This window comes from Nostoc sp., from assembly GCF_036919555.1.
Classification (GTDB): Bacteria; Cyanobacteriota; Cyanobacteriia; order Cyanobacteriales; family Nostocaceae; genus Nostoc.
In genome coordinates this window covers 1-44,651 of record NZ_JBALCS010000103.1, presented here as the reverse complement: position 1 = coordinate 44,651, position 44,651 = coordinate 1, and the positions used below count along the sequence as shown (strand labels likewise).

Sequence of the window (44,651 nt, the reverse complement as noted above, 5' to 3'; positions counted from 1 at the left end):
AATCCGCAAAAAACTAGCGCAGTTTGATTGTTTACGAGATGCCATTGAGCACGTCTTACATTTTACGTCCTAAGTACCTTGGCGGTTGCTATATCTAAAAATTCGGGAATCTTAGCCTTTCGGCGTAAATGCAGCACCCATTCCAAATAAATGAAACGCTTACGCTATATTCATTTTGAATTTTGAATTTTGAATTTTGAATTCCGCCTTGCGGTACTAGGCTTCTGTATCCATCTCAGCATCGTCATCGTCATGATCATAAGGGATATCGTCAAGGTCGATCATTTCTGAAATTTCTTCTACTTCATTTAGATACTCAGATTCTTGATGTTCACGCTCGATTAGACGACCAGTTGACTTTAGCCATTCTAAGAGAATAAACTCATTACTTGTACGAATTACAGGCGCTCGCTGGTTACGAGGTTCTTCACGCAAGGGACTTATAGGCATAAAAAAAACTCACTTTTAATTACAGGTTAGCGTACAAAAACATCAAAATTGTACATTAAGGTTAAAAGCCTTGTCTAACAAGCCTTTTCTCAACAGATGAAATATGAACCATTGAGTGTTTCATCAAACTTATTGATAAAACTGCTACTCGCAGCATGGAGATAATCCTCAGAGTATAGTTCTTAGTACAGAATTTCATAAGTTCATAGCGAATTAAAATTGGCAAAACTCAGCGCCCCTCTGCGCTTCCCCCTGCGACGGCAGTCGTTCATGGGGAGCCACTGCGGTGGACGGGTTCCCCGGCATAAAGCAAGTGGCGTGGAAACCCCCATCGCTTTTAGCGTCTCCCCTTGGGAGAAGACTGCGCTGCCTTCCCTTTGCGTTTAAAAAAGCTACGAATTTCGGAAATGCTGTACTAGTCAAGCACCTAAGATTTGTTTCTTACAAGCCCCTATCTCAAGTCCGTCTACTTACCATTAAAATGCCTTCGCGTCAGTCCTAATAATAAATCTTCAAGCGCGGGCCCAATCTCACAAGGCATTTGGTAGCTTGGGGAGAGTTTCATACATATTAGAGGGTAATGCAGACAGTCTGTTCGCTACAGCGACTGCATCAGCTAAGTTGCTAAATTGACACCGGACAATCTCTTGTCCATTTCCTGAAGGGAAACGCTTCCTAGCTTTATTAGATACAGCACAAATTATCGCTAACGCTTTGGCGAACCCATCTTTTGTCAATATTGTTTCTTGAGCGAACCCTTCAACAGGAATAAGGCAAACCTCAAACCGATAGCCCGGCCGGGGAGAAACAGCTATGTCAATATATGGTTTATCTTCTTTTCTGATTCGGCGTAAATATTTGGCTGTCGAATTAGTATCATGCAAATCAGTCCCAAGGGCGTAAGTAAAGAAACAATCTTCTGTGAGGGATTCAGGACGGTTAATTATATCCGTTGGCATAAGTTCAAGTACTATCCGTATGTTGTCTGGTTTTGCGACACACTTTACTGTCCATTCTTATTGGCACGTTTTTTGACAGTGAGATGTATTCAGTTTTATGCGAGGTATTCCAATACAGTTCTGCTCACTAAAAATTTCAAGTTTTGGAGTGCTGAAGAGTCTCATCTCTAAAGGTCTTAGCTCTATTAACTTTGAGACTTAATCCATACTTTCAGAACACCTGTTCTAGGTCATTATCTTCAACTTTATTGGGCCTGATTGGGTAGATTAGCAATATAAACTGACATAAAACACCTTCAAAATCAAAGAGTGTAGAGATTTAGATTCGGAGAGGCGTCTATCATAGTCAGTTACATGACCGAAAATATTTCTCAACTACCTAACTATACCATAGCTGACGGTTGAACTTTTTTTAACTATTCCGACCGATAGATATTCTATCACCAAGAACAGTAAGGTTGTATTCAATTGTGACATTTAGATAACTAAATCTTATGGGTGTTAAGTAGTTCTAATTTTTACCTAGCGAAATTATAGAGAGAGGATATAGCGTTTCCGAATCATATGAGGTACATTATAGTCCCCTCCTCGCTTGCTCTTAGGGGATTGGGGGTGGGGTTTTTGTACCTGACTCAACTGAGAACCGCTATGAATACTGATTGCGATCGCATCATCTTATAAAGTAGGGTGGGCACCGTTTACCATTTACCATTTACTCAAACCCTTCTTTTTAGCTTATAGGCACTGCCCATCCTACGGTTATTTAAAATCTGACAAAATCTCAATTATTAGCTTAATTAAAAACCCCATATTTCAACAAAATAAATTCATTATAACCACAAAAAACTGGTTATGATTATTCAAATATGTTACTATTTTTGTAGTTTTCAGACAACTATTTTTCTGAAGGAGATAGTAGTTTCAAGAAGTAGCCGGGTGGAATTAAACGTCAAATAAAGTGTGATTGCAAGCAAAGCAATCCCCAAACCTGACGATCACTTCAGCTCGTAGAATCTGGGAATGCTTAAAAGCGATCGCAATCACAAACTCTCTGATATTTATACCCATTTATTTATTGCCTTATATTTTCTAAAAATTAAGAGCATCTTTACGAGTTATTGACATAAATAATCGCCTAAATAAATCCCCAGGATTGTAAATATAATCCTGGAGCATCATCTTCATATCCTGTCTAATATATTTATAAATCGAAAGGAGGCAAGGGCGGTTAAAACCAAAAACGGGATTCACGCAATTATGGATTCAATACATCATTCATGTAAGTATTGACAACACCTTTAGACAGAGTTTTAATCGCAGCTGGAAGAGGAGCATAGCCACGAGCTGTAGCTATATTGTCCGCAGCGGTGGTTCCTAAAGCCCAGCCGATGAATCCTTTAATCCCATTTGCTACCTTAACGTCTGCGTATTTGTCATAAAATAGCACGTAAGATGCGCTAACAAGGGGGTAAGCATTTGCAGCTGTTGGATCAGTGACTACAAGTTTAATCCGCCGAGGACTTCCATCTTGGTCAGTCGCACCGACAAAAGCATTTCCAATTGAAGTTGGTGAGATGGGGTTGTAAGTAACTGCCTTGTTCTGTAAGAGAGCAGCTGGCAGACCATTAGCTAACCGCGTAGAATTATCCACATAACCAATTGCACCAGCAATAGTTTTGATCTTGGTGGCTACACCTTTACTTCCTGAGGCAAATTGGAAATTGGCTGGCCAAACAACTGTATTGGCTGGTATTGGATTGGGTATACCACCAGCTTGAGCAATACTTATTTCACCAACTCCTCTGTTCCATGTAGCACCAAATACCGCCTTGAGATGACTGCTTAAAGTAAAAGTGTTAGCACTATTGTCACTACGATGTACTACAACGATGGGCTTATTTACTGCAATTATTGCGCCGCCATTATCTGCTTTAATTTTGGCATCATTCCAATTTGTGATGGTGCCGTTAAAAATACCAAGGAAAGTAGCTCGTGAAAGTTTAATTCCACCTGCTGGTACATTTAGACCAGTGAGGTTGTAAGCTAACGCAACTCCGTAGGTGATCACAGGCACTTGGATGGGGATACCAGTATTGGGACCTGCACTAAGTTTTTCTGTTCCTGTTATGGGGTCATCAGTATCTGCAAAAGAAACTGGGGGATTGATAGTTGCCCCAATCGCGGGTGGTGGGGTTTGAGTGAAAAAAGCTGTTACGCCTACACTACTATTAATCGAAGCATATCTGAATGTTACGAGCGGATTGACTGCTCCTGGAGGGTTGAGGGTTGAAGGATTTCCAACACCGTAAGTGTTAAACCATGAGCCTTGTGGGGCATAAGGAGAGATAGTTCCTGTACCCACAAACAAAGTATTTATACTGCCTCCACCTGCACCATTTATGGAGGTTACTCCAGATGGGGCAGGAGTGGTGGAGGTCTGAGCTAGAGATTTCTGAGTAGCGGATTGACCTACTACTAAACCAATTGTGATGGCAAATAGAGAAATTGAACTTGCCAAATGGGTCAATTAACGATCGCGATAAAAAGCCATGTCAAGCTGCTTCAAATTAATTTCCAGTTCACCACCAGATCAAATCAGGATAAGCGCGTATTGTCAACAAGAAAGCCATAATCTCAATAGACCTCTTGTATAAATCAAAAATAAAAACCCACCCCGCAAAAGCTACCCTTTGTCTCCCCTAAGAGCAAGCTCTTAGGGGTTAGGGGTGGGGTGTTAGGGACTTTTGCAATAGGTCTAATGAAGACCCAATTAATCGCATTAAACTTCGCTTATTGATCAGAAATTAGGCAATTGCTATTAGCCTGTAGAAATCAACCGAACCATAAATCTTTATTCTATGGTTGACACATTAAAGGTATGTTTTGTCAATGCCATTTGAGATGCGCTTACCCTGCATATCAAATCCAAATCAAGTGTCAAACTGGCGATTATAAATAACCTTAGCAGTATGCCACAATCTACTGCTAAGGTGCGAAGTAAAGAAAGTCAGGATTTCACGAATCTTTTAGGACTGCTATAGCTGATAGCTGTTAAAATTTGCCAACAAAATTAACAGATGAATTCTCCAATAGGCTGCTAGGTCAATTTCTAAACCTACGGAACAGAACCATATCCGAGAGATGGAGCTAAAGCTTTTGCAGCTGTAATGAACCCTTTAAAGTCTAAGTCTGAGTAATACAAGAAATAAGTTGCTCCGGAAATGGGATAAGCACCTGCACTCTTGGGATCGGTCAAGTTATCAATTCTAGTCAGCTTAGTACCGTATGTTACAACCTTCCCATCTTTAATAGCCGCTGTAATTGAAGCTGGTGAGACAGCAATATACTTACCTGCCTTGTTAAGTAAGAGTGCAGCAGGTAGCTTTTTAGTTAAACGGGTAGCATTATCCACATAACCAATTGCACCTTTATTACTTGTGATCGCAGTGGCTACACCTCCGCCACCAGTAGCACCAATGAAAGTGCTTGGCCAACTAACAGTTGTACCCACTCCTCTATTCCATACATTAGCTGCTGGAACACCTGGAGTCTTACATACAGTATTGAGATGACTGCTTAAAATAAAAGTGCTACCACTTGAGTCAGCACGACGTACAACTTTGATGGGTACATTGAGTGCTATTTGGCCACCGTTATCTGCATTAATGCTCTTATCGTTCCAATTTGTGATGCTACCGTTCAAAATACCACAGTAACTAGCTCGTGAAAGCTTAAGTCCACCTGCTGGTACAGTAAGACCACTAGTGTTAAAAGCTAATGTGATTCCGACACCTACCAGAGGCACTTGGACGTAACCACGACCGCCAGTAACTTTTTCTGTTCCTGCTACGGGGTCGTCACTATCTGCAAAAGTGATTGGGCTAGGAGTACCAGCTGGTGGGGTTTGAGCGAAAAAAGCTTTTAACCCTGCGCCACTACCACTTGGAGTATATGTGAATGCGAACTTCGATTTTAGACCTGCAAATAAAGCACTTACAGTAGTTGCACCTGCACCATTACCTACAGAGGTCGCAGCTAGAGATACAAGAGTAGCAGATTGACTTACTACTAAACCAATTGTCATGGCAAATACAGAAACTGAACTTGCCAAATGGGTCAATGGACGATCGCGATAAAAAGCCATGTCAAGCTCCTTCAAATTAATTTTCGGTTCAACACCTTATCAAATTCAAATCAAGTGTCAAACTGGCGATTATAAACAACCTTCTATAAGCCTATAAGCACAACAAATTGGCATTAGAAAGGTTATTAATAAATCAATAGTTTACACAAAACGCTGAAGAATGTAGAGCAAATTAAAGGCAAATCCTAAAGATATAGAGTGCATTAAGCTATTCCTAATTCACCCTATTACTTACATGATTATTTGCTAGCTAAAACCTCTACATTTCCAAAGTAAGTTTGTATAAATAAACATTCAATGGCTTGAGAATAAGGGAGTGGTTACTAGGTACTATGAATCATGCCTCAATTCCCATTCTCAGTCTCTTATTCAGTTTTAAAAAGCCATGTTTAATTTTACCCACTTCCTTATTTGGGATAGCAATTTTATCTGAATTATGAAAATCACTTTCTTTAATGTAGACGGGCAGCAGTTTGCCACAAGCTACCGCTAAGGTGCGAAGTAAAGAAAGTCATAATTTCACAAATCTTTTGGGACTGCTATAGCTAATAGCTGTTAAAATTTGCCAACGAAATCAACAATATAATCCTAAGGTAAAGCTGAAGTCATGATTACATTATGAAATGGTTAAAAAACTGAAATATATTTCTGGAGTTTAGAGATGTTTGAAAAGTGGTTTTTGTAGCGCTTTTTTATTAATTCGCCAGAGTAAAATCTAAAAATTTTGCTTACATATAGTTTTACTTATTAAGCTTTTTTTTAGAGGTCTTAATAAGTATTTAATAGAGTTTACGCAGTTTACAAATGAACCAGTGTGTGTATCAAAGAAAATACGTTGTTTCAGGATTTTATCAATCATCCTTTTATTAGTTGTGTAGGCGCAACACAACCAAGGTATCGCAAAAAAAAATAGCTGAAAAATCTAGCTATAATACCATAAACTACATATTTTGTGTTTTCTGTCAACGGGTAATTTGTCGTATTTTTTTTGACAATTAACCAATTTATAAACATTCAGAATTTTTAGGCAAAAGGATAAAGCGTGGTGTATTTAGTGCTATCGACGATAAACTGATTAACGCGTATGTAAATAGTAGTGCTAACATGATCTGCAAAAGTATTCCCAAAGTCCTTTGCAGATGGGATACTGTAGCCACTGCGTTACAACTTCCCCAAAGTTGTAGTAATTTATGTAATACGTTATAGTACGCAAGGTAAGGATAAAACCTTACAAAAGGGTTAGTTGGAGGAATAAAATGTTTTCTATAGAACTTGTAACTATGCTCCCAAGTATTGTCTCGCGTTTCTACCGGATTCTCCAACCTCTAATTGAAGCAAAAGCACCGGGATAGAAAAAGTATAGGAGGACTGTAGCAGTTCTGCTTTCAAGCTCGAAACCTAGTTTCTCAAGCCACGCATACTTACCTTGTTAAACCAAACTTAATATTTTATTAACTTAGATTAATAAAAATTTATATACAATGTAAGACCTTACTGCAAACTTCATAATTTCATTAAAAATGAATGTTCAATCATGTTAAATTATAAATAACTGTAAAATTTTAGACAACCAACACTCATAGTACGCCATAGGAAAATTAGCAAATGTCTAGACAAAGTTCTCACGAGAGAAACTTTTTCAAAGCTTTAACTGGTAGTGCAGTCAAAGGATTTCATAACTTAAGACTGGGACTGAAATCTGGCCTGATTATTCTGGTTGAATCTGTACCTTTTTTGATTGCTTGTGCTGTACTTGTAAGCGTTATCAGCCTAAAAAGTCCTATCCTGCTCTTTTGTTTACTAGTTGGTAGTTTAATTACAGTCATCACCCAGCAAATTGGGGAGCAGGTGAATTTACCAAGGCGATCGCTAATATTATTACAAATTTTAGCAGCAGCGATCATTCTGAGTTTATATTGGTTAGACTGTTTTGCAGCCCCCGCACAAGCACAGTTTTTTGGGGAAGCTGAAAAGTTTTTCAAAAGAACCTTACAAAGTGGTACAGGAGCAAATGCTGGTGGTGGCGACACAGCAGTAAGTTTGATATTTAACGTGTTGCGGGCAATTTACTTACTCTATATTGCAATTTCTCTGGTTGGTGTGATTAACGCAGTGCGTAAAGATGAAGATTGGCAAAGCATTGCCAGAACTCCCCTATTGGTGGTTGTTGCTGTTACCATTGCTGATGTACTCACACGCTTTGTAATTGGCGATACCAATAAATAATTCAGATATTTCAAATGTCTCAAGAGCGGGAACAAGAATTTCGTCCAGTTAATCAGGTTCTGGGAAGCCAACCTTCATTAGGACCAATCCCTGCCGATCAAATTCTTCCTTGGACGGTAATTGCCTTAGCCTCCTATTTTATTATCAATGGAATTTTGGGTGGTATTTTCCAAGAAGAGTTTCAAAAATGGTTGTGGACAGTACTAATGACTGGTTGGGGAATCGGAACTTGGTGGATCTTAACTGGTGGTAGGAGTTGGAGTTTTTTAAGTAAATTTATTGGCGTTCCCGCTTGGACAAGAGGCTTTGCTCGTTATCAAAGCTTACTCGTAGTTAACCATGAAGCAAAAAATCGGAAAACAAAGCGTCAGCGTCGCCGGAAATGAAAGTAGATTAACACCATTTGAAGATGCCTTGCATTTGGCGACAATGTTACGTGTCGCAATGAATGGACGTGATATTGGCGCTTACCTTTTGACAAAAGGTACTCAAAAAGATCGGTTCTGCTTTGTTTTTGGTTTTGACTGTAAGGGAATTCATACCACTTTAAGACCGGAACAAATCGATACACTTTTTAATAACATTGAAGCCGGATTGAAAGATATCCCTAGCGGTGAAAGAATGACACTGCATTTGGGATCTTTTAGTTCAGACAAAGAGCGCCAAAAAGAATTAGCATCACTAATCAGAAATACGCCATCACGAGATATCAAATATTTGCTGATGGCGGAAAGAGCTAGAGTCAAAGAACTGACTATTTCTGGTGTTCGTAAGCCAAAATTTTTGCGGATTTATGTCACTTACACCATTGAATCCAACTCCAAAAGTGGAGATGATTGGATAGAGAAGCTTTTAGTCAGAGCTGAATCATGGTGGTTGAAATTCAAAGGTGAACTATCAGAAGTAGAAAACCAGCGCATTGAAACCTTAATTACAAATGCTTACAAACAAGGTTTTCTCCGTTGGGAACAAATTTTATCTAACCAAATGGGATTGGATGTCAAGCCTTTGAAAGCTGATGAACTCTGGGAGGAAATCTGGAGAAGGTTTAATGATACAGACCCAATAGATATTCCCCAGTTAATGACTTTAGATGAACAAGGACTGCACGAGCAAGTTAATTCCGATTTAGCTAGTACTAAATTGCTTATAGACAATATCCACGGCACAACTTTGCTGATGGAATCTAGCATACCTTGTGCCGATCGCCGTTGGGTTAATGTTAACAATCGTTATATTGGCGCACTGTCATTTCTGGAAAAACCCGGAGGTTGGGTAAATAAATCTAGCCAACTGCGCTATTTATGGGAACTATTGGCCAGAGAAACAGTAGTAGATACAGAGATTTTTTGTGAGTTGACTGCCGCAAATCCAGCAATGGTGAAAACTACTCTGCAACGAGTGCTGAAGCAGTCAAACATGACGACAATTATGGCTCAAGAAAAAAGTAAAACCATTGATGTCAATGCTCAATTAAAGTTAAAGAAATCGGTAGCAGCCCAAGAACAATTATTTGAAGGTGCAGTCCCGATTTATACTAGTGTCGTCATTTTGGTGCATCGTCCAACTGTAGATAAATTAGATGAGGCGACAAGATATATTGAAAACTGTTTTCAACGTCCAGCAAGAGTAATTAGAGAAACTGAGTATGCCTGGAAAATTTGGCTGCAAACTCTGCCGATAGTTTGGGAAGGTTTATTAGCAACACCCTTCAACCGTCGCCAGCTATATTTAACAAGTGAAGTTCCCGGATTAATGCCTTTAGTTTTAACTAAAAGAGGTGATAAACAAGGCTTTGAGTTGATTGCTGAAGAAGGCGGAACACCTGTACATTTAGATTTATTTAATCAACACAAAAATTTAGCCTTGTTTGCCACAACTCGTGCTGGTAAATCAGTGTTGGTATCAGGGATTTTAACTCAGGCTTTGGCGCATGGCATTCCTGTAGTGGCGTTAGATTTCCCCAAACCTGATGGGACATCTACTTTTACTGACTATACAGAGTTTATGGAGGGGAATGGAGCGTATTTTGATATCTCCAAACAATCGAATAACTTATTTGAACAGCCCGACTTACGATCGCTAGATCCAGAACAACAGCGCGATCGCTTCCTCGATTATACCGCTTTCCTAGAATCAGCTTTAATGACAATGGTTTTAGGATCATCCACTGAAAGTCAAATTTTATCGCAAACCGTGCGATCGCTCCTCAACTTAGCTTTAGAAGCCTTCTTTGCTGATGAGGGTATAAAACAGCGATATATACAGGCGATGGCGGGGGGATTTGGCACTCAGGCTTGGCAGAAAACCCCTACCTTAAAAGATTTTCTCTATTTCTGTTCATCAGAACATTTGCAGCTAAGTTCTTTAACTGGCAGAGTCGAAGATGCCCTCAGTCAAATTCAGCTGCGCTTGCGGTTTTGGCTTTCTAGTCGTGTGGGACAAGCTATTTCTGCACCATCCAGCTTTCCCACCGATGCACAACTTTTAGTTTTTGCGCTCAGAAACCTATCAGATAATGAAGATGCAGCCGTACTATCTTTGAGTGCCTATTCAGCCGCACTACGACGCGCACTCAGCAGTCCAGCTTCTATATTCTTTATTGACGAAGCACCAATTCTATTTGAATTCGAGCAAATTTCTGACTTAGTGGGAAGAATTTGTGCTAACGGCGCTAAAGCCGGTATCAGAGTCATTTTATCAGGACAAGATCCTGATACCATTGCCAAATCTAAAGCTGCATCTAAAATTTTACAAAACTTGACAACACGATTGATTGGACGGATTCAGCCAGTTGCAGTGGATAGTTTTGCAGACATCTTAAAATATCCCCGCCAAGTTATTTCTCGTAATGCCTCAGAAAGCTTTTTTCCCCGCAAAGAAGGCGTTTATAGCCAATGGCTACTAGATGATAACGGTATTTATACATTCTGCCGTTACTATCCAGGTTATGAACAATTGGCGGCAGTTGCAAATAATCCCTCTGAACAAACTGCACGTAGCAAAATGATGCAAATTCATAGCAATAAATATGAAGCCATTTCTGCATTTGCACGTCAGTTAGTGGCTACTTTACGTGGTAGTTAATTGGGTTATGTCAGCAGTTAACAGTGATTCAAAAAATTATAAATCATAGTTAAAAAGCTAAATTTCTGACTCACTACTTAATTTCGTCTACCTTTTTCACGCACAAATGTATGCAAAAAACTACCATTTTGACTTTTACGTTACTATCCCTGGCAATCCTACCAGCAATAGCACAAGTTCAGACGGGATTAGGCCAAGTTTGGACTGATTTTCAATCATATTCCACAGATTTGCAAAACTACCTTCAATATAATCTCAGCGATAACTTAAAGCCTCTAGAAGTACAGAGTCAAAATGCTCTGAGTGGTGCCAAGGGAGAATTGAATATACCTAACCCTGTTGTTGCGGGACAAAAGGTTCGTGATAATTTGATTCTCTACTCTTCTAGTTCAGACTCTAAATCAACCCGCTTTGAAAATAATTCAGCAGTACGGGGAAATTTAGTTAGTAATGAACTCAATCGTGTAATTACCCGTGGAGCTGCGGCAAGTGTTCTTGGTGAAAATGGACAAATTCGGACAAAAGCAAAGTTAGAAAATACTGAAAACACACTAAAAAGTATTGCCGATATTAGCGACGAGGCGGAGGTAGGGAGCAAAGGATTTATTGATAAAGTTGGTAGTTTAATTCCGAAAGCTGCTTCTAATGCAGCTGCTACTGCTGGAGATGTTGCAACTACCGGTGCTATTTCGGCTTTATCACAATTAATTGGTGCTACTCAATTGCAAAGTATTAAGATTCAACAGGCACAATCAGAAATTGTCGGTGAAACATTTGCTCAGACAATACAGATGAATCAGTCTTTACAATATTCTAATTTAAATTTAGCAAATATTTCTCAACAGGCAGAAGAGGCGAATCGCGCTCGGAGAGTAGAAACATCTACAGAAGCGGCGCGACTTTTACGAGCTACTTCTCAACTAGATTTATTTGGCAGAAAAGTTGAGAAGTAAGATTTAGACAATTTTTAAAATCCTTAAACTTCTTAGGGACTTCCAAATAAAAAATACTTAACTACTTCTTGTGGGGTGGGCGACACGAGCGCCCGTAGCCAAGGCAAAGACTTCGGCGTGAGCGCTCAGTTGGCAACGCCGGCTCAACAACCATCGACCTTACAAACCAACAGGAAGTCTAAAAAACAGTTTTCTAGGGTGCCTTAGCGACAGCGTAACGCACCGAAAGCATCTGGGATGGGTGCGTTACGTTCCTAACGCACCCTACGAAATCTAAAAAAACAGCCCATAAACTCAAAATGCAACTTGCTATTCAACTAATTTTTGCCCAAGTAGGCATTGATCAGATTGTCGATAATGGTGCCGCAACCTCCCGAAGTATTGCCGCAGGTTGGGACAAACAATGGCTGGATTTGTTGCAAAATAATACCAGTAATAACTTGTATGGAGCGCTAACCAATCTGGGTATTTTTTTTGCGGTAGGAACCCTGTTATTTTTTATGATACAATTCCTCAAAGACTTAATATCCTACGAATATACCCGTCCCATATCAGCTTTGATTTGGCCTTTTATTGTGGTGATCCTCTTAAATAATTCAGGCAATGGAAGTATCCTTTCTAATCTGACACTAGGAGTGCGGAATTTTCTAAACACTGTGAATCAGCAAGTATTGGTAACAGCAGATGCGAATAAAATATACCAACAAGCACTGAATATGAGTGTTGCCGAAGAAGTAGCTGGTTCTTTCCTGCGTCCTTGTCAGTCGCTTACTGGCGAACAACAAAGTCAATGCTTTGTCAAAGCTGCGGAAAAAGTCAATACTCTCTGGCAGAAATATAGAGATACATACGGAAACAAAAGCTGGATAATTAGACTACAAACTAAGGTAGATAATATCAGATATGGCACTGGGATTGTATCCGAAAGCTCATTTAATTCTTTGTTAGGTTCTACAGTCCAAACAAGCATCAAAAACTTTTTAGTTTCTTTACAATATGCCTTCCAGAATTTGATAGAAGCGACTATGTTGCTGATAGCGGCTTTAGGTCCTCTGGCTGTAGGTGGGTCTTTACTGCCTGTAGCTGGTAAACCAATTTTTGCATGGCTGACCGGATTTTTATCTATTGGAATCGCCAAGATTTCATTCAATATTATTGCTGTGCTGACTGCCGCAGTTATTGTGAATGGGCCAGGTCAAGATGTTAATGTTGATCCAGACTTAATGTGGTTCATAATTTTTCTGGGAATTTTAGCACCAATTTTATCGTTAGTTGTGGCTGCTGCTGGCGGTTTTGCAGTCTTCAGTGCTATCAGCAATACAGCTTCTTTAGTCAAGGAAAGGATATAGAAAATTCCAAATTAAAAATGAATAAACTCAATTTTGGCAAGTGTTGTAACTAGTGACTATATGCAAAACATCATATATAGTAGCTGAGGTTTTTTTCAGAAGGAGATCAGGAAATGGTGCGTTTACTGGAAAAAAGACAAAGAACGGGAAGTGTCTTAACAATTTTTGCGATCACTAGCTTCAGTTTACATATATTAGTTTTACTTTTATTTTTATTCCAAGGGATAAATATTCGCCAACTCAGTCTGAGAAAACCTCCCAACTTTGTGCAATTAATCGATGGTAAACCAGTAGGTAACATTGATGATTTAGCAAGACAACCAGAAGCAATTCGCCAATTCATCAGTAAAACGATGATATCAATGTTTAGCTGGTCTGGAACCTTACCACCACAAACTATCGAAGAAGTTGCAAACCCAAAATCAGATTTAGGAATTCTTATTCAAACATCTCAAGGGGGTAGCCAAAAGATTAGTACCACCAGTTGGGTAGCTAGTTTTGCGTTATCAGAAGACTTTCGCAAAGGTTTCTTAAGCACAGTTGCAGAAATGACACCACCAGAAGTTTTCTCTGAAAATCCCAACCAAATTATGACATCACAATTAGTTATTAAGCGGGTTTATCCGCCAAAACAAATTGCACCAGGTAAGTGGCGAGTGGGTATGGTAGCCGACTTAATTCAAAAAAACCGAGTTGGTGGTGCAAAACTCATAACTCCTTTTAACAAAGATTTCCTTGTACGTGCAGCAGATTATTTCGGGAATCCACAAGCCGACAATGGTACAGACCTGCAAAAAGCAATTTATAGTGTCCGCGCTGATAGATTAGAAATTTATGAAATTCGTAACTTATGTTTGCTAGATGGCTACAACAACCTGAATGAAGATAAATTAAAGCAGTGCGGCTCTGGACAAACATCTGATAGTTTTATCAGATAATCGATTTCTATTTCAATGACTCATAGTTCAATTTATATAATCAATTATTAATGCAACTACTCAAACCAGAAAATAGGAAAAATAGTCCATTACCACTGTTGGTAGTAGGAACATTTGGTTTACATCTATTTACCTTGCTTTTACTAATATTTAACGGGTCTATGTTACAACAGTTAAGTAGGCAACTAATACCTCAAAGTTTAGTGCAACTTGTTGATGGTCGGACTATAACCGTAGACCCCCAACCAAATTTAGAGCGACAGCCAGAGGCTATTCGCCGCTTTGTGGGTGAAACTATGAGCTTAATGCTTACCTGGTCACAACAACAGCCGCCAACACAAGTCTGGGAAATTACTTCCCAACTGGTAGCTGATGATTTCAAACAAAAACTTAAGTCAGAAATTACTAACTTAAGTCCAGATAGCCAATTTGAAAATGTTAATAGAGGAGCAGAGAATGTATTAGTAATCGAAAAAATTTCTCAACCTACAGAAATAGACAATGGAAAGTGGAAAGTGGAGATGTTTGCCAATCAATTAGTTTTTAGTAGTTATGATAAGTTGGGAAAATCAGTTTCCTTTAATAAACAAATTTTAGTTAAAGCAATAGAGCAGCCAGCAACTTCACTACCAAATGCAGCACTACCGTTGCACTTCGCAGCTTACCGCCTTGGTGAAGCCAGACTAGAAATTTATAAGATATGTGAAATCGAAGATCAAAATTGTTCTGTAAATCCAAACAAAGCTTTACCATGACTCGATACTCAATTCCTACGGAAACGCCTGCCCAAAATGGATTTACTCTAACCACTGACGATCACCAACCAGAAGTAGAATCTTTAAATTGGGAATCACAGATGTCAAGGTTAGTCGGCTTTGAACAAGAATCTTCTACCGATACCGAAGGAGCAGAAGAGTCTGTAACAGCGCAAGAGTTTCTTTCTCAACCACAAGAAGTTCAGACTAAGCAACCCTTCTCATCTAATCCCTTTGCAAAGTTAGCCTTGGTAGGAGCCGCTACTTTAGCGATAGTTTTGGTAGGTGGTGTGTTTTTGTCCAAGTTGATGACTACCAGCAGTCAAAAGCCAAAAAATATTGTTTCTCCAGAAGCGCGATCGCAGCCTATTTCACCTTCTAGCTCTCAACAGCTAGCAGGTGAAGTAGATACTCTGAAAACGAAATTAGCTCTGACTGAACAAGCACAGTTGGTAAAAGCTGCCCAACAACAGCTCAGAATTGCCAAATCAACGCCGACACTAGCATTACAAAAACCGTCAGTTTCTTCCAAAGATCGTGAGAAAGTGATACCAACACCTCAAGCAACAGTTTACGTACCTCGGACAGTGACAGTTGAGCGCGTTGCTCCTGTACTTGCTGCTCAACCTTTGCTATCACCCCCGGTACTAAACACTCAACCGGTAGCCAATATAACTCCCCCATCTCCACCAAGCCCACTTGACGAGTGGAAAAGATTAGCAAAGTTAGGTAGCTATGGTCAAGTAAATGCTACCAATCAACCGATCGCATCTGCTCCTGAACTTCCAAACAATCCGCAGCCGCAGCAACAGACACCAAACCCCAATCCTAACCAAACCACTCCTGCTCCTGCCGTGAGCCAAGCGCAACCGCAGGGACAGAAAACCGTACCAGTCGGGAATAGTGCTAGAGCTGTGTTAGCGACAGCGATATTTGGGGAAAGTACTACTAAATCAAGCGGTGGTAATGAAGAAGGGGAAGCGAAAAACGTATTTGTGATCCGATTGACAGAACCGCTAAAATCTACGGATGGTGCGATCGCTGTACCTGCAAACACCGAATTTCTAGCTGAAATTCGTTCACTTTCCGAACAAGGTCTTTTGCAGATGAACGTAGTTAAAGTTATCTCGCACTCTAATGATGGCAACCTTACAGAACAAAGCTTATCCAACAATGCAATTATTCTTCGCGCTACCCAAGGTAAACCTTTAATCGCAAATAAATTTCCCAGTTCAAGTTCGTCCATAGCATCAATGGATGCAGGACTATTCATTTTGGGAGGTCTTGGTAAAGCAGCAGAGTTAGTAAATCGTCCTGATACCAAACTCGTGCCATATACTATATCATCTTCCAATGGCACCATTGATGGCGAGTCAACCAACAACAACACCAACAACAACACCAACACCAGCACCAGCACTGGCCTTACTACTATCACTGAGAACAGACGCAACCTTGCAGCTGGGGTTCTGGAAGGTGGTTTGAACTCTGTAGTACCCCAAATTGCCCAACGTAATCAACAGGCGATCGCCCAAATGTCACAACAAACTAATGTTTGGTTTTTGCCAGCAGGCACAAATGTTGAAATATACGCTAATCAACCAACTCAGTTTTAGGAGGTAGGATTTATACCAATTTTAGATTTTGGATTGGGTAATGGTAATTGGTAATTAGTTTTCTTTTCCTCTTTCCCATCTCCCTTTGTTCTATCTACCAATCTCCCCATTCACAATCATGAAACATAATCCTAAATTGTTAGGAAATATCTCAAATGATTCTTATTTACTACCTATAGCTTCCTTAACTTTCTCGGTTGCTATGTTCTTGTTAGTAGGCCGTGCTTTAGCTAATAACGCCGTTCTCCGCTCCATATTTTCCTGCCAAGCACAGGGTTTAGGGGGACTAATACCTACTGTCAAAATTTGGTATCAAGAAGGAACCAACTTAAGCTTTATTCCGGCAGGGGAAGTAATTAAAAAAGTTTGGTTAAACGATCCATCACAGGTAACTATAGATTTTGATGGACCGGTATGTATGCAATTTGGTCAAGAAGCTAATAGTAGTTCAGGAGATTGTAAAAACTCCGCAGCGAATGTAATTCAACTCAGACGAATTAAAAAACTGGACATTCCTGGACTTCCTCCTACTAGCAATACACTTTTAACAGTTGTTACCGAAGGACAAGGTAAAAATAAGTTGTATACTTTTCGAGTGCTATATGGAACAGATAACCCTGAATATCATACTTTAGCAATTTTTCCCGATCCTTCCGGTCAGGAAGGAGCTTGCGCGAGAGTTTCACAATAAACCTGGACTTACGCAAACAATAGCCGAAATCCTGATTTTCTTCTTAGGGGATGTTCATTGGTGAGAGGTTAAGACAAAATGATTTTTGTCAATTATTAATAATGCTCAAAGTTAGCTGAAATAGTGAGTATTCAATTTATATCGCAATCCGATTTGATTACCTGAAAAAATCTAAGTATATGTAGTAGCGTGTATTTCAAAAATCAAATATGAGTCCTATATAGCACAATACGCTTGTGTTAAGGATAATTGTAGGTTGGGTTGAAGGTCGCCAAACCCAACAAAGCATGACAAATGTTGGGTTTCGTTGCTCAAACGCCACTTGCTTCTCCCAAAGGGAGACGCGCAAGGGACAAGTCGGGAAACCGCAAGGGCGCAGTGGCTCCCCAACCTACACAGTTTAAGGTTTTTGGCGCTAACCCAAGCGTATTGCTATATAGCAGCTAAGTATTACAGCAATTTTCTTTGTTTATAGACCACAGGCAGAGAATGGGGAATGTTGTATTTCAATCAATTGAAAAACGTCATAACTTAACCCTATTGGCTTACTCAGGCATTTTCGCCCACATCTTTATAAATCTTCAGATAAAAAGTAACCACAAATTTTAAATTCGTGTAAATATAAAGAAAAGCTTAAGAGGTTACAGACTCATGGTCAGTGCCAAAATGATGCAACAGCTCTGGGCTGTAATCGAGTCTACCCAGGTCAGCACCCTCCTTCAGTTTGACGATGCTGCTTTAGTACAATTGCTCCTTCAGCAGTTAAAAATTAAGCAGGGGCTTGATGCTCAGGCAGATAGCACCCTCAATACTTATATAAAATCTAAACTGCCCCTGATTCGCGATACAGCTGAAGGTCGATTATCTTTCGGGCAAGGCGGCAATCATTAGTAGGATAAATCAAATAATTGCTCACTGCCAAGCATACGCTCAGAGTTCAAACAGTTGAATATTAGGAATCACTGGCTAGTAATTGCCCTAATAGCTTATCTAATTGGAGCAGCGATTGAAGGGGTGAGTACAGCTAGTCAGCTATCTCATTCAGTGCCAGAATTAGCTAAAAGTACACAAGCTCATCCTTCAGAGTCTGCCAGTGAGCCTAGTTCGAGTTGGCGAGTTGTGGCCGCCATCGCCTCAGTAAGTATCTGTGGAGCTTTTTTGTGGCCTTGCCGCCTTTTCCACCGTTTAATTAAAGGTAAGGTTAGTTCGTAAGCTTAACCCCGACTGAAGCACAAGGGCAAAAAATATATCTATTTGCGGTTGGTCAATTATGCAGTTTGTTTTGGTTCTGTCGCTACATTTTGCCCAATTTTTGGCTCCGTTCCCGCAAGCAGTCGTTCAATATTAGTGCGATGGCGCAAAATCACATATAATCCACCGGCAATCCCAAACAGAATATAGGGTAACGGTTGATGCAAAAGTACCATGAAAATGGAAACTGCGATCGCACCTGCAATTGAACTCAAAGAGATAATCCGCGATATCGCCACAACGACGACAAACACACCTGCTGTTGCTAAACCTACTTGCCAACTCATTGCTAACAAAATCCCCAAGCTGATAGCAACAGATTTACCACCAGTAAAGCCCAAAAAAATTGATTTACTATGTCCCAGGATGGCAGCTAACCCAGCTATAGTTACTATCCACGGTTCCCACAGTTGTGCATCTACCGTCGGAGGGATATAATTTTGAATCTGGGCAAAATTGAACAACCAATAAACCAGAGCGATCGCTAATACTCCCTTTAAGGAATCTAGTACTAAAACTAATGCTCCTGCCCCTTTCCCCAAGGTTCTTAGTACATTAGTTGCGCCCGTGGAACCTGAACCAACTTCTCGAATATCAATACCTTTTAACTGCTTCACAGCGATATACCCAGTGGGAAAAGAACCCAGCAGGTAAGCTATGACCACAATTGTGACGCACAGAGTTAACCAAATAGCCATAATACAATTCAAAATTCAAAATTTAAAAAAGTCAAGAGGTATTACTCTTGACTAATGACCAGTGACCAATGACTAATGACCAATGACTCATTTAAAAGTCATCATCATAGTTTCTCACTATTTTGGGGTCAGGGGCAAAGGCTAACCACAGGGGAAATTGCAGCAGTGACAAACTGATTTGCTCTTCTGAATCATCAATGATAATTAAGGGCAATTGATTGGCTTTCGTCAATCGGTCTGCTTTCTGAGCGACAGCATCAGATGCCTCAAATAATACCACACCTCGGTCTGGCCCGAAATCTGGGCGACCGATTCCCAGACAGTCTTGCAAGCCGCGCCGCCATTCACCTAATCGCTCCGGTGTATTAGCTAAGACTAAAGTACGGACGCGATCGCCATACAGCTTGTGTAATATCGAAATTGCGGCTGAGGCAATCAGAATATTCTGTAAGCGGCTACCCATTGTCCGCAAACCACCCCGTCCCCCTTGGGTAAAAAACCAGTTGGAGACTCGTTCAGCGTGGACTGGTTCAAAGGTACGACGCAGTTGCCACGCCGCTCCGTAGTAATCTGGTTTATTGCGGTATTGGTCAATTAGGCGGCGAATTTGCTTTGTAGTATCTTGAAACTGCTGTTGGGCAAATTGCGGTATTCCAGGTTGGGGTTCAACTGGTTTAGCCTCTTTTACAGATGGTTTTTCTCGTTCTACCACACTTGGTGTCAGTTGCAACTGTTCAGCAGTAGAGGCCAAATCCTGTAAGCTACCCGTGAGATAATCTTTAAAACCCTGCACCCGAATTGCCAAGTCTTGGGATGCACCTGCAAAAGTGGTTCGCATCTCGTTGCGAATACGTTCTTGGCGGCGTTCTAGCTGTTCTACAGAAATTTGCAAGGTTTGTTTGCGTTGTTCTAACTGCACCAGCGACTCTTGCACGAGTCGTCCCAGTGAAGTTTGAGTTTCACTCACTTGTGCTTGAAGGTTTTTGTAAGAAGCTTGCAGCTTGGCTATTTCTTCCTTGAGAGCTACTTCAGCGCTCTGCAACTCTGCCACTCGCTGCTCTGCTTCTGCATATAATGATGATCCTATTTCTGACCCCAGTGCGGCATTTTCCGGTTCCGACTGCGCTACAAACTCGCCATTTGAATTTTCTGTTAGCTCTACTGTAGTATCTACCACTTCTGCATTAGAGATGAGTGGCTCAAAAGTTGTGTAGTCTTCTGACGAGCTAATGGCTCCTGCTTCTACCACTGACTCAACAGATGGATTTACTGGATGTTCAACTGCATTGTTCTGTTCTTGTTTTTCTGCCAACCGCTCATCAATTGGTTCTGGGGTTTGAGATGCCTCTGGGTTCATAAACAATAGTGTAATTCCGATGACGCGAATAAATAGCTTTCAGAAATATTAGAATTGACCTGCCATAAAAGTCCTGAGTCATGAGTGCTGAGTTTAAAACAAAACGACTCAGCACAGATGGCACTCAGCACTAAAGATGCGGACAACGTTGTTCTAAGCAAGTTTTCAAGGTGTTGGGGTCAAATAAAATCGCCAAAAAGTGAATACTTTTAATTTCTTTAAAGTAAAACAGGATGGGGACTACATTCCAAAATATCCGCCAGTTTTGCCATTCCTGGTAGGGAAAGCGCCGAATCAATTTTTCGCCTCTGTAAATATCTAAGTCGGTGGCGGTAAATTGCAACCGCAGCGTTAACGCCTGAAACATGAGAAACAAACCAAACAGTGTGAAAATCAAGCCTACCCACGGTTGTACCAACAGTAGTGGAATAGCGGTAATCACCAACACTATAGGTATATTGTAACTAGGCTTGAGTTCCACAGTTGATGTGGAGTTAGAAGTAAATGAACTGGTCACAATCTTAAATCCTGCTTTATTTAGTAGGCATCTCTCCTATTTTAGGAGTCAGTCAGAACTTAGGAGTTATGAGTTAGGAGTGAGGAGTTTTAACTCTTAACTCCTAACTACTCACTCCTCACTTTTATAGGCTTAGGAATGCACTGCCAGTCCCCTGAAACATTAACCAAGAAAGAAAGAAATTGCTCACAAATATAATCAGCAAAGCAGTCACAACCGCAGTTGTGGTTGACTGTCCTACACCTTTGGCTCCTCCTGTTGTCGTTAACCCCCAACTGCAACCAATTACAGCGATTAAAATGCCAAAGCAACACGCCTTAATCATGGCGCTAAAAATATCCCAGATACCAAGAAAGTTACGGGCTGAGTCTATAAATACCGTATCAGACAGGTTGTAGATATTTGTCGCAATGATGAATCCCCCGAACATCCCTGTTATCAAAGACAAGAGGGTTAAAATTGGTAGCATTAAACAGCAAGCAAGGACGCGGGGGATAACTAGGTAATCGATTGGATCTGTTCTTAACATCAACATGGCATCGATTTGTTCTGAAACCCGCATGGTACCGATTTCTGCTGCAAAGGCAGAACCGACTCGCCCGGCCAAAACCACTGCTGTCAACACGGGAGCGAGTTCTCGTGTCAACGCTATAGAAAGAACTCCGCCGATAACGTTTCCTGCGCCAAAGTTGATAAATTCCCGCGCCACCTGAATGGTAAACACGGCGCCAACGAAAATAGCCGTCACCAAGGCAATAAATAGGGAATCTGGCCCAACTGCTGCCATTTGTTCTAAGGTGTTGCGCCGATTGATTTTGCCCCTCAATAGGTGAACTAGTACTTGCCCACCTAGAAAAATCGCCGCCAGCAATCGCTGACTCCATTCTCCTAAACTGGATTTGGATTTAGTCTGGTTCAATGTTCTGTAGCTAACTCGGTAACTGCCTTAAGAATAGCGGAAGTCGTTGGCAATGGGAATTGGGAATTGGGAATTGGGAATTGGGCATTGGGCATTGGGCATGGGAACTGAGGAGAAAGACTTGCTGCAACCTTGCTCCTCTGCTCCCCCACTCCCTTAAGAAGACTAAACATTAACTTAGATTAAAGATATTCTCAGAAAATGAAGCTGTTATTAAACGTGCTGCAAATCAATAAATAGGTGCTAACCTTGGCTTTAACCTAGATTTTGCAAGGGTTTTATAGATTTAATTCATTTTTTATATCCCCAGCAGATGCTGTAAGTCGTAGCCGTTTATTTTAATTAAAACTTAAGATTTTTGACAGATTCTCTGCTCAGGAGCGATCGCACGTATTGTAGAAATGACAAACCGCTATCAGGCTGTTGTCATCTCTACTCACGGAGTTTGTCTTAAAATGACTATTTTCACCAACTTTCTCCGCTCCCTACTACTCACGATCATTTTTAGTTTTGTCGCTCCCATGTTCCTAGTTGGCGCCGGATTGCTGCTTCTATCCCTCCTCGGTCACTTCCCTGCCTTACAAGAGTTAACTGAAGCGATCGCTACTCAGATTATCCTTTTTCTCGTCACCTTTGGCAGTGGAACTCCCCTACGCGGATTATTTGTGATTAGCTTGACCTGTAGTTTCGTCGGGGCATTGTTTGATATGTACGCTTATTATCGGTGTCAAATTTTACGGATTGATTCATAGGTAGTGGAAATAGCTTCCTCAGATGATCATGGGCTGTAGAAGAGAGAAAAAAGTGATATTTCCAAAAGTGAAAGTACTACTGGTCTTAACCTAGATAGAGATTACTGTTGCTAAATGAATTTTTATTCATTAAATTGAGTAGCGAAATTATTGATTAAATACTTATTATTTATTAGTTATTAATTACTGACTGACTACTACTTCAGGTGTGTAGCCCTAGCAAACTAATTCTCAAAAAGTTAAAAAGAGAGAATCTCAAGGGTTTTGTAATTTTTAATTCCGCAAAACAGCTAAAATAGTCTGAGCTAAATCATCACGTTGAACGCTAAACTAGAGTTTGACATTTTGTGTTAGCTGCAATCTTTAAGGACTTGATTAGCATTCATTGAGAATATCAAATAAAACTCACTGCAAAATATAAAAATTTCCTTAAAATCGTGATCAGCACAATGCCTGCTCATGTTTCTTAACAGAGCAAAGCAGGCCGTCTGACCGTTGGGCATCTTATATTGAATTTATTACGAGGTATGTTGACAACTCATGGTTTGGCCGTTTAAGCCCAAGTTTAAAAAACAAATTGCGCGGATTGAAATTACTGGTGCGATCGCCGGTGCTACTCGCAAACGCGTCCTAGAAGCCCTAAAAACTGTAGAAGAAAAAAAGTTTCCGGCATTATTGCTACGTATCGATAGTCCTGGCGGTACAGTCGGAGATTCCCAAGAAATCTACAGCGCCCTGAAGCGTTTGCGCGAAAAAATCAAAATCGTCGCCAGCTTTGGCAATATTTCGGCTTCTGGAGGAGTCTACATCGGCATGGGAGCCGAACACATCGTCGCTAACCCAGGTACAATTACGGGTAGTATTGGTGTGATTCTGCGTGGGAATAACTTGGAACGCTTGCTAGAAAAAATCGGTGTTTCCTTCATGGTAATTAAGTCTGGCCCTTACAAAGACATTTTGGCTTTCGACCGGGAACTGACTCAACCAGAAGCAAACATCCTGCAAGAGTTGATTGACACAAGTTATCAGCAGTTTGTCCAAACGGTAGCTGATGGCCGTTCTTTAGCAGTAGAAACGGTGAAAACTTTCGCCGATGGTCGGATTTTTACTGGACAGCAAGCCCTAGAGTTGGGTGTTGTAGACCGCCTGGGTACAGAAGAAGATGCCCGTCGTTGGACAGCAGAACTGGTCGGTCTTGATCCGGAAAAAACTCTCTGCTATACCCTAGAAGAACGTAAACCCTTATTGAGTCGCGTTCTACCAGGGAGTCGTCAGTTTTCATCAGGAATTGGGGCTGGTATTGATTGGCTCGAATTTGAAATGTCTACTAGTGGTTTACCGTTGTGGTTATATCGACCCTAATATGAGTTAGGAGCGGAGCCGGAGACGCTCCGCCTCCGGTTATGAGTGAGAAGTTATGAGTTAAAAATCTTAACTTCTCGTTCTTAATTCCTAACTCCTCACTTTTGTGTTTTAAGGAGGATTTTGGCGTGGAGTGGCAAATGCGGGCTATTCGCGGAGCAACAACCGTTTCAGAAAATACCGTTGAGGCAATGCAAGAAGTAGTGACAGAACTACTAGATGAATTGGAAAACCGGAATCAATTCCAGCCGAGGGACATGATTAGTGTGACTTTCTCAGTGACACGGGATTTAGATGCTATTTTTCCAGCTGCGATCGCCAGAGCGCGTCCTGGTTGGGATAATGTGGCCATGTTGGATGTGCAGCAAATGCACGTCGAAGGTAGCTTACAGCGCTGCATTCGGTTCTTAATCCACGCCTATCTACCAGCCTCCGCCTCAATTCATCATATCTATTTACGCAACGCCGCTAGTTTGCGTCCCGACTGGAGTTTGCCCCAATCATTACAAGCATCACAGCCAGCAGTTAAGTCAAAAGTGTAAAATAATTACATATAATTACGCAAAATCCACGTAAAAAAGCAGAAAACAAGCTATTAGGTCGGTGAGGCTGCCGCTCAACCTACTGCTATTAGCGAGTTCATGGTTTTTCGACCTCTGGTAATCAATATTCCCCATACATATCCGTTCAGCCAAGCCGCTCTCGCTTCATCGTCACACTTTTGCCCAGCAACAGCCTATGAATTTCTCGTCAGCACGACAATATTTTTACCAGGAGATTCAGCAGTCTGATCAACACATTGACCTAGCAAAGGCAGCTTTGTATATTGCACAAGAAGAATATCCCAACCTAGATCCAGAGGAATACCTCAATGCTCTTGATACAATGGCATCGGAACTTCAAGAACGCCTGCCTTCTTCACGATATCCTTTGCGGATAGTTCAAAGTATTAATCAGTATCTCTACGAAGATTTAAATTTTTCTGGTAATAAAACTGACTATTACGACCCGCGTAACAGCTTTTTCAATGATGTAATTGACCGCCGATTGGGGATTCCCATTACCTTAGCACTGATTTACCTGGAGGTCGCCCGACGGATTGATTTTCCGATGGTGGGTGTGGGAATGCCAGGACATTTCCTAATCCGCCCGGATGTTCCAGATATAGAGATTTTCGTCGATGCTTTCAATGGTGGTGAAATAATATTTGCTCAAGATTGCGAAGAACGGCTGTCTCAACTTTATCAGCAACCTGTGACGCTACAAGCAGAATTTTTAGCCGTAGTCAGTCATCGGCAGTTTTTGGCACGGATGCTGACAAATTTAAAATTTATTTATATCAAACAACAAGATTTAGAAAAAACGCTAGGAGCGGTTGAACGAATTTTGTTGCTGTTTCCTAATTTAACTTTAGAATTGCGCGATCGCGGTTTGATTTATTATCAACTCGGTTACTACCCCCAAGCTATAGACGACTTACAAAATTATTTAACAAAAGTTCCTGATGCCGAGGATGCATCTGTGATTCGGCAGTTACTTGCTAAGTTGGGTAAGAATGGTTGAATCAAAAATGCTGTATCAGCACCATATTGACACAGCAGTGGTTAGTTAAATTAAACGGCTGAAATAAAAATTGATGCTTATGCCTTAACTGTGACTTGTTGTTTACGCTGGCGAACAGAGTTAATGCCGAAAGCACCTAAGCCTAAGATACCAATAAGAGAAGCGGGTTCAGGAACAGAAGCGGGTTTGGGAACAGAAGCAGTCTTCTTGTTTAGGCTGATAGAGTAATCGCCAGAAGAAAAACCAGGAGCAATATCACCATAACCATAACTAGAAGCAGATAGGGCAAAGTTGGCGAAGGATGATATTCCCAATAAGTACTCTCCAGTATCCAAAAACTCATTGAGAGTGGATTGCTCCGTACGCTTAGAATCGTCGTTCACAGCGATTAGCGTACCTGACGAATCAAACAGTTCTAGTATGGTATCGAAGGATGCACCATCGACTGTGGTAGCTTTGAATCGCCCACTATCCCAAAAGAAAGAAAAGAGGTCAGCACCGTTTTTAGAAGAGATAGTTCCTTTGATGACATTAATGCCACCAGGAAGATTTTGGGCGGTTTTTAAAGTCTTACCTGCATCACCCACTTCAGTATAAGTCGCAGCTTGTGCGGTTCCTGCTGCTCCCAGTGCAATAACTGCTGCTCCCACTGTAGTCAATGATAAATTTGTCAAAACATTTACAGTAGCCATTCGGTTATTTACCCTAGAAACGAATCTTTTTGTCTGCTTTCAACGCTTTGATACTAATATGTATCTCTCATTGCTGAAAACATTTTTACCTACTTTATAGAAAATTCACTGAGAAATAAAGCTACTAATTTGGGGAAACGAACGTAATAACACGCACTTTAAAAGGGTTGTAACCTCTGTAGATGAGGTTACAACCTGTGTTTATACTTAAGGGAATGATGAAGCCCTATTCTCAACAATTGCTTCAGAATGAATTTTGAGAGTCATCGCAAAAGTCTTGTGAAGAACGCAGGAGGCAGAGGGCAGTATTCCTCTTGCCTCATACATCTCTTGTTAAAAAGGATTTCAGTCCCTTTTGAACGAATTGGATTATTGGCCATGAACCAAAGTTCATAGCTAGTTAAAAGACCAATGATCGAATTATTCTTGTTCTTCTGCGACTCGTTTGAGGCGGCGCAGTTGGGCTTGCATATCTTGTTTTGTCCAAGATGCTGCAAAGGTGTTGAAACCCCAACTCACTAAGGGGTTAGGGATATCGTACTCAAAGCGGTTGAGTAGGCGGGTTCCTTTTTCTGTTGGCTGACATTCCCAGCGATCGCGCCCTTGAAAAAATCCCTTAAATTCCCAGACTACCAAACCCGGTTCTCGTTGCACAACTACGCTATTCAATGTGGGTTTTAGTAGAGGAATTTGAATGATAAAACGACTTTGACTGCCGACATCGGTGCTCCAAGCTTCGCCCACAGGTTCGCAACGGAGGACGGGGTTGAGCCAACGGTGCATCAGAGCTAAATCGCTAATACAGCGCTCGACCACCGTAGCTGTAGCATTAATTTGAATCGATTGTGACAAAACTTGGGACATTCCACATCTTTGGTGCTGTTGCTGCAATTAGAGTAACGCAAAATTCAGCACTGACAGTAGATTAAAGCAAATATAAGTAACAAACTCAAAAATTATTCTTGATATCAATCCCATATATGTATGTTTTTACTGGTAAATTGGTAGGCAAAACACTGACTCAGTGTTTGCGGCGAATACTTAAGCATAATTCCCGAAAACCATGAACACAACTTGGCAAGGAATAACTCAGGTTATAGGAGTTGCTTTCTCCACAAGGGTGCAGCAATTTTTGGCACAATCGCCCAGCCTGCAACTGACACAACCAGCAGTAAATCAAGGAATCGCTGATGTCCAAGGTATTGTTCAACAGTTGATTCTGTTTACGCCTCGTCTACTAGGGGCAGTGGCAATTTTATTAGTAGGTTGGCTAATTGCAGCGATCGCAGCAGCAGTGACGCAAGCAATTCTCAAGCGCACAAATATAGATAATCGCATTGCCGCAGGGATAACGGGTCGTCAAGATGTTCCCCAAGTAGAGAAATTAATCTCCAGCTTAGTCTTTTGGAGCATTATCCTGTTGACGGCGGTAGCTGTTTTACAGACATTGGATCTAGAGGTAGCCTCTCGACCCCTGAATAATTTTCTCGATCAACTTATTGGCTTTTTGCCAAAGTTGGTTGGTGCGGGAATCCTTTTGGGAACTGCCTGGTTTTTGGCGACGATTGTGAAGATTATTACTGTGCGCTCATTACAGGCATTTAACCTGGATGAGCGTTTGAATCCAGAACCAGAAGACAGTACACCCAGCCTGAATCAGATGTCTCTGAGTGAGACGATTGGCAATGCTCTGTATTGGTTTATATTTTTACTATTTCTCGCCCCAGTATTAGATACTCTCGGACTCAGGCAGGCTCTACAACCAGTACAAGCTTTAATTACTGAGGTTCTGCTAATTCTGCCGAACATTTTAGCGGCGGCGTTAATTGCTGTAGTTGGCTGGTTCATAGCTAATGTGGTACGGCGAATTGTGACGAACTTGCTGGCGACAACTGGTATCGACCATTTAGGTAGTCGGTTGGGATTATCAGCGACTGCGGGGGTGCAACCTCTATCGAGTATTATCGGCACAATTGTCTATGTTTTGATTTTGATTCCTGTGGCGATCGCAACGCTGAATGCCTTGCGAATTGATGCGATATCAATCCCGGCGATCGCCATGCTGCAACAGATTCTCAATGCTTTCCCCGCCATCTTCACAGCCGTGGCAATTTGGATTGTTGCTTATTTCGTCGGGCGGTTTGTGGCGGATTTGGTTACAAGTATCCTCACCAATTTAGGCTTTAATAACATTTTCACCGTACTGGGTCTGACAACACCTAGCAGACGAATCATAATTTCAACACAACCAACAGTTGAACCGACTCCAACCCGCACGCCATCGGAAATTGCAGGTATTGTTGCCTTAGTGGGTATCATGCTGTTTGCAACGGTGGCGGCGGTAAATATTTTGAATATTCCAGCCCTGACAGCATTAGTGTCTGGGATTGTGATCATATTCGGGCGGATTTTGGCGGGATTGGTGATCTTTGCCATTGGCTTATTCCTAGCAAATCTGGCTTTTAACATCATTACCAGTTCCGGCGAACGCCAAGCGCAGATTTTGGGTCAAATAGCGCGGATTGCCATCATTGCCTTAGTCTCTGCAATGGCACTGCAACAGATTGGAGTTGCCAGTGATATTGTGAATTTAGCCTTTGGACTTTTACTAGGTGCGATCGCAGTTGCTATTGCCCTAGCTTTTGGTCTTGGGGGGCGCGATATTGCCCGCGAGCAGGTTCAAGAATGGCTAAACTCTTTCAAAGGTAGAAACTAAAAGGTAAATCTTGGAAAGTCCAGCCGAAAGCATCAATAGTGGAGAAAATCTATGGGCAATTGTACTTAAAAGGTTGAAACTTAGGGCTTAGAAGCTCGGAGTTTGAGTGTAGAACTTGACATTTGGAGTTCAGAAGCTCAAGTTCCGAGTTTTGAGGTTAATGTAATTCTTCTATAGAAATAGGAGATTTGTAAATATTAGGTTCAGATTCATAAACACTTTGAAAAGACTCAATTGCTTTCTTTAGGGCAATTGTTTGTGTCCACAAGTAAAAGTCTTGTTCATAGAGATTTTTCTCATTGATAAAAGATGGACTGGTCATTAATATTCCTCTTGGAAACGCTAAATATTAGGTGGGCATAACACCCACCTAATTAAACTATACCAACAAAGCCTAGTCTTCCTTAGAAATCACTCGCCCTTCGTCCGTTGTGTAGAAGTCTATAAATTATTAGTGAGAGAATAGCTGAAGCAACAGTTAATTTTGGCAACTATTCATAATCCAAAAGTAGCTACTTCCACAGGACGTTCAACAGCTAATTTTTTACGGTTAGTTTTGATTTGTTCAATTTTGTGAAGAGTTTCAGCAGTTAAATAATTTTCACCGCAATGAGTACAGGTGATCGCTGGAATGTTTTCTATTACTAGCAGGTCTTTACCATTACCACAGGTTCTAGTAATTCGGCGGTTTTTGACACCTTCGCTTCCACAAATATCACACAGCATTTGCCGCTTTTCAATAATTATATGTTTTTTCATAAAAGTTATTCAGGAATTTTCAGATCATTATGAACTACAACTGAAGCGAATTCTATACCACGCTCTATTTCCCAATAATGTAAATGATATTCATGATCAATATCTCTTCTCCAAGCTTTAGCTCCATCTTTTTTACGCTTTTTCTGAGGATTATTTGCACCTTTACCTGTTCTCAACCAATGAGTATCGCCCATGTTTTCTTTTAAAATTATTTCAGCACAAGTGCGAAGTAACATTTTGGTTTTTATAGGTTCATCTAGAAAACCTAAATATTTTAAGCTTTTTAAGAAACGACTACCAAATAACCAATAAGTAAGTTCATCGATAGTTTTTGGCGTTTCTAATTGCTTATTTTTTTGTGCAACAAAAATACTAATAGCTTTTTTATAAACTCCTTCACAATAATTAGCATTAATCCAAATATCTGAGGCATCAAAATAATCATGTAAACTATTCGGATTGACAAAGGATTGTAAACGAATACTAACATCACAGGGAATGTTTACATAGCATGAATTAGTAGAAAATTCACAATCTACTATTTCACATTCTATTAAAACCTGCGTATTTTCTGCTTGAATATAGCGGGTAACTATGATTTGATGTTTATTGGCTAAATTTTCTATTTTGCATAACAAAAATATTAAAACTGTTAATTCATAATAAATTTGTACAAACAACTCATTTCTTCCATCAAGGTAAAAAACAGGATCATACTGTATATTATCGATTAATATTGCATTTATATTAAGTCTGTCTTCAATAGAAGGAAGTTTTAAAAAGCTTTCAATTAAAATTAATATATCATGAGTCTGAATTACATTTTGTAAGTTTAAATCTACAATCAATTTTTCTAACTCATTTCTTTCTGGATATCCATTAGTGATAGCTAATATTTCAGGAGTTTTTGCAGATAAATATAATGTGGCTAAATTAGCCTCCTTTATTTTTTCTATTTCCTCACTCCATGAAATTAGGCTAAGAATATAGTTTTCAAATTCATCAATTCCCGAATTTGCTTGAGGATAAACGAGTAAATATGGGTCTACATATATTTTATACATATTTTGTATTTTTATATACAGGTTTATTCTTGTCTACTTGATTCGTTTTTTCTTTTTTCCATAGCAGCTTTTATAATAGCTCTTGCATTTTCTTCATTCTCATCAAAGAAACCTTTTGGCCAGTCTTCAAGTACACCAAATTTATTAAGTTTTACAGACTTATATTTAGACTCACCACTCTGCTTTTCTACAAAATACATAAGTACATTTTTAGATATCTCTTCGCCTTCTGAAGCAGCAGCCTGATAGCGAAGTCTATTTATTAAATATTCACTATGGGTTTCTACAATACATTGCTTTTTCAGCATTGTCATTGATATAAAGAAGTCTGCTAAACGTGTTTGAACACGAGGATGCAAATGTAATTCTGGTTGCTCAAAAATTAAAGTAGAACCTTTCTCTGCTAACAAAGATTGTACTAAAATTGGTAAAACTTGACTAACACCTACTCCAACATGAGTAAGGTCATGCAATAATAAAGAACCTGTAGTAGCAACTTTGAGTTCATGACCTAGCTTACCTTTATCGAATGTCTTGACATCACTAGCTACTCCCATGTAATTCAACCAATCTAATACTGCGATTAGTAAAAAATCAGCCCTTGTGATAGTTTCACTGCTACCAAATTTAAGTTGATTACTAGGTATATACTCTACTTTTGTATTTCGATTAACATCCAAGACAGCAGCTGTATGTTCACCTCTAAAACCTATATCCTTGGAATCAGTTGTACCAGCAAAAGAATAAACTGGTTTTGGCTCATCTCGTAATGGCCCTAAATATTTTACAAAACGAGTAAAAAAACTCTGAATATAATCAACAGCAAGTTCTGAAATGTCAGGAAGGGGAAGATATGAAACTCTATTTTCTACAGGGCGATTAGCTCTAACAGCATCAAAAATATCATCATATTTTTCAGCTAGCTTTTGAGCTAATATTCTTTTTTTAGCAGAAGGTAATTTATAGCAGGTTGATAAGTTTTGAATGGTAAAATTATTTTCTATATTTAAAATATTGTTAATGAAGGTTTTACTGCTAGAACTTTCTATCTTATAAATATGTTTAGACGCTTCTTTAAGCGTATTTATAATGAGAAATTTAACATTTTCATTTAATAAATTATTTATATCATCTATGCTGATACCTCTTATTCTATAAAACAATATCTCTTCATCTTCCTGAATAGTTAGGAAATCAACCAAATATCTTGATTGTTCTTCAACAGAATCGAAAATAACAGAAATTTTTCCTGGTAAGAAGTGGTTAAGCAATGCCCCTACTGGTTCCCCGGTTACATGAAAATTATAATAACGACGGTATCTTGCTTTTGTCAAAGAACTTAGCTTACTAACTTCATATTCTAAAGATGCAGCCTCTACTTTATGAAGGCTTTTCTGTGATAATTCATATTCTTGTAGACGTTGTTTTCTACTTTTTTTACTTCTGCGAATATAAACTTCTTCTTCCTTAGGAGAGCCTACCAATTTAAAATTTACTTTAAGCCTAGACTCTTCCAACCGAGGTTGTAGTTGTATTATTTCTCTCTCTTTTTCCGAACCAGTTGCTGAAAAACTAAAAGAGCAATCTATGGATATTAAAGCTTCAACTCTACGGGAAACATCATAACGCATAGATGTTGTAATAGAACTTTCACGCTCATCTACACTTGGAGTTAGCTCAAACCCTATGAAAATATTTTTTGATTCATCATTGTTTGATACGATATCATTGAATGCTCCAATTCTTAAAATATGCCCATTTAATATGACAGACCTAGATGAAACAGGGTTTTGTAAAGTTTGAGTGATTAACAGAAGGCTTTGAATAATAGTACTTTTTCCAGAACTATTCGCTCCAGTAAATATAGTTAGTGGAGCCATATCAAGTGTGGTTTTAGCACAGACTGATTTAAAGTACTGAAGAGTCAATTTAGTTAGCATAACTATTTATTTTTGAAGGTATTTTTACGATAAAATGGAAAAATTGTTAGAGATGTAGTATAGAAATTTTTATCGACTCTCACAGTATAAAAGATAACTATTTTTCTTGAATAAATCATAACCTTTTAATAATGAATCTTAATAAAAACTTATTTTTATTTCTTTGCTAAATTCATACCATCTGGTATAAGGTGGGCGATGCCCACCTTATTTTAATTACTAACGCAGACTACTAGCTGGCATACCCTATGCAAAACATAACCAGGAGACATTTCTCTTGCACCCATATCTATAGGAACTACTCTTCTTTTACCATCAACTTCACGAGTATATAAACAATGGTCGCCTTTTCCTTCTCTATGAAATGTACAACCTGCTTGTTCTAAAAGCTTAATTAACTCCTTTGGTTTTAGGGAAGGTATATTTTTAGGCATAAACCTTTTTTAATTCATATATCTCTGAATCTTGCTCTTTTTCTTCAAAAGATAAAAATTCATGTAATTCATCTATTGAAACGGCAGATTTATAAATATTACTTTCAGACTCATAAACCACTTCAAAGGATTCAATTGCTTCTTTAAGTTTTTTAATTGCATCCTCTTGAATATTTCCCTGCCCGACAATACCATTTTCTAAACATAAAGCAACCCAATATCCAGAACTTTTTCTGAGTACAACGGTGTAAAAATTCATTCCTTACTCCAACTTAATAACTATTTTTTAAGGTTTCTTCTAATGTAAAAGGAGATTCTTTAGGAAAGAAATTTAATTTAATCCCTGTTTCATCAGATGCTTTGAGACGAGCTTTTTGATAACAATCTTCAAATACTTCTGCAAGTAGAGGTTGCAAACTGGGACTATCTTCTAATAATGTTTCAATATATATACGTTGTTCAGAAATGGTACTGCGCCAACTTTCACTACGTTTGTCTGGTTGATATTGCCATTTCAGCAAGTGGATTAATAGCACAATTAATCTATTTTTTAACTCGCGTTTTTCACTTCTCCCCATGCTTTCAATTTCTTCAATTAGATTAGGTATATCTATTTGATTAAAATTATTTTCTTTTAACTGCTGGGCAACTGTTTGTGTCCACAAGTAAAAGTCTTGTTCATAGAGATATTTTTCATTGATAAAAGATGGACTAGTCATTAATATTCCTCTTGGAAACGCTAAATATTAGGTGGGCATAACACCCACCTAATTAAACTATACCAACAAAGCCTGCTCCTCCTTAGAAATCACGCGCCCTTCATCCTCAAAACCGAGGATTTGATCAAAGTTCAAATACCTATACAAATCATCAGCAAAAGGATGAATTCTCCTCGCCACAATATCCAAATATTCCTGCACTGTCGGAAGCCGTCCCAGCAGCGCACAAACTGCGGCTAATTCTGCTGAACCAAGATACACTCGCGCATCTTTACCCATGCGATTATTGAAGTTGCGGGTAGAGGTAGAAAATACTGTTGTCCCATCAGCAACTCGCGCCTGATTACCCATGCACAAACTGCATCCTGGTATTTCTGTTCTAGCACCCGCAGCCCCAAAAATGCTATATACACCTTCTTCTTTAAGTTGGTGTTCATCCATGCGGGTTGGCGGTGAAATCCACAGGCGAGTTTTAACTTCACCTGCGCCTTCCAAAACTTTCGCTGTTGCCCGATAATGACCGATATTCGTCATACAAGAACCGACGAATACTTCTTGTACTGGATCATTAGCAACTTCCGATAATAATTTAACATTATCGGGGTCATTGGGAGCAGCAATAATTGGTTCTTTGATTTCGTTCAAATCAATTTCAATTATTTCGGCATATTCAGCATCAGCATCGCCTTCTAATAACACGGGATTTGCTAACCATTCTTCCATCTTTGCCACACGGCGCAGCATGGTACGCGGATCATGATAGCCCCGTGCTATCATATTTTTCAGCAGCGCGACGTTGGAACGCAGATATTCAGAAATTGTCTCTACACTCAGCTTAATTGTACATCCTGCACAAGAACGCTCGGCACTAGCATCGGTGAGTTCAAAGGCTTGTTCAACTTTTAAATCTGGCAAACCTTCTATTTCTAAAATTCTACCGGAGAAAACGTTTTTCTTATTTTGCTTCTCTGCTGTCAGCAAACCTTTTTGAATTGCCACGTAGGGAATGGCATTCACGACATCCCGCAGGGTGATACCTAGTTGCAATTCACCTTTAAATCTTACTAATACTGACTCTGGCATATCTAAAGGCATGACACCCAAAGCCGCTGCAAACGCCACTAATCCAGAACCGGCGGGGAAGGAAATACCCAAGGGGAAGCGGGTGTGCGAGTCGCCGCCAGTTCCCACGGTGTCGGGTAGCAGCATCCGGTTTAACCAAGAGTGGATGATACCATCACCGGGACGGAGGGCAACACCGCCACGAGAAGCAAAGAAATCGGGGAGTTCGTGATGGGTTTTGATGTCTACTGGTTTGGGATAAGCAGCAGTATGACAGAAACTCTGAATCACTAAGTCTGCACTGAAACCAAGACAGGCGAGTTCTTTCAATTCGTCGCGGGTCATGGGGCCTGTAGTATCCTGGGAACCAACGGTAGTAATGATGGGTTCGCAGGATGTGCCGGGACGCACACCAGGTAATCCACAAGCTTTACCGACCATTTTCTGTGCTAGGGTGTAGCCTTTACCTGTATCAAATGCTTGCTGGGGACGGGTAAAGACGGTGCTGGGTTCTAAACCGAGTGCATGACGGGTTTTGTCGGTGAGGGTACGTCCAATAAGTAGGGGGATGCGTCCACCGGCGCGAACTTCATTGAGGATGGTATCAGGTTTGAGGGCAAAGGTGGAAATGACTTCGCCTGCTTCATTAGTGATTTCGCCTTTGTAGGGATGGATGGTAATTACCATGCCAGTTTCCAGTTTGGTGACATCACACTGAATAGGCAAAGCACCGGCATCTTCGGCTGTGTTAAAGAAGATAGGCGCGATCGCACTACCTAAAACATAACCCCCAGCGCGTTTGTTTGGCACAAAAGGTATATTATTTCCCATATGCCACAATACTGAGTTGATGGCAGATTTACGCGAGGAACCTGTACCAACTACATCTCCCACGTAAGCTACAGGATGCCCTTTCTTTTTCAATTCGGCAATGGTTTTCAAACTTCCCGGTTGCCGTGACTCTAACATCACTAAGGCGTGTAAGGGAATATCTGGGCGAGTGGTGGCACTTTGGGCGGGGGATAAGTCGTCGGTATTGGTTTCGCCAGGGACTTTAAAAACGGTGACAGTGATAGCTTCTGGTACTGTGGGACGCATGGTAAACCATTCAGCTTCCGCCCAAGAGTCAATTACCCGCTTGGCGAAAGGATTGGTTTTCGATAATTCTAAAACATCGTGGAAGGCGTCGTACACCAAGAGGGTTTTGCTTAAGGCGTTGGCGGCGTAGGCGGCGATGGGTTCCTTTCCTTGTCCACCCATTACCAGAGGTGTTTCAGATGAGTCTGAGAGGGATACGGTGGGCGATTGCAGCAAATCGATTAAAGATTGCACATTGTAACCACCTATCATCGTCCCCAGCAATTCCACCGCTTCTATGCGTCCAATCAAGGGACTGATGATTTCCTTTTTGGCAATGGCGGTCAGAAATCCAGCTTTGACATAAGCTGCTGGATCAACACCAGGAGAAACGCGATCGCTCAATAGATGCAATAATATATCCTCTTGACCCTTTGGCGGATTTTTCAGTAATTCGCATAATTCTGAGGTTTGCTTCGCATCCAATGGTAAAGGGGGAATACCGAGTCCGGCGCGTTCCGCAACATGCTTACGGTATTGTTCTAGCATTTGTGTGTTCTCCATTGGGATATTCTCCATTTAATTATGAAATATTTTTAGGCAATTTTTGGCTATAAAAGTTTACCTGATTTTTATAGCTGAAAGCCTTATGAGTAATCGGTTGTTTGCAAATCTTTTTTATACTGAAAGTTTAGTTTTCGTCAAGCAAATATCTTTAAACTTTCATAGAATACGAGCAACCCTGTTTAGTGTAGCTGTAGAATCCGACTTGGTTATAAATTAATTAATCTATTAATGATTTATAGCGGTTCTGAATCGAGTCAGGTAAAAATTGTACTTCACTTCCATTCCTCTCTCCTAAAAGAAGAGAGGCTTTGAATTTTTCCCACTTCCCAAACAGGGAAGTGGGTTAGGGGGTTAGGTCTATTTGCATACCTGTATCTCACCGGATTGAAAATGGCTATATCCTTATTGTTGGTTTAACCAAGTTTCTAAATCAGCAACACTACAAAAGTCTAGCAATGCTTCTCCTAAATTTTCTAATTGCTCAATCGATAAGCCTTGAATTCGCTCGATTAATGACGTATCAATCTCACCAATATGGCGATTGAGTTGACGTATAGCTAAACGTTGTTCTCCTTGTTTATTTCCTTGCTGTACAGCTTGTTCTATGTCTCTTTGATAAAGTGGTTCTAGTCGCATAATTAACTCCTGATCAATCGAAATGAATTAGATTGATTGTTGGTTTAACCAAGCTTCTAAATCAGCAACACTAGAAAAATCTAGCAATGCCTCTCCTAAATTCTCTAATTGTTCAATGGATAAGCCTTTAATTCGCTCGATTAATGAGGCATCAATTTCACCAACACGGCGATTTATTAGACGCAGGATTAAGTCTTGTTCTCCTTTTTGTTTTCCTTCTTGCCTTCCCTCTTCTTTGGCTTGTTCTCTATCTCTTTGATAAAGTGGTTCTAGTCGCATAATTAACTCCCGATCATCTGCTTCTAATTGTTGGTTTCCTCTCAAGTTTTCGCGCAAGTTGTAAACTAATTCTAGGGTTGTTTTCTAGTATTGATGATCTAATGGTAACGCTTGCAACTCGATAATCGCTTGTGACTGCACACTTCCCCTACCCAAAAGCCTCAACCACAAAGTCTCTGGTGTTTGGGGTAGTTGGTGTATCGCCATAATTGATGTCCGCAAAGCTTCTGGTAGAAAATGTACTCCCGACAACCAACCTTCTTTTTGCATAGTTCCAAAGCTAGATAATCTAGTTTCAGATATGGTAGGTGTCAGAACCCACAATTTGGGAATTTCTGAGTCTTGAAGTCTGGTTTTATTGGCTTTAGCTTCTCGTCCCAATAAAGCCTTGACTTCTAATAATTTTAGAATACAGTCGCATATCTCATCGGTAGAAGTTGGATTGCGGTATGGTTCTATGATGGCAGGATGTTCAGCAAATTTTCCTAATCAACCGAGTATTTGTAAATTAGAGTTTTGCTGTTTGGCAGCAGTGAATAAAACATCTATTTCTTTAATCTCTCCTGCAACTTTTTCTGATGCTTTGACTTCTCCGTAATCTTTTAATAATTCTTCTAGATAGTCTTTAGCAAATTTATCATGTATAAACCGGGTCATTCAATTTTAAGCTTGCGGAAGTTCTGGGTTAATGCAAAGTTTTATTATATAGCAGTCCTGAATCATTCGTGAGACAATAGATCCCCGACTTCTTAAAGAAGTCGGGGATCTAGACACCTTGAATGTCACATCTGGCTGATTACTTTTAATTTTTTATACCTCGCCCAAAATGCACTTAACTTTACTCGCTTAAACTTCCGCACAATGGTACTAAGCGATTATTGCATTTTGATCTGATGTTTTATCTGTATTAGATTTTAAGCGTGTCAATCTGCTTTTACGGATACGATCGCTGTCTCGAACACCACCTGCAAGTTCATATTCATTGCTGTTTTTGCCGTATTTGCAACCAACCCACGTCAGCATTTTGTCTGAAACCTGATTTAAGGTTTTTTCCATCTCATCTAACTTTGTTTTAGAAGAGTCAATCATAGCTATATCAGCGTTATAATGGTCAAGCGTATTATGAAATTGTTCTATTAATTGAGTCAGGTTTTGCAAGTTATAAGTATCATCAAAATTGATATTTTGATCGATAGCTTTCAGTCCGGCAACTCTAAACTCAGCTTTTTCTACAATCCGGGAACTACGTTTTTTTCGAGACATAAATTTATACACCTTTTAAAGCTTTACAAACCTATTTTGTCTCAATTAATCTATATACTGGTTCAGCAAAAGGCGCAGTCTTTTAAATAATTTTTTTTACTTATGTCCGTAATTTCTCGGTATTTAATCACCAAGGGTTGATTTTCAGGAAAATAATATTATGTTTAAGTTGCACGAAAACTACAATATTGTTGCATAAGCGTAGGCATAGCCCGTCGTAGACATCGCACCTTTACTTCTAGTCAACTGCGATCGCTTTAATCTTAAGGCTTAATGTTGTAACCTTAAGGCTTTATGTTCTGGCTTTAAGGCTTAATGTTGTAACCTTAAGGCTTTATGTTGTAATCTTAAGTCTTAAGCTTCTAGCTTTAAGGGTTAATGTTATGACCTTAAGGCTTAATGTTGTAACCTTAAGAGTCAACATTGTAACATTGATGACCAAAGTTTGTTGGTGAGTGCAATCATCGCTACATAGTGTATATTGTTGATTTACAGCGATCGCAGAGTTTGAAAAAATTTCAATAAAAATGAAAAGCTTATTCTATAAGCCTTTTGACTTTTGACTTTTGCGTAGCGGTACTAGTCTGTGATACCTTAACAGAGATACTGTTCTTGTGGCTACTTTACTTTTAGAGGGTGTTTGAAAAGTTATCATTGATGTATCAAATATTTTTTACCCCACCCTAACCCTCCCCTTGGAAAGGGGAGGGAACTAGATTTTCCGGTTTCCCCCCTTTCCAAGGGGGGATTAAGGGGGGTAAAAATGCAATTAAAATCACAGACCAACGTCGTGCGTTAAATACTCTGCGATATATCCACGCTAATCCGAAAGCCGCAGGAATACAGTAGGGTTATTTCTACGACTTTAGCAATTACGGTACTCATGACCGTTTGAGTAATGATGGTATCACTCAATGGCATCCGGCGTTTTTGCTATTGGGGAGGACGTTGGAAGAATGTGCTGCTAGATATCGTCAGTTTTGTAAAAAATATCGCCCAATAACCCCGCAGTGCCAGGTATCGGAATTATGAAATGTTGATTCTACCGTGCATTAGAAGGTTGTAAAAAATCTTTATAAATGTCTTAAAGCCTTAAATGTTAGACTTTACAAGTCTTAATGCGAGAGAAGAGAAATCTACCGAGCAGACTCTTACATAGAGCAGGGAGATGTCCTCTAGGGGATGAGGTATCAAAAGTAACGTAACTATAATTTATCCAATACCTACTATTCACTCTCCATCCTACGCGATCGCCAAACTTCTCCCAGGCTTTTTCGTAATACTTGCCGTCAGCTTTACCGCCAACGCTCAAGTAAATATCCTTCTGGACGCTAAAGCCAAAGTGTCGATTGCTGTATTTTACCCATAAGCCGTCAATTGTGCGTAAGTCAGTGCAAGGAAAATTTAAGAGTTCGTCTGAGGTGAAGTGGTCGCCATCTTTTTTACCTACAGCCTGAATCATAACCAGATAGGTTTCTTTGTCGGCTTCTTTCCAGTTTTTTGCTGCTAGTAAGTCGCGCAGTCTGGTGTAGTCTATAGCTTTTTCTGAGTCCAGGTTATCTGTTTTAGGCGCTGTAGCCTGAATTATGGGCGTTGTCCCTGGCTTTTCCCCAGTAATGCCCCACATCAACTGTCCCATCGGTTCAGGATTCTGTAAACGGAAATCTACCCACATTAAACCCTGGAGAAATACAGGTAGTACTGGCTCTTGTGGTGCATCTGGCAAAAGTACGGGAATAACTGGACATTTTCTCTGGACAAATGCTCGTATAAAAGCTTTTATCTCTTGATCTTGCCAAGGGCCAAATCCCGATTCTCCTACAAAAACAGCTGCTGCTCGAATCTCGTTTATTTTATCTGTTCGTCTAAAGAATCTTGCCAGGAAAAACCAGGTCGTAAATGCCAACTATCCAACCAGGGTGAAATCCCGCGTTGCTTTAGCTGTTCGGCAACTTGGATAACCGCAGACTTATCCTTGCTATTGTGACAAAGAAAAACATCAAACTTTTCCATCGCTTACTCCTCCACACCAGCAATTTTTGCCAACGCCTTGGCGTAATCTTCCAACCCACCTCGCAAAACTTCCAACTCACTTCGCAACTTGGGTTCCTCCGACCAACTCTGCTCATGTTCTTTAGGACTCACCCCCACAGGTCGTCTAGCTTCCCACGCTTGCAATAATGGATGCCATTTAGCCAAAAACGGTCTTAACCCATTATTCAACACTGCGATCGCAATTCCCCCCACTGAATCACGAGAAGCACCCACATCCGGCCCGGCGGCTTTGAGAACTTGGCGGGTTGTGCCAAATAAACTATAAAGAGAGTTCAAAGCTTCTCGTACCAAACCCTGGTCAACTTCCAATGGTTGCACAGCAATCCGCGTCACTAATTCGACATAAAGCGACCAAGCGGCTTTCCGCTCTGTGGGGTCAGTATTCCAAGACATCGAACCAATGCCAAAAGGCAGACTTACAGATACAGTTTTTAAGACGACGCGATCGCGCATATTAAGTAAATTTAACTAATTTATTTGTGTTTATTATAGTAATTAATGTTACTCGTCTACAAAATATTCAGAATTAGTTACTATAATCTCAGGATTTAATCTCGATTTTTATGGTAACATTTGGATATTTTTAACTTATTTCAGATAAGATAAAAAATTTGTCCTCTGTGTCACGCTTCCTTTGTATATGCCCAAAAGTTATACCGTAGAAATTCATCACCAAGGCGAAATTCATACCTTGCAAGTTCCTGAAGATGAAACTATCTTATCAGTTGCCGATGCTGCTGGTTTGGATTTACCGAGTTCTTGTCATGCAGGTGTTTGCACAACTTGTGCCGGTCAAATAAGCGAGGGAACTGTGGATCAAACTGATGGTATGGGCGTTAGTCCAGATTTGCAAAAGCAAGGTTACGTATTGCTTTGTATTGCCAAACCCCTTTCTGATTTGAAAGTTCAGACGGAAAAAGAAGATGTAGTTTATCAGTTACAATTTGGCAAAGACCAATAATCAGTAAACAGTTATCAGTATAGTAATTGATTATTGATAACTGTTCACTTACATTCCCAAAACTGATAAATAACATAAGTATTTCGTCGCAACTGATATCAGCTATTCTAGAAACTACAAATCAACAGGATTTATCAAGATGACAACTCATTTTATTACCGCAGAAATTGATTTACAAGAAACTCCCGCAGAATTACTAAAAGCAATTGAAACAGAGTTGAACAAACAGGGGAAACCCCTTCGTTGGGCAATTACCTCTGTAGACGTTGACGAACAAAAAGCTACAATTGAAGCCGTGGTGACTACACCTAAGAGTTAGGAGACGCGATTAATCGCGTCTGTTTGGAGTTAGGAGTTGAGAGTGGGCAAAGGCTATTTCATTTTCATCTAGCCCGCCTTAGAATGAATTCTGAGTCTAATAGCGAAAGTCGTCTAAAGACGACTGAGAAAAAGTTATAGTCCGTTTTAACGGACTTTAGCTAAAAGCCTGTGAACTTTAGTTCTGGGCGGTTTATGTCTATAACGAAATAGCCCTGGATTTTTACTCATAACTCATAACTGGGCACTCATAACTTAAGATGAATCGTCCATACACCGCTATCTTAATTGTACCAACTGGCGTTGGGGCTGCCATTGGGGGTTATGCAGGAGATGCTTTGCCTGTTGCCAAAGTTATAGCACAGGTTTGCGATCGCCTAATTACTCACCCCAATGTCCTTAATGGCGCAAGTTTGTATTGGAATCTCCCAAACGCTTTCTATGTTGAAGGTTACGGGCTTGACAAATTCGCCTCTGGATGCTGGGGTTTGCGTCCAGTCCGCACGAACAAAGTAGGTTTGCTTTTAGACCAAGGTATTGAACCAGAGTTGCAGCTACGACATATACAAGCAGCAGATGCAGTTAGAGCAACTCTGGGATTGACTCTAACAGATTATGTAATTACTGATGCACCATTAAATGTAGAATTACGGACTACACCATCGGGAGCTAGTTGGGGAACAATTGGCAACCCAGATAGCTTATTACGGGCAGCTGAGATATTAATTAAAAAAGCGGGGGCAGAAGCGATCGCAGTTGTTGCCCGTTTCCCCGATGATATGGATGAGGAAGCAGTACAGAAATATCGCCACGGTGAAGGCGTCGATCCTTTAGCGGGTGCAGAAGCCGTAATTAGCCATTTGCTAGTGCGAACCTTTCAAATTCCTTGCGCCCATTCTCCCGCCCTTTTGAGCGAACCTCCAGAACCTAATTTATCCCCCCGTTCCGCCGCCGAAGAATTGGGCTATACCTTTTTGCCGTGCGTCCTTGTAGGATTAAGTCATGCCCCACAATTTATAATAGAGAAAAGACTGATCCCATCAGAGCAAGAAGATATTTGGGCAGATCAAGTGGATGCTGCGATCGCACCTGCAACAGCTTGTGGTAGCAGCGCCTTACTAAGTTTAAGCCAAAGACGATGCCAAATAATTACAGTAGAAGAAAATAAAACTCTTATAAAAGTTCCTCCCCAACCCTTGGGGATCAAAGCTATACAGGTAAACTCATATTTAGAAGCAGTGGGTGTATTAGCAGCACACAAAGCAGGCATCAATCCCTCCGCCCTCCGTCCCAAATTATTACCTTTGCAGCGAGTAATTAGGAGTTAGGAGTTATAAGTTAGGAGTTATAAGTTATTTCTCCCCCTGCCTCCCCACTCCCCACTCCCCCCACTCCCCACTCCCCTGAAAAACCCGTGGTTGAACAACACAAGCAAGAGCCAGAAATTCCATACTTAACACGCATTCAAGTACTTGGGGCGATGGGAGCGACTGCAATCATTTTGTTGATAGTCGCGAAACTTTCGTTGCACTTTGGCAACTTTGTCCTATTTTCTTGGGACTTGAACCAAAGAGAGTTGCTGTTGGGTGTAGGGTTGGGGTTCGTCATCACCGCGTTAAGTGGCTTAACTTATCGCCTTTGGACTGCCTATCGTAAAAGTGCAGATTATTACCTAGAAGTGGTACTGAAACCTTTAGCTTTACCAGACTTAATTTGGCTGGGGTTGCTACCAGGGTTGAGTGAAGAATTATTATTTAGGGGTGTGATGCTGCCAGCTTTAGGCGCTGATCTTACAGCTTTAATTCTATCCAGTCTTTGCTTTGGCATCTTGCATTTTAGCGGTTCCCAACAATGGCCTTATGTGATTTGGGCAACAATTGTCGGGATGATATTGGCATATAGCGCCCTGCTCACGGGCAACTTATTAGTGCCGATTGTCGCTCACATTATTACCAATTGGATTTCTAGCTATTTCTGGAAAATGTCGCAATTGTCGGCAATTAAAAAATAAATTTTGAGCTTAAGTAAGTGGGTCAAATTAAATATAAAACCTCACCCTGCCTCCGGCTTCCCTCTCCGATACTTTGGAGAGGGATTGAGGGTGAGGTTTTATCTTATATTTAATTGTGCCTTCCTACTTAGTAGGAATTAGTGCGATATTTAATTAAATTTGATAGTTAACAGTTGCAGCAACTGCATATATCCAGTTGTTCACAAGTGCGAGGTTAACTGACGATTTTCCGGCTAATGGCCTCTCCAATCTCTATCAGTGTCTCTTCCTCTTCCAAAGTAAATTCATACACTGGCTTCTTGCAGTTGCTGAAAGAGTCACGAGTCTTACAAGGAACTGCGCCAGCACTGCCAGTAGCTGCTGATGGCACATTTAGTACCATATCTAAAAAACCCGCCCCAGGAAATATTATTGAGTTAGGACTTACGCAACTGGCACAGGGCGATCGCTATTTTATAGTATTTATGTACTATATTAAAAGTGGCATATCTAGAATGAGTTGCAGAAATTA

At 40.3% G+C, this 44,651-nt stretch carries 44 protein-coding genes and 1 pseudogene; 21 read left to right on the top strand and 24 right to left on the bottom strand.

All coding sequences use genetic code 11. From position 1 onward, the window contains the following. Positions 1-216: 216 nt before the first annotated feature. The 4 genes from V7K36_RS28925 to V7K36_RS28910 form a co-directional block, all read right to left on the bottom strand. On the bottom strand, positions 217-450 hold the full coding sequence (locus tag V7K36_RS28925) for a DUF3134 domain-containing protein (RefSeq protein ID WP_334826017.1): 234 nt from the start codon (positions 448-450) through the stop codon (positions 217-219). A gap of 530 nt (positions 451-980) precedes the next feature. After that, entirely contained in the window at positions 981-1,409 is a 429-nt protein-coding gene (locus V7K36_RS28920; protein ID WP_335121093.1) for a hypothetical protein, read from the bottom strand. Between the two features lie 1,255 nt (positions 1,410-2,664). Beyond that, the gene (locus tag V7K36_RS28915; RefSeq protein WP_335121091.1) at positions 2,665-3,936 is read right to left on the bottom strand and encodes a substrate-binding domain-containing protein; all 1,272 of its coding nucleotides are present in this window, start codon (positions 3,934-3,936) and stop codon (positions 2,665-2,667) included. Positions 3,937-4,524: 588 nt separating this feature from the next. Continuing rightward, complete coding sequence (locus V7K36_RS28910) at positions 4,525-5,553, bottom strand: substrate-binding domain-containing protein (protein WP_335121090.1); 1,029 nt, start codon at positions 5,551-5,553, stop codon at positions 4,525-4,527. A gap of 1,605 nt (positions 5,554-7,158) precedes the next feature. Here V7K36_RS28910 and V7K36_RS28905 point away from each other — a divergent pair. From V7K36_RS28905 to V7K36_RS28855, 11 genes are all read left to right on the top strand, one after another. Continuing rightward, positions 7,159-7,779, top strand: coding sequence for a hypothetical protein (locus V7K36_RS28905; protein ID WP_335121089.1), 621 nt, complete (start codon positions 7,159-7,161; stop codon positions 7,777-7,779). 14 nt (positions 7,780-7,793) lie between these two features. Beyond that, positions 7,794-8,165 (top strand): hypothetical protein, encoded by a 372-nt coding sequence (locus tag V7K36_RS28900; RefSeq protein ID WP_334939512.1) that lies wholly within the window; start codon positions 7,794-7,796, stop codon positions 8,163-8,165. Further along, the gene (locus V7K36_RS28895; protein ID WP_335121088.1) at positions 8,119-10,866 is read left to right on the top strand and encodes a hypothetical protein; all 2,748 of its coding nucleotides are present in this window, start codon (positions 8,119-8,121) and stop codon (positions 10,864-10,866) included. The genes V7K36_RS28900 and V7K36_RS28895 overlap by 47 nt, the downstream gene beginning before the upstream one ends. A 110-nt stretch (positions 10,867-10,976) precedes the next feature. Then, positions 10,977-11,819: a hypothetical protein gene (locus V7K36_RS28890; RefSeq protein ID WP_335121087.1), complete on the top strand. Its 843-nt coding sequence runs from the start codon at positions 10,977-10,979 to the stop codon at positions 11,817-11,819. Between the two features lie 299 nt (positions 11,820-12,118). Further along, the gene (locus tag V7K36_RS28885) at positions 12,119-13,168 is read left to right on the top strand and encodes a hypothetical protein (protein ID WP_335093867.1); all 1,050 of its coding nucleotides are present in this window, start codon (positions 12,119-12,121) and stop codon (positions 13,166-13,168) included. Between the two features lie 113 nt (positions 13,169-13,281). Next, complete coding sequence (locus V7K36_RS28880) at positions 13,282-14,106, top strand: hypothetical protein (RefSeq protein ID WP_335121085.1); 825 nt, start codon at positions 13,282-13,284, stop codon at positions 14,104-14,106. Positions 14,107-14,156: 50 nt separating this feature from the next. Then, positions 14,157-14,861 (top strand): hypothetical protein, encoded by a 705-nt coding sequence (locus tag V7K36_RS28875; RefSeq protein WP_335121084.1) that lies wholly within the window; start codon positions 14,157-14,159, stop codon positions 14,859-14,861. Then, positions 14,858-16,477 carry a hypothetical protein gene (locus tag V7K36_RS28870; protein ID WP_335121083.1) on the top strand — a complete coding sequence of 540 codons (1,620 nt, stop codon included), beginning with the start codon at positions 14,858-14,860 and terminating at the stop codon, positions 16,475-16,477. The genes V7K36_RS28875 and V7K36_RS28870 overlap by 4 nt, the downstream gene beginning before the upstream one ends. 118 nt (positions 16,478-16,595) lie before the next feature. Then, on the top strand, positions 16,596-17,168 hold the full coding sequence (locus V7K36_RS28865) for a hypothetical protein (protein WP_335121082.1): 573 nt from the start codon (positions 16,596-16,598) through the stop codon (positions 17,166-17,168). Positions 17,169-17,819: 651 nt separating this feature from the next. After that, positions 17,820-18,059 carry a hypothetical protein gene (locus V7K36_RS28860; protein ID WP_335121081.1) on the top strand — a complete coding sequence of 80 codons (240 nt, stop codon included), beginning with the start codon at positions 17,820-17,822 and terminating at the stop codon, positions 18,057-18,059. Positions 18,060-18,119: 60 nt separating this feature from the next. After that, complete coding sequence (locus V7K36_RS28855) at positions 18,120-18,380, top strand: hypothetical protein (protein WP_335121099.1); 261 nt, start codon at positions 18,120-18,122, stop codon at positions 18,378-18,380. A gap of 56 nt (positions 18,381-18,436) precedes the next feature. Here the strand turns inward: V7K36_RS28855 and plsY are convergent, their stop codons facing one another. The 4 genes from plsY to V7K36_RS28835 form a co-directional block, all read right to left on the bottom strand. Beyond that, on the bottom strand, positions 18,437-19,117 hold the full coding sequence (plsY, locus tag V7K36_RS28850) for a glycerol-3-phosphate 1-O-acyltransferase PlsY (RefSeq protein ID WP_335121080.1): 681 nt from the start codon (positions 19,115-19,117) through the stop codon (positions 18,437-18,439). A gap of 91 nt (positions 19,118-19,208) precedes the next feature. Next, entirely contained in the window at positions 19,209-20,474 is a 1,266-nt protein-coding gene (locus V7K36_RS28845; protein WP_335121079.1) for a DUF3086 domain-containing protein, read from the bottom strand. A gap of 130 nt (positions 20,475-20,604) precedes the next feature. Next, positions 20,605-20,991 (bottom strand): DUF3119 family protein, encoded by a 387-nt coding sequence (locus tag V7K36_RS28840; RefSeq protein ID WP_335121078.1) that lies wholly within the window; start codon positions 20,989-20,991, stop codon positions 20,605-20,607. A gap of 124 nt (positions 20,992-21,115) precedes the next feature. Next, positions 21,116-21,910, bottom strand: a complete 795-nt coding sequence (locus V7K36_RS28835; protein ID WP_334826001.1) for an MlaE family lipid ABC transporter permease subunit — start codon at positions 21,908-21,910, stop codon at positions 21,116-21,118. A gap of 455 nt (positions 21,911-22,365) precedes the next feature. On the opposite strand from V7K36_RS28835, the gene V7K36_RS28830 reads away from it, so the two are divergent. The 4 genes from V7K36_RS28830 (at position 22,366) to V7K36_RS28815 (ending at position 25,587) form a co-directional block, all read left to right on the top strand. Beyond that, positions 22,366-22,662, top strand: coding sequence for a hypothetical protein (locus V7K36_RS28830; protein WP_335121097.1), 297 nt, complete (start codon positions 22,366-22,368; stop codon positions 22,660-22,662). A 540-nt stretch (positions 22,663-23,202) separates the two neighbouring features. Then, on the top strand, positions 23,203-24,024 hold the full coding sequence (gene sppA / locus V7K36_RS28825; RefSeq protein WP_334939491.1) for a signal peptide peptidase SppA: 822 nt from the start codon (positions 23,203-23,205) through the stop codon (positions 24,022-24,024). 128 nt (positions 24,025-24,152) lie between these two features. Further along, a complete protein-coding gene (gene aroH / locus V7K36_RS28820) occupies positions 24,153-24,566 on the top strand; it encodes a chorismate mutase (RefSeq protein ID WP_334825997.1) in 414 nt (137 codons plus the stop codon). A gap of 196 nt (positions 24,567-24,762) precedes the next feature. Then, positions 24,763-25,587, top strand: a complete 825-nt coding sequence (locus V7K36_RS28815) for a SirB1 family protein (protein WP_335121077.1) — start codon at positions 24,763-24,765, stop codon at positions 25,585-25,587. 77 nt (positions 25,588-25,664) lie between these two features. On the opposite strand, the gene V7K36_RS28810 is transcribed toward V7K36_RS28815, so the two are convergent. Together V7K36_RS28810 and V7K36_RS28805 are read right to left on the bottom strand one after the other, a co-directional pair. Continuing rightward, on the bottom strand, positions 25,665-26,279 hold the full coding sequence (locus V7K36_RS28810; RefSeq protein ID WP_335121076.1) for a DVUA0089 family protein: 615 nt from the start codon (positions 26,277-26,279) through the stop codon (positions 25,665-25,667). Between the two features lie 420 nt (positions 26,280-26,699). Beyond that, positions 26,700-27,143, bottom strand: coding sequence for an SRPBCC family protein (locus V7K36_RS28805; RefSeq protein WP_335121075.1), 444 nt, complete (start codon positions 27,141-27,143; stop codon positions 26,700-26,702). A 199-nt stretch (positions 27,144-27,342) separates the two neighbouring features. Between V7K36_RS28805 and V7K36_RS28800 the strand changes: the two genes are divergently transcribed. Then, the gene (locus V7K36_RS28800) at positions 27,343-28,995 is read left to right on the top strand and encodes a mechanosensitive ion channel (protein ID WP_335121073.1); all 1,653 of its coding nucleotides are present in this window, start codon (positions 27,343-27,345) and stop codon (positions 28,993-28,995) included. 157 nt (positions 28,996-29,152) lie between these two features. On the opposite strand, the gene V7K36_RS28795 is transcribed toward V7K36_RS28800, so the two are convergent. The 14 genes and pseudogenes from V7K36_RS28795 to V7K36_RS28730 form a co-directional block, all read right to left on the bottom strand. After that, positions 29,153-29,317 (bottom strand): hypothetical protein, encoded by a 165-nt coding sequence (locus tag V7K36_RS28795; RefSeq protein WP_335093839.1) that lies wholly within the window; start codon positions 29,315-29,317, stop codon positions 29,153-29,155. A 173-nt stretch (positions 29,318-29,490) separates the two neighbouring features. Further along, positions 29,491-29,754 carry a type II toxin-antitoxin system MqsA family antitoxin gene (locus tag V7K36_RS28790; RefSeq protein WP_335121072.1) on the bottom strand — a complete coding sequence of 88 codons (264 nt, stop codon included), beginning with the start codon at positions 29,752-29,754 and terminating at the stop codon, positions 29,491-29,493. Positions 29,755-29,759: 5 nt separating this feature from the next. Further along, complete coding sequence (locus tag V7K36_RS28785) at positions 29,760-30,818, bottom strand: hypothetical protein (protein WP_335121070.1); 1,059 nt, start codon at positions 30,816-30,818, stop codon at positions 29,760-29,762. A 23-nt stretch (positions 30,819-30,841) separates the two neighbouring features. Continuing rightward, positions 30,842-32,698 (bottom strand): DUF3696 domain-containing protein, encoded by a 1,857-nt coding sequence (locus tag V7K36_RS28780; protein WP_335121069.1) that lies wholly within the window; start codon positions 32,696-32,698, stop codon positions 30,842-30,844. 272 nt (positions 32,699-32,970) lie between these two features. Continuing rightward, positions 32,971-33,192 (bottom strand): type II toxin-antitoxin system HicA family toxin, encoded by a 222-nt coding sequence (locus V7K36_RS28775; protein WP_335121068.1) that lies wholly within the window; start codon positions 33,190-33,192, stop codon positions 32,971-32,973. Then, positions 33,185-33,451, bottom strand: coding sequence for a type II toxin-antitoxin system HicB family antitoxin (locus V7K36_RS28770; protein ID WP_335121067.1), 267 nt, complete (start codon positions 33,449-33,451; stop codon positions 33,185-33,187). Before V7K36_RS28770 ends, V7K36_RS28775 begins: the two co-directional genes overlap by 8 nt. 13 nt (positions 33,452-33,464) lie before the next feature. Beyond that, positions 33,465-33,911 (bottom strand): DUF29 domain-containing protein, encoded by a 447-nt coding sequence (locus V7K36_RS28765; RefSeq protein WP_335121066.1) that lies wholly within the window; start codon positions 33,909-33,911, stop codon positions 33,465-33,467. Positions 33,912-33,968: 57 nt separating this feature from the next. Next, positions 33,969-36,599, bottom strand: coding sequence for a bifunctional aconitate hydratase 2/2-methylisocitrate dehydratase (gene acnB / locus V7K36_RS28760; RefSeq protein ID WP_335121095.1), 2,631 nt, complete (start codon positions 36,597-36,599; stop codon positions 33,969-33,971). Positions 36,600-37,019: 420 nt separating this feature from the next. Continuing rightward, a complete protein-coding gene (locus V7K36_RS28755) occupies positions 37,020-37,253 on the bottom strand; it encodes a DUF4351 domain-containing protein (RefSeq protein WP_335121065.1) in 234 nt (77 codons plus the stop codon). 27 nt (positions 37,254-37,280) lie between these two features. Beyond that, positions 37,281-38,189 (bottom strand): annotated as a pseudogene (locus tag V7K36_RS28750) (DUF4351 domain-containing protein). Between the two features lie 210 nt (positions 38,190-38,399). Next, positions 38,400-38,795: a hypothetical protein gene (locus tag V7K36_RS28745; protein WP_335121064.1), complete on the bottom strand. Its 396-nt coding sequence runs from the start codon at positions 38,793-38,795 to the stop codon at positions 38,400-38,402. A gap of 1,099 nt (positions 38,796-39,894) precedes the next feature. Beyond that, positions 39,895-40,701: a GUN4 domain-containing protein gene (locus V7K36_RS28740; protein ID WP_335121063.1), complete on the bottom strand. Its 807-nt coding sequence runs from the start codon at positions 40,699-40,701 to the stop codon at positions 39,895-39,897. Beyond that, a complete protein-coding gene (locus tag V7K36_RS28735; protein WP_335121061.1) occupies positions 40,644-40,808 on the bottom strand; it encodes a toll/interleukin-1 receptor domain-containing protein in 165 nt (54 codons plus the stop codon). The genes V7K36_RS28740 and V7K36_RS28735 overlap by 58 nt, the downstream gene beginning before the upstream one ends. A gap of 3 nt (positions 40,809-40,811) precedes the next feature. Next, positions 40,812-41,303 carry a hypothetical protein gene (locus V7K36_RS28730; RefSeq protein ID WP_335121060.1) on the bottom strand — a complete coding sequence of 164 codons (492 nt, stop codon included), beginning with the start codon at positions 41,301-41,303 and terminating at the stop codon, positions 40,812-40,814. Between the two features lie 187 nt (positions 41,304-41,490). On the opposite strand from V7K36_RS28730, the gene V7K36_RS28725 reads away from it, so the two are divergent. The 5 genes from V7K36_RS28725 to V7K36_RS28705 form a co-directional block, all read left to right on the top strand. Beyond that, a complete protein-coding gene (locus V7K36_RS28725; RefSeq protein ID WP_334974351.1) occupies positions 41,491-41,811 on the top strand; it encodes a 2Fe-2S iron-sulfur cluster-binding protein in 321 nt (106 codons plus the stop codon). A 139-nt stretch (positions 41,812-41,950) separates the two neighbouring features. Then, on the top strand, positions 41,951-42,130 hold the full coding sequence (locus V7K36_RS28720) for a hypothetical protein (protein ID WP_335121058.1): 180 nt from the start codon (positions 41,951-41,953) through the stop codon (positions 42,128-42,130). Positions 42,131-42,389: 259 nt separating this feature from the next. After that, positions 42,390-43,457 (top strand): DUF3326 domain-containing protein, encoded by a 1,068-nt coding sequence (locus V7K36_RS28715; protein ID WP_335121056.1) that lies wholly within the window; start codon positions 42,390-42,392, stop codon positions 43,455-43,457. 86 nt (positions 43,458-43,543) lie between these two features. Then, positions 43,544-44,140 (top strand): CPBP family intramembrane glutamic endopeptidase, encoded by a 597-nt coding sequence (locus V7K36_RS28710; protein WP_334940929.1) that lies wholly within the window; start codon positions 43,544-43,546, stop codon positions 44,138-44,140. 236 nt (positions 44,141-44,376) lie between these two features. Continuing rightward, positions 44,377-44,651 (top strand): hypothetical protein (locus tag V7K36_RS28705; protein WP_335121055.1); only part of this gene is annotated, 275 nt, incomplete at its 3' end.

What these genes read in the sequence shown, in the direction of transcription:
- V7K36_RS28925 (WP_334826017.1), bottom strand. Translation starts at nt 450, where the DNA reads ATGCCTATAAGTCCCTTGCGTGAAGAACCTCGTAACCAGCGAGCGCCT.
- V7K36_RS28920 (WP_335121093.1), bottom strand. Translation starts at nt 1,409, where the DNA reads ATGCCAACGGATATAATTAACCGTCCTGAATCCCTCACAGAAGATTGT.
- V7K36_RS28910 (WP_335121090.1), bottom strand. Translation starts at nt 5,553, where the DNA reads ATGGCTTTTTATCGCGATCGTCCATTGACCCATTTGGCAAGTTCAGTT.
- V7K36_RS28905 (WP_335121089.1), top strand. Translation starts at nt 7,159, where the DNA reads ATGTCTAGACAAAGTTCTCACGAGAGAAACTTTTTCAAAGCTTTAACT.
- V7K36_RS28900 (WP_334939512.1), top strand. Translation starts at nt 7,794, where the DNA reads ATGTCTCAAGAGCGGGAACAAGAATTTCGTCCAGTTAATCAGGTTCTG.
- V7K36_RS28895 (WP_335121088.1), top strand. Translation starts at nt 8,119, where the DNA reads ATGAAGCAAAAAATCGGAAAACAAAGCGTCAGCGTCGCCGGAAATGAA.
- V7K36_RS28890 (WP_335121087.1), top strand. Translation starts at nt 10,977, where the DNA reads ATGCAAAAAACTACCATTTTGACTTTTACGTTACTATCCCTGGCAATC.
- V7K36_RS28885 (WP_335093867.1), top strand. Translation starts at nt 12,119, where the DNA reads ATGCAACTTGCTATTCAACTAATTTTTGCCCAAGTAGGCATTGATCAG.
- V7K36_RS28880 (WP_335121085.1), top strand. Translation starts at nt 13,282, where the DNA reads ATGGTGCGTTTACTGGAAAAAAGACAAAGAACGGGAAGTGTCTTAACA.
- V7K36_RS28875 (WP_335121084.1), top strand. Translation starts at nt 14,157, where the DNA reads ATGCAACTACTCAAACCAGAAAATAGGAAAAATAGTCCATTACCACTG.
- V7K36_RS28870 (WP_335121083.1), top strand. Translation starts at nt 14,858, where the DNA reads ATGACTCGATACTCAATTCCTACGGAAACGCCTGCCCAAAATGGATTT.
- V7K36_RS28865 (WP_335121082.1), top strand. Translation starts at nt 16,596, where the DNA reads ATGAAACATAATCCTAAATTGTTAGGAAATATCTCAAATGATTCTTAT.
- V7K36_RS28860 (WP_335121081.1), top strand. Translation starts at nt 17,820, where the DNA reads ATGGTCAGTGCCAAAATGATGCAACAGCTCTGGGCTGTAATCGAGTCT.
- plsY (WP_335121080.1), bottom strand. Translation starts at nt 19,117, where the DNA reads ATGGCTATTTGGTTAACTCTGTGCGTCACAATTGTGGTCATAGCTTAC.
- V7K36_RS28845 (WP_335121079.1), bottom strand. Translation starts at nt 20,474, where the DNA reads ATGAACCCAGAGGCATCTCAAACCCCAGAACCAATTGATGAGCGGTTG.
- V7K36_RS28830 (WP_335121097.1), top strand. Translation starts at nt 22,366, where the DNA reads ATGACTATTTTCACCAACTTTCTCCGCTCCCTACTACTCACGATCATT.
- sppA (WP_334939491.1), top strand. Translation starts at nt 23,203, where the DNA reads ATGGTTTGGCCGTTTAAGCCCAAGTTTAAAAAACAAATTGCGCGGATT.
- V7K36_RS28815 (WP_335121077.1), top strand. Translation starts at nt 24,763, where the DNA reads ATGAATTTCTCGTCAGCACGACAATATTTTTACCAGGAGATTCAGCAG.
- V7K36_RS28810 (WP_335121076.1), bottom strand. Translation starts at nt 26,279, where the DNA reads ATGGCTACTGTAAATGTTTTGACAAATTTATCATTGACTACAGTGGGA.
- V7K36_RS28805 (WP_335121075.1), bottom strand. Translation starts at nt 27,143, where the DNA reads ATGTCCCAAGTTTTGTCACAATCGATTCAAATTAATGCTACAGCTACG.
- V7K36_RS28800 (WP_335121073.1), top strand. Translation starts at nt 27,343, where the DNA reads ATGAACACAACTTGGCAAGGAATAACTCAGGTTATAGGAGTTGCTTTC.
- V7K36_RS28795 (WP_335093839.1), bottom strand. Translation starts at nt 29,317, where the DNA reads ATGACCAGTCCATCTTTTATCAATGAGAAAAATCTCTATGAACAAGAC.
- V7K36_RS28790 (WP_335121072.1), bottom strand. Translation starts at nt 29,754, where the DNA reads ATGAAAAAACATATAATTATTGAAAAGCGGCAAATGCTGTGTGATATT.
- V7K36_RS28785 (WP_335121070.1), bottom strand. Translation starts at nt 30,818, where the DNA reads ATGTATAAAATATATGTAGACCCATATTTACTCGTTTATCCTCAAGCA.
- V7K36_RS28780 (WP_335121069.1), bottom strand. Translation starts at nt 32,698, where the DNA reads ATGGCTCCACTAACTATATTTACTGGAGCGAATAGTTCTGGAAAAAGT.
- V7K36_RS28775 (WP_335121068.1), bottom strand. Translation starts at nt 33,192, where the DNA reads ATGCCTAAAAATATACCTTCCCTAAAACCAAAGGAGTTAATTAAGCTT.
- V7K36_RS28770 (WP_335121067.1), bottom strand. Translation starts at nt 33,451, where the DNA reads ATGAATTTTTACACCGTTGTACTCAGAAAAAGTTCTGGATATTGGGTT.
- V7K36_RS28765 (WP_335121066.1), bottom strand. Translation starts at nt 33,911, where the DNA reads ATGACTAGTCCATCTTTTATCAATGAAAAATATCTCTATGAACAAGAC.
- acnB (WP_335121095.1), bottom strand. Translation starts at nt 36,599, where the DNA reads ATGCTAGAACAATACCGTAAGCATGTTGCGGAACGCGCCGGACTCGGT.
- V7K36_RS28755 (WP_335121065.1), bottom strand. Translation starts at nt 37,253, where the DNA reads ATGCGACTAGAACCACTTTATCAAAGAGACATAGAACAAGCTGTACAG.
- V7K36_RS28745 (WP_335121064.1), bottom strand. Translation starts at nt 38,795, where the DNA reads ATGTCTCGAAAAAAACGTAGTTCCCGGATTGTAGAAAAAGCTGAGTTT.
- V7K36_RS28735 (WP_335121061.1), bottom strand. Translation starts at nt 40,808, where the DNA reads ATGGAAAAGTTTGATGTTTTTCTTTGTCACAATAGCAAGGATAAGTCT.
- V7K36_RS28730 (WP_335121060.1), bottom strand. Translation starts at nt 41,303, where the DNA reads ATGCGCGATCGCGTCGTCTTAAAAACTGTATCTGTAAGTCTGCCTTTT.
- V7K36_RS28725 (WP_334974351.1), top strand. Translation starts at nt 41,491, where the DNA reads ATGCCCAAAAGTTATACCGTAGAAATTCATCACCAAGGCGAAATTCAT.
- V7K36_RS28720 (WP_335121058.1), top strand. Translation starts at nt 41,951, where the DNA reads ATGACAACTCATTTTATTACCGCAGAAATTGATTTACAAGAAACTCCC.
- V7K36_RS28715 (WP_335121056.1), top strand. Translation starts at nt 42,390, where the DNA reads ATGAATCGTCCATACACCGCTATCTTAATTGTACCAACTGGCGTTGGG.